General features: G+C 68.8%; 58 protein-coding genes and 1 other RNA gene (2 of these 59 only partly in view). 39 read left to right on the forward strand and 20 right to left on the reverse strand.

The features are described 5' to 3' along the window. The 3 genes from ftsH to ybgF form a co-directional block, all read right to left on the reverse strand. On the reverse strand, positions 1-621 hold the beginning of the coding sequence (ftsH, locus tag B5Y19_RS17555; RefSeq protein WP_055729549.1) for an ATP-dependent zinc metalloprotease FtsH. It extends 1,305 nt beyond the left edge of the window; 621 of the gene's 1,926 nt are visible here — the first part of the coding sequence; the start codon lies at positions 619-621; the stop codon falls past the left edge of the window. A 109-nt stretch (positions 622-730) separates the two neighbouring features. Beyond that, on the reverse strand, positions 731-1,795 hold the full coding sequence (gene tilS, locus B5Y19_RS17560) for a tRNA lysidine(34) synthetase TilS (protein WP_079591861.1): 1,065 nt from the start codon (positions 1,793-1,795) through the stop codon (positions 731-733). Then, positions 1,792-2,724 carry a tol-pal system protein YbgF gene (gene ybgF / locus B5Y19_RS17565; protein ID WP_176168652.1) on the reverse strand — a complete coding sequence of 311 codons (933 nt, stop codon included), beginning with the start codon at positions 2,722-2,724 and terminating at the stop codon, positions 1,792-1,794. Before ybgF ends, tilS begins: the two co-directional genes overlap by 4 nt. 154 nt (positions 2,725-2,878) lie before the next feature. On the opposite strand from ybgF, the gene ssrS reads away from it, so the two are divergent. The 3 genes from ssrS (at position 2,879) to B5Y19_RS17580 (ending at position 4,656) form a co-directional block, all read left to right on the forward strand. Then, a non-coding RNA gene (ssrS, locus tag B5Y19_RS17570) (6S RNA) lies at positions 2,879-3,036 on the forward strand. A gap of 14 nt (positions 3,037-3,050) precedes the next feature. Further along, positions 3,051-3,632 carry a 5-formyltetrahydrofolate cyclo-ligase gene (locus tag B5Y19_RS17575; RefSeq protein ID WP_055728178.1) on the forward strand — a complete coding sequence of 194 codons (582 nt, stop codon included), beginning with the start codon at positions 3,051-3,053 and terminating at the stop codon, positions 3,630-3,632. A 199-nt stretch (positions 3,633-3,831) separates the two neighbouring features. Next, positions 3,832-4,656 (forward strand): TIGR00282 family metallophosphoesterase, encoded by an 825-nt coding sequence (locus B5Y19_RS17580; protein WP_055728179.1) that lies wholly within the window; start codon positions 3,832-3,834, stop codon positions 4,654-4,656. A gap of 24 nt (positions 4,657-4,680) precedes the next feature. Here the strand turns inward: B5Y19_RS17580 and B5Y19_RS17585 are convergent, their stop codons facing one another. Further along, on the reverse strand, positions 4,681-6,036 hold the full coding sequence (locus B5Y19_RS17585) for a globin-coupled sensor protein (protein WP_197282428.1): 1,356 nt from the start codon (positions 6,034-6,036) through the stop codon (positions 4,681-4,683). Between the two features lie 209 nt (positions 6,037-6,245). Between B5Y19_RS17585 and B5Y19_RS17590 the strand changes: the two genes are divergently transcribed. Next, on the forward strand, positions 6,246-6,992 hold the full coding sequence (locus B5Y19_RS17590; protein WP_055728031.1) for a YebC/PmpR family DNA-binding transcriptional regulator: 747 nt from the start codon (positions 6,246-6,248) through the stop codon (positions 6,990-6,992). A gap of 126 nt (positions 6,993-7,118) precedes the next feature. Here B5Y19_RS17590 and B5Y19_RS17595 read toward each other — a convergent pair whose 3' ends face one another. Continuing rightward, the gene (locus tag B5Y19_RS17595) at positions 7,119-7,937 is read right to left on the reverse strand and encodes a sulfite exporter TauE/SafE family protein (RefSeq protein ID WP_055728032.1); all 819 of its coding nucleotides are present in this window, start codon (positions 7,935-7,937) and stop codon (positions 7,119-7,121) included. Positions 7,938-8,054: 117 nt separating this feature from the next. On the opposite strand from B5Y19_RS17595, the gene ruvC reads away from it, so the two are divergent. From ruvC to B5Y19_RS17620, 5 genes are read left to right on the forward strand one after another with little or no spacing between them, the layout of a single operon-like run. Next, positions 8,055-8,570: a crossover junction endodeoxyribonuclease RuvC gene (gene ruvC / locus B5Y19_RS17600; RefSeq protein WP_055728033.1), complete on the forward strand. Its 516-nt coding sequence runs from the start codon at positions 8,055-8,057 to the stop codon at positions 8,568-8,570. A 29-nt stretch (positions 8,571-8,599) separates the two neighbouring features. Next, positions 8,600-9,217, forward strand: a complete 618-nt coding sequence (ruvA, locus tag B5Y19_RS17605) for a Holliday junction branch migration protein RuvA (RefSeq protein ID WP_055728034.1) — start codon at positions 8,600-8,602, stop codon at positions 9,215-9,217. Next, positions 9,214-9,705 (forward strand): GNAT family N-acetyltransferase, encoded by a 492-nt coding sequence (locus B5Y19_RS17610; protein ID WP_055728035.1) that lies wholly within the window; start codon positions 9,214-9,216, stop codon positions 9,703-9,705. The genes ruvA and B5Y19_RS17610 overlap by 4 nt, the downstream gene beginning before the upstream one ends. 23 nt (positions 9,706-9,728) lie before the next feature. Further along, positions 9,729-10,754: a Holliday junction branch migration DNA helicase RuvB gene (gene ruvB / locus B5Y19_RS17615; protein WP_079591892.1), complete on the forward strand. Its 1,026-nt coding sequence runs from the start codon at positions 9,729-9,731 to the stop codon at positions 10,752-10,754. Then, complete coding sequence (locus B5Y19_RS17620) at positions 10,751-11,296, forward strand: DUF3828 domain-containing protein (protein ID WP_055728037.1); 546 nt, start codon at positions 10,751-10,753, stop codon at positions 11,294-11,296. Before ruvB ends, B5Y19_RS17620 begins: the two co-directional genes overlap by 4 nt. Positions 11,297-11,337: 41 nt before the next feature. On the opposite strand, the gene B5Y19_RS17625 is transcribed toward B5Y19_RS17620, so the two are convergent. Then, the gene (locus B5Y19_RS17625) at positions 11,338-11,850 is read right to left on the reverse strand and encodes a hypothetical protein (RefSeq protein ID WP_055728038.1); all 513 of its coding nucleotides are present in this window, start codon (positions 11,848-11,850) and stop codon (positions 11,338-11,340) included. A 105-nt stretch (positions 11,851-11,955) separates the two neighbouring features. Here B5Y19_RS17625 and ybgC point away from each other — a divergent pair, with 105 nt between their 5' ends. The 3 genes from ybgC to B5Y19_RS17640 all read left to right on the forward strand — a co-directional run bounded on the left by ybgC (position 11,956) and on the right by B5Y19_RS17640 (position 13,627). After that, on the forward strand, positions 11,956-12,360 hold the full coding sequence (gene ybgC / locus B5Y19_RS17630) for a tol-pal system-associated acyl-CoA thioesterase (protein ID WP_055728039.1): 405 nt from the start codon (positions 11,956-11,958) through the stop codon (positions 12,358-12,360). Between the two features lie 55 nt (positions 12,361-12,415). Further along, positions 12,416-13,072, forward strand: coding sequence for a TetR/AcrR family transcriptional regulator (locus tag B5Y19_RS17635; protein ID WP_055728040.1), 657 nt, complete (start codon positions 12,416-12,418; stop codon positions 13,070-13,072). A gap of 96 nt (positions 13,073-13,168) precedes the next feature. After that, positions 13,169-13,627 carry a DUF2852 domain-containing protein gene (locus tag B5Y19_RS17640; protein WP_055728041.1) on the forward strand — a complete coding sequence of 153 codons (459 nt, stop codon included), beginning with the start codon at positions 13,169-13,171 and terminating at the stop codon, positions 13,625-13,627. A gap of 73 nt (positions 13,628-13,700) precedes the next feature. Here B5Y19_RS17640 and B5Y19_RS17645 read toward each other — a convergent pair whose 3' ends face one another. Both B5Y19_RS17645 and B5Y19_RS17650 read right to left on the reverse strand, forming a co-directional pair. Beyond that, positions 13,701-14,636 (reverse strand): YobF C-terminal domain-containing protein, encoded by a 936-nt coding sequence (locus B5Y19_RS17645; RefSeq protein WP_079591864.1) that lies wholly within the window; start codon positions 14,634-14,636, stop codon positions 13,701-13,703. Positions 14,637-14,796: 160 nt separating this feature from the next. Continuing rightward, positions 14,797-15,354 (reverse strand): ATP-binding protein, encoded by a 558-nt coding sequence (locus tag B5Y19_RS17650; RefSeq protein WP_079591865.1) that lies wholly within the window; start codon positions 15,352-15,354, stop codon positions 14,797-14,799. A 345-nt stretch (positions 15,355-15,699) separates the two neighbouring features. On the opposite strand from B5Y19_RS17650, the gene tolQ reads away from it, so the two are divergent. The 5 genes from tolQ to B5Y19_RS17675 all read left to right on the forward strand — a co-directional run bounded on the left by tolQ (position 15,700) and on the right by B5Y19_RS17675 (position 20,016). Then, positions 15,700-16,410, forward strand: a complete 711-nt coding sequence (gene tolQ / locus B5Y19_RS17655; RefSeq protein ID WP_055728043.1) for a protein TolQ — start codon at positions 15,700-15,702, stop codon at positions 16,408-16,410. An 11-nt stretch (positions 16,411-16,421) separates the two neighbouring features. Then, positions 16,422-16,871 carry an ExbD/TolR family protein gene (locus B5Y19_RS17660; RefSeq protein ID WP_055728044.1) on the forward strand — a complete coding sequence of 150 codons (450 nt, stop codon included), beginning with the start codon at positions 16,422-16,424 and terminating at the stop codon, positions 16,869-16,871. Between the two features lie 27 nt (positions 16,872-16,898). Then, positions 16,899-18,107 carry a cell envelope integrity protein TolA gene (gene tolA, locus B5Y19_RS17665; protein ID WP_079591866.1) on the forward strand — a complete coding sequence of 403 codons (1,209 nt, stop codon included), beginning with the start codon at positions 16,899-16,901 and terminating at the stop codon, positions 18,105-18,107. Positions 18,108-18,112: 5 nt separating this feature from the next. Next, complete coding sequence (gene tolB / locus B5Y19_RS17670; protein ID WP_079591893.1) at positions 18,113-19,450, forward strand: Tol-Pal system beta propeller repeat protein TolB; 1,338 nt, start codon at positions 18,113-18,115, stop codon at positions 19,448-19,450. 113 nt (positions 19,451-19,563) lie between these two features. Continuing rightward, the gene (locus B5Y19_RS17675) at positions 19,564-20,016 is read left to right on the forward strand and encodes a DUF2721 domain-containing protein (RefSeq protein ID WP_055728046.1); all 453 of its coding nucleotides are present in this window, start codon (positions 19,564-19,566) and stop codon (positions 20,014-20,016) included. 89 nt (positions 20,017-20,105) lie between these two features. Here B5Y19_RS17675 and B5Y19_RS17680 read toward each other — a convergent pair whose 3' ends face one another. Continuing rightward, on the reverse strand, positions 20,106-22,979 hold the full coding sequence (locus tag B5Y19_RS17680) for an autotransporter domain-containing protein (RefSeq protein ID WP_176168653.1): 2,874 nt from the start codon (positions 22,977-22,979) through the stop codon (positions 20,106-20,108). A gap of 354 nt (positions 22,980-23,333) precedes the next feature. Here B5Y19_RS17680 and pal point away from each other — a divergent pair, with 354 nt between their 5' ends. After that, positions 23,334-23,849 (forward strand): peptidoglycan-associated lipoprotein Pal, encoded by a 516-nt coding sequence (gene pal, locus B5Y19_RS17685; RefSeq protein ID WP_079591868.1) that lies wholly within the window; start codon positions 23,334-23,336, stop codon positions 23,847-23,849. Between the two features lie 97 nt (positions 23,850-23,946). Here the strand turns inward: pal and B5Y19_RS17690 are convergent, their stop codons facing one another. From B5Y19_RS17690 to B5Y19_RS17700, 3 genes are all read right to left on the reverse strand, one after another. Next, the gene (locus B5Y19_RS17690) at positions 23,947-24,444 is read right to left on the reverse strand and encodes a nucleoside/nucleotide kinase family protein (RefSeq protein ID WP_079591869.1); all 498 of its coding nucleotides are present in this window, start codon (positions 24,442-24,444) and stop codon (positions 23,947-23,949) included. 10 nt (positions 24,445-24,454) lie between these two features. Continuing rightward, positions 24,455-24,823 (reverse strand): cell division protein ZapA, encoded by a 369-nt coding sequence (locus B5Y19_RS17695; protein WP_055728049.1) that lies wholly within the window; start codon positions 24,821-24,823, stop codon positions 24,455-24,457. Positions 24,824-24,955: 132 nt separating this feature from the next. Then, positions 24,956-25,267 carry a DUF4164 domain-containing protein gene (locus B5Y19_RS17700; protein WP_342060160.1) on the reverse strand — a complete coding sequence of 104 codons (312 nt, stop codon included), beginning with the start codon at positions 25,265-25,267 and terminating at the stop codon, positions 24,956-24,958. A gap of 335 nt (positions 25,268-25,602) precedes the next feature. Between B5Y19_RS17700 and tkt the strand changes: the two genes are divergently transcribed. The 6 genes from tkt to fba all read left to right on the forward strand — a co-directional run bounded on the left by tkt (position 25,603) and on the right by fba (position 32,351). Next, positions 25,603-27,600, forward strand: coding sequence for a transketolase (gene tkt, locus B5Y19_RS17705; RefSeq protein WP_055728050.1), 1,998 nt, complete (start codon positions 25,603-25,605; stop codon positions 27,598-27,600). Positions 27,601-27,786: 186 nt separating this feature from the next. Continuing rightward, positions 27,787-28,797: a type I glyceraldehyde-3-phosphate dehydrogenase gene (gene gap / locus B5Y19_RS17710; protein ID WP_055728051.1), complete on the forward strand. Its 1,011-nt coding sequence runs from the start codon at positions 27,787-27,789 to the stop codon at positions 28,795-28,797. Positions 28,798-28,864: 67 nt separating this feature from the next. Further along, positions 28,865-29,350 (forward strand): hypothetical protein, encoded by a 486-nt coding sequence (locus tag B5Y19_RS17715; protein WP_055728052.1) that lies wholly within the window; start codon positions 28,865-28,867, stop codon positions 29,348-29,350. Beyond that, the gene (locus B5Y19_RS17720; RefSeq protein WP_055728053.1) at positions 29,350-29,925 is read left to right on the forward strand and encodes a putative glycolipid-binding domain-containing protein; all 576 of its coding nucleotides are present in this window, start codon (positions 29,350-29,352) and stop codon (positions 29,923-29,925) included. Before B5Y19_RS17715 ends, B5Y19_RS17720 begins: the two co-directional genes overlap by 1 nt. A 9-nt stretch (positions 29,926-29,934) precedes the next feature. After that, positions 29,935-31,128, forward strand: coding sequence for a phosphoglycerate kinase (locus B5Y19_RS17725; RefSeq protein ID WP_055728054.1), 1,194 nt, complete (start codon positions 29,935-29,937; stop codon positions 31,126-31,128). Positions 31,129-31,268: 140 nt separating this feature from the next. Continuing rightward, the gene (gene fba / locus B5Y19_RS17730; protein WP_055728055.1) at positions 31,269-32,351 is read left to right on the forward strand and encodes a class II fructose-bisphosphate aldolase; all 1,083 of its coding nucleotides are present in this window, start codon (positions 31,269-31,271) and stop codon (positions 32,349-32,351) included. 219 nt (positions 32,352-32,570) lie between these two features. On the opposite strand, the gene B5Y19_RS17735 is transcribed toward fba, so the two are convergent. Continuing rightward, entirely contained in the window at positions 32,571-34,571 is a 2,001-nt protein-coding gene (locus B5Y19_RS17735; RefSeq protein WP_055728056.1) for a PhoX family protein, read from the reverse strand. 207 nt (positions 34,572-34,778) lie between these two features. Here B5Y19_RS17735 and B5Y19_RS17740 point away from each other — a divergent pair, with 207 nt between their 5' ends. The 7 genes from B5Y19_RS17740 (at position 34,779) to B5Y19_RS17770 (ending at position 40,971) form a co-directional block, all read left to right on the forward strand. Further along, on the forward strand, positions 34,779-35,933 hold the full coding sequence (locus tag B5Y19_RS17740) for a benzoate/H(+) symporter BenE family transporter (RefSeq protein ID WP_055728057.1): 1,155 nt from the start codon (positions 34,779-34,781) through the stop codon (positions 35,931-35,933). Further along, a complete protein-coding gene (locus B5Y19_RS17745; protein WP_079591870.1) occupies positions 35,930-36,583 on the forward strand; it encodes a thiamine phosphate synthase in 654 nt (217 codons plus the stop codon). The genes B5Y19_RS17740 and B5Y19_RS17745 overlap by 4 nt, the downstream gene beginning before the upstream one ends. Next, positions 36,580-37,530, forward strand: a complete 951-nt coding sequence (locus B5Y19_RS17750) for a tetratricopeptide repeat protein (protein ID WP_079591871.1) — start codon at positions 36,580-36,582, stop codon at positions 37,528-37,530. The genes B5Y19_RS17745 and B5Y19_RS17750 overlap by 4 nt, the downstream gene beginning before the upstream one ends. 91 nt (positions 37,531-37,621) lie before the next feature. Further along, on the forward strand, positions 37,622-38,413 hold the full coding sequence (locus tag B5Y19_RS17755) for an inositol monophosphatase family protein (RefSeq protein WP_055728184.1): 792 nt from the start codon (positions 37,622-37,624) through the stop codon (positions 38,411-38,413). 86 nt (positions 38,414-38,499) lie between these two features. Beyond that, a complete protein-coding gene (locus tag B5Y19_RS17760; RefSeq protein WP_079591872.1) occupies positions 38,500-39,510 on the forward strand; it encodes a flagellar motor protein MotA in 1,011 nt (336 codons plus the stop codon). A gap of 31 nt (positions 39,511-39,541) precedes the next feature. Then, on the forward strand, positions 39,542-40,558 hold the full coding sequence (locus B5Y19_RS17765; RefSeq protein WP_055728060.1) for a peptidoglycan -binding protein: 1,017 nt from the start codon (positions 39,542-39,544) through the stop codon (positions 40,556-40,558). A gap of 2 nt (positions 40,559-40,560) precedes the next feature. Next, entirely contained in the window at positions 40,561-40,971 is a 411-nt protein-coding gene (locus B5Y19_RS17770; RefSeq protein WP_055728061.1) for an Ivy family c-type lysozyme inhibitor, read from the forward strand. A gap of 18 nt (positions 40,972-40,989) precedes the next feature. On the opposite strand, the gene B5Y19_RS17775 is transcribed toward B5Y19_RS17770, so the two are convergent. Further along, complete coding sequence (locus tag B5Y19_RS17775) at positions 40,990-42,786, reverse strand: ABC transporter transmembrane domain-containing protein (RefSeq protein WP_079591873.1); 1,797 nt, start codon at positions 42,784-42,786, stop codon at positions 40,990-40,992. Positions 42,787-43,037: 251 nt separating this feature from the next. Here B5Y19_RS17775 and rpmE point away from each other — a divergent pair, with 251 nt between their 5' ends. Further along, entirely contained in the window at positions 43,038-43,274 is a 237-nt protein-coding gene (rpmE, locus tag B5Y19_RS17780) for a 50S ribosomal protein L31 (protein WP_055728062.1), read from the forward strand. Positions 43,275-43,471: 197 nt separating this feature from the next. Here rpmE and rcdA read toward each other — a convergent pair whose 3' ends face one another. Continuing rightward, positions 43,472-44,002, reverse strand: a complete 531-nt coding sequence (gene rcdA, locus B5Y19_RS17785) for a protease adaptor protein RcdA (RefSeq protein ID WP_055728063.1) — start codon at positions 44,000-44,002, stop codon at positions 43,472-43,474. Positions 44,003-44,356: 354 nt separating this feature from the next. After that, the gene (locus tag B5Y19_RS17790; RefSeq protein ID WP_055728064.1) at positions 44,357-44,557 is read right to left on the reverse strand and encodes a DUF1192 domain-containing protein; all 201 of its coding nucleotides are present in this window, start codon (positions 44,555-44,557) and stop codon (positions 44,357-44,359) included. 93 nt (positions 44,558-44,650) lie between these two features. Between B5Y19_RS17790 and B5Y19_RS17795 the strand changes: the two genes are divergently transcribed. Both B5Y19_RS17795 and B5Y19_RS17800 read left to right on the forward strand, forming a co-directional pair. Then, entirely contained in the window at positions 44,651-45,649 is a 999-nt protein-coding gene (locus B5Y19_RS17795) for an NAD(P)H-quinone oxidoreductase (RefSeq protein WP_079591874.1), read from the forward strand. 435 nt (positions 45,650-46,084) lie between these two features. Further along, positions 46,085-46,813, forward strand: a complete 729-nt coding sequence (locus B5Y19_RS17800; protein WP_055728066.1) for a DUF1013 domain-containing protein — start codon at positions 46,085-46,087, stop codon at positions 46,811-46,813. A gap of 133 nt (positions 46,814-46,946) precedes the next feature. On the opposite strand, the gene B5Y19_RS17805 is transcribed toward B5Y19_RS17800, so the two are convergent. Further along, positions 46,947-48,881, reverse strand: coding sequence for a propionyl-CoA synthetase (locus B5Y19_RS17805; RefSeq protein WP_055728067.1), 1,935 nt, complete (start codon positions 48,879-48,881; stop codon positions 46,947-46,949). Positions 48,882-49,055: 174 nt separating this feature from the next. Between B5Y19_RS17805 and B5Y19_RS17810 the strand changes: the two genes are divergently transcribed. Continuing rightward, entirely contained in the window at positions 49,056-49,820 is a 765-nt protein-coding gene (locus B5Y19_RS17810; RefSeq protein ID WP_079591875.1) for a sulfite exporter TauE/SafE family protein, read from the forward strand. 97 nt (positions 49,821-49,917) lie between these two features. Beyond that, positions 49,918-51,546, forward strand: a complete 1,629-nt coding sequence (locus B5Y19_RS17815) for an acyl-CoA synthetase (protein WP_055728069.1) — start codon at positions 49,918-49,920, stop codon at positions 51,544-51,546. 153 nt (positions 51,547-51,699) lie between these two features. Here B5Y19_RS17815 and B5Y19_RS17820 read toward each other — a convergent pair whose 3' ends face one another. The 3 genes from B5Y19_RS17820 to B5Y19_RS17830 all read right to left on the reverse strand — a co-directional run bounded on the left by B5Y19_RS17820 (position 51,700) and on the right by B5Y19_RS17830 (position 52,861). Continuing rightward, complete coding sequence (locus B5Y19_RS17820) at positions 51,700-52,203, reverse strand: YidB family protein (RefSeq protein ID WP_244555629.1); 504 nt, start codon at positions 52,201-52,203, stop codon at positions 51,700-51,702. Positions 52,204-52,248: 45 nt separating this feature from the next. Then, the gene (locus B5Y19_RS17825) at positions 52,249-52,509 is read right to left on the reverse strand and encodes a GlsB/YeaQ/YmgE family stress response membrane protein (protein ID WP_055728070.1); all 261 of its coding nucleotides are present in this window, start codon (positions 52,507-52,509) and stop codon (positions 52,249-52,251) included. A 163-nt stretch (positions 52,510-52,672) separates the two neighbouring features. Continuing rightward, entirely contained in the window at positions 52,673-52,861 is a 189-nt protein-coding gene (locus tag B5Y19_RS17830) for a YdcH family protein (RefSeq protein ID WP_055728188.1), read from the reverse strand. Between the two features lie 228 nt (positions 52,862-53,089). Here B5Y19_RS17830 and B5Y19_RS17835 point away from each other — a divergent pair, with 228 nt between their 5' ends. From B5Y19_RS17835 to B5Y19_RS17845, 3 genes are all read left to right on the forward strand, one after another. After that, entirely contained in the window at positions 53,090-53,308 is a 219-nt protein-coding gene (locus tag B5Y19_RS17835) for a YdcH family protein (protein WP_055728071.1), read from the forward strand. A 101-nt stretch (positions 53,309-53,409) separates the two neighbouring features. Further along, positions 53,410-53,910 (forward strand): 5-(carboxyamino)imidazole ribonucleotide mutase, encoded by a 501-nt coding sequence (gene purE, locus B5Y19_RS17840; RefSeq protein ID WP_055728072.1) that lies wholly within the window; start codon positions 53,410-53,412, stop codon positions 53,908-53,910. Then, positions 53,907-54,236, forward strand: partial view of a 5-(carboxyamino)imidazole ribonucleotide synthase gene (locus B5Y19_RS17845; RefSeq protein ID WP_055728073.1) — the 5' end (the start) only. 777 nt of this gene lie beyond the right edge of the window; 330 of the gene's 1,107 nt are visible here — the first part of the coding sequence; its start codon is at positions 53,907-53,909; its stop codon lies beyond the right edge, outside the window. The genes purE and B5Y19_RS17845 overlap by 4 nt, the downstream gene beginning before the upstream one ends.

The raw sequence follows: 54,236 nt of genomic DNA on the forward strand, positions 1-54,236 counted from the left end.
GGCCGTCAGCGTCTTGCCGGTGCCGGGAGGGCCGACGAGCAGCACGCCGCGCGGGATGCGCCCGCCCAGCCGCTGGAACTTCTGCGGATCGCGCAGGAACTCGACGATCTCCTGCAGGTCTTCCTTGGCCTCGTCGATGCCGGCGACATCCTCGAAGGTGACGCGGCCATGCGCCTCCGTGAGCAGCTTGGCCTTCGACTTGCCGAAGCCCATCGCCCGGCCGGCGCCGTTCTGCATCTGGCGGGACATGAAGATCCACAGGCCGATGAAGATGATGAAGGGCAGCGAGTTGACGAGCAGCGCCATGAACCAGGGCGTCCCCTCGGCCGGCGCCCGCGCCGAGACCTGCACGCCCTTCTGGGCCATGGTCTTCAGCAGGTTGGGGTCGCCATAAGGCGCGTAGGTGACGAAGTTGCGCCCGTCCGAGAAGGTGCCCGTGATCTCCTGCCCGGCCACGACCACGTTCGAGACGCGCCCGGCCTCGGCTTCGTTGATCAGCTGGCTATAGGGGATCTCGTTGGTGCTGGCGCGCTGGCTCGGGCTCTGGAACAGCGTCACCAGCGCCAGGACCAGAAGGAAGATCACCACCCAGAGGGCGAAATTGCGAAAATTCGGATTCATCACCAGTCCGATCGGGCCTGCCGGTCCAACCGGATAAGGCCAAGGGTTTCCACGGCTAATCTAGGTGCGACGCAAGCCCTTGCCAAGGGAAACGCACGTCGCGGCGGCACTACGATGTCGCAGGGTGAACGCCGCGCCGCCGCGCGCCCTCCCGGCGCAGCGACAGCACTCCGTCACCGGCGAGCGCCACAATGCACCCGGACAATGTCCGCCGCGTGGCGAGGCGGGAGCGTTCCGCCGCGAGCAGGGCGTGCAGGCAGTCCTCCAGCCGCTCCAGCCGGCCATAGCCGTCACCGGGCGGCGCCACCGCCTCCAGCGCCAGCGCCAGCACGCGCAGCACGACCTCCTCCGGCTCCTCCGCGAGCCGGGAAAAGTCCAGGCGTACCTCCTCGCCCTCACCCTCGTGGTCGTCCGGAAGCCGCAGGCCCGCGAAGGCCTCGCCGGCCCTCCGGTCGGCCACGGCGTCGAGCCGCGCCATCCGCTCCGCCAGGCGGCCCAGGCGCTCGGCCGTCAGCCCGCGCTGCGCCAGCAGCGGCATCGCCGCCCGCCAGCGCACGCGCTCGAACCGCTCATCGGCATTGCTCGGGTCGCGGATGAAGGGCAGGCCGCGCGCCTGCGCCGTCGCGACCAGCCTCGCCTTGGCGATGCCGAGCAGCGGGCGGGCCAGCACCAGCCCGTCCCGCTCGGCGCGCGCCCGCATCCCGCCGAGGCCGGACGGACCGGAACCATGGGCGAGCCGCATCAGCACCGTCTCGGCCTGGTCGTCGAGGGTATGGGCGGTGACGAGCGCCGCCCCCCCCAGCCGCCGCGCCTCGGCGGCGAGCAGCGCATAGCGGGCGCGCCGCGCCTCCGCCTGGACGCCGCTGGCCGGCTTCGCCCCCTCCCAGCGCAATGTCCGATGCGGCACGCCGAGCCTCCGGCACAGCGCGGCGACGTCCTCGGCTTCGGCCGCAGCCTCGGGCCTGAGGCCGTGATCGACGGTCGCGGCATGAATCGCGGGCCGCCCTGGCCCCTTGGCCCATTCGGCGAGCAGGCCCAGCAGCGCGATCGAATCCGGCCCGCCCGACACGGCCGCGAGCAGCCGCGCCTCCGGCGACAGCCCCTCAAACAGCAAGCCGGCCTCGACGGACGAGACCGGCTTCGAAACGGGATCGGGCTGGAGCGTCTCGCTCAAGCGCAGCCGGAGCGGCGCCGCTCGCGTGCGATGCCCTGGCGCACCGCATTGGAGGCGGACGGGTAGTCGACGCCGACCTTGGCATAGGTGGCGCAGGCCTGTTCCTTCGCGCCGAGGCCGTTCAGCGCCATGCCGAGCTTGAGCAGGCTCTCGGGCGCCTTGCCCGCCCGCGGCGACTCCCGCGAAATCTTGAGGAACTGCTCGGCCGCCTCGCGATAGCGCTGGCGCTGCAGATAGCTCTCGCCGAGCCAGTAGGTGGCGTCGACCGCCAGCCTGTCGCGCGGATAGCTCTGCAGGAACTGACGGAAGCCCATCTCGGCCTGCTCGTATTCCTTGCGCTGGAGCGAGGCGAAGGCGAGGTCATAGGCTTCCTTCGCCGTCTGCGGGCCGCTCGCGGCGGCGACGCTCTGCCCGCGCGGCAGGCCCTGCTGGACGGCACCCTGATGCACCGGCCGGCCCACGCCCTGCAGGTCGAGCGGCTGCCCCGTCGCCGGTCCACCGTCATAGCCTTCGTCGATGATGCTGGCGATGCCGCCGCCCAGAGGCTGCGGCCCGCCCGCCGTCCCGGTCTGCATCGTCGGGTCGAAGGCATCGCCGCGGCGCTGGCGCTGCGGCGCCGGAGCACCGCCTGCCGGCGGAGCGCTGGGCGTAGCGGCGCCGGAGCGGCCGCCGCCCTTCTCGTTCAGGCGGAAATCGACATCCTCCTGGAACTTGCGGAGCTGTTCCGTCAGGCGGCGATTCTCGAACTGGAGTTGCTCGATCTGGCCGGACATCTGGCGCAGCTGGTTCTCGAGGCGCGTGGTGCGGACGAGCAGGTCGGCCGCGTCCTGTGCCGAGGCCGGCACGGCGGCGCCGAACAGCGCGGCGGCGAGGGCCATCGCGGTCAGCCCCGGACGGGCAAGGTGGCGGGCAAGCGAAGAGCGAAGCATCGATAAGACCGGTTTCCGAACTGAATGTCGCGCCTGTCTATATCACCTGCTCACCACGGCCAAAATATGAACACTTTCATGGCCCCCTGCCCGCCAGGGCGTAACGCCGCAAATCCCTCTGGCGCTTTGCCGGGCCATTCCCTACATTGGCGAAGCGGGGCTGCCTGGTGCGTGAGAGACAGCATTCCCCGGGCCCATACGACTCCCTAGGGAGCTGTCCCTGACCGGATCCATCGGAACCGGACACACGGCGCCCACCTACTTTAGTAGGTGTCCCGGGATTCAAAACTCCACGGCCAAGGTGGCTCCGCAGCCCTATGACGACGATGTCTTCCGCGACGTCCGCATCGCCCTCCCCGCACAAGGCGGCCCTGCGGGCCGACGCGCTCGGCCGCCGCGACGCGCTCGAGATCGACGACCGGCTGGAATGGGACCAGCTGATCGCCGCGCAGGTGCTCGCCCTGCCGCTATGGGCCGGCGCCGCCGGTCCCGTCTCGGCCTACTGGCCGATGCGCTCCGAGGCCGATCCACGCCCGATCCTCGAGGCGCTGCACGCGCAGGGCCTGCCGCTCTGCCTGCCCGCCATCGTCGACAAGCACATGATCTTCCGCCGCTGGGCGCCCTATGAGCCGATCGTGCCGGGCGGCTTCGGCACGCTCGTCCCCTCCCCCTCCGAGCCCGTGATGAGGCCGCGCATCCTGATCGTGCCGCTCGCCGCCTTCGACCGGCGCGGCTACCGCATCGGCTATGGCAAGGGCTATTACGACCGCGCGCTGGCGGAGCTCGCCCCGACGCTGAGCATCGGCATCGGCTATGCCGCGCAGGAGATCGAAGCCGTCCCCGACGCACCGCACGACCGGCGCCTCGACTGGATCGTGACCGAGCGGGAAACCATTCACTGCGGTTGATTCCAGCGGGCTTTCAGGCAAGGGAGAGACTGGAAGCTGTCGCTGCACAGCCCTCATCCTGAGGAGCGGACGCAAGTCCGCGTCTCGAAGGATGCTCCAGGAGGCTCTGCCACCATCTGGACCATCCTTCGAGACGCGCCTTCGGCACTCCTCAGGATGAGGGCTCGTGTGGCGACCGCCCTATGCGTTCGGAGTCTTCATGCGTCTTCTCTTCCTCGGTGACATCGTCGGCCGTCCCGGCCGGATCGCGGTACAAGAGCGCCTTCCTGCCCTGCGCGAGGCGTGGAAGCTCGACTGCGTCGTCATCAACGGCGAGAATTCCGCCGGCGGCTTCGGCATCACCGAGGCGATCTGCGACGAGATCCTCGCCGCCGGCGCCGATGTCGTCACCCTCGGCAACCATTCCTGGGATCAGCGCGAGGCACTCGTCTTCATCGAACGGCAGGACCGTCTGATCCGCCCGGCCAATTATCCGCCGGGCACGCCGGGCCGCGGCGCCGCCGTGATCGAGGCGCGCAACGGCGCCCGCGTCCTCGTCGTCAACGTCATGGGCAGGCTCTTCATGGACCCGCTCGACGACCCCTTCGCCGCGGTCGAGCGCGAACTCGCCGCCTGCCCGCTCGGCGAGGTCGCCGATGCCGTCATCGTCGATGTCCATGCCGAGGCGACCAGCGAAAAGCAGGCCATGGCCTATTTCCTCGACGGCCGTGCCAGCCTCGTGGTCGGCACCCACACCCATGCGCCGACCTCGGACACCCGCATCCTGCCCGGCGGCACGGCCTACCAGTCCGATGCCGGCATGTGCGGCGACTATGATTCCGTGCTCGGCATGCAGAAGGACGAGCCGGTGCGCCGCTTCCTGCAGAAGGTGCCGGGCGCACGGCTCGAGCCGGCCAGCGGCGAAGGCACGCTCTCGGGCGTAGCCGTCGAGATCGACGACGCGACCGGGCTGGCCAAGGCGGTCTGGGCGGTGCGGATCGGCCCGCATCTCAGCCAGGCGTTGCCGGACTGGGCCGCGAGCTGAGCCGAAGCCCCCGAGGGCGCCCGCTCAGACGGCCCGCTGCTGCCGCACCAGATCGTCGAAGGCGTGGTTCAGGCTCTCGGCCTGGCGCGACAGCGCGCCCGCCACGTCGAGCACGTCGTGCACCGCCTTGCCGGCCAGCTGCGCCCGGTCGTTGAGCCGCATGATCGTCTCGGCGTTGGCCTGGGTGCCCATCGCGGCCTGGTCGGCGCTGCGGGCGATCTCCTGAGTGGCGGCCCGCTGCTCGTCGATGCTGGCCGCGACCGCCCCGGCAATGCCGTTCACCTGGCTGACGAAGGCGACGATGCTCTCGATCGCGGTCACCGCCTCGCGCGTCGCGCCCTGCATGGCCGGGACCTGCGCGGCGATTTCGTCGGTGGCGCGGGCGGTGCGCGCCGAAAGCTGCTTCACCTCCGTCGCCACGACGGCGAAGCCGCGCCCGGTCTCCCCGGCGCGCGCCGCCTCGATGGTGGCGTTGAGGGCCAGCAGATTGGTCTGGCTGGCGATCGTCTGGATCATCTCGACGACGGAACCGATCGTCTCCGCCGAATGGGCGAGGCTCTTGACGATGGCGTCGGTCTTCTGGGCCGCGGCATGCGCCTCATGGGCCATGGTCGAAGCCCGCACGACCTCCGCCGCGACATGATCGAGCGAAATCGACAATTCGTTCGTCGCGGTGGCGACATTGCTGACATTGTCCGAGGCGCTGCCGGCCGATCCGGCGGCTCGCTCGGCCTGGGCGCTCGTCTCGCCCACCACGCTCTCGACCGATGCCGCGAGCCGCTCGACCCTGCCCGCACTGGCATTGACCGCGTTCACCACCTCCCGAACGGTGATCTCGAACGCTTCGATATGCCGGCGCGTCCGATCGCGGCTTTCCTGCTGGACGATCGCATAGGTCTCGAGCAGCAGCTCGAGGTCGAGCTGCGTCGCCTTGGACAGGGCGGTGCGCGTGGCGATGCGGCGGTCGAGCTCGCGCCTCTGCCAGAGGCGGGACAGCCCCATCATGCCCGGGCGGTCGAGGCCGAGCTCCACGATGATCGCGTTCGAGACGATCGCATGGCAGATCACCACGGCATAGGTCGGCACATCGTGATCGTGGAAAGCGCTCGCCAGCCGGCGCGCGGATTCCGCGTAGCCTTCGCCCATCTTGCCTGAGACGAGCCTAACCCAATGGGCCAGCCGCGGCTCGTGCACGGCCGGCTGCTTCAGCGCCCGGGCGATCTCGGGCCAGGGCGCGAACTGGGTGTGCAGCTCGTCCAGCAGCGCCGGCAGCCGGCTTTCGGCGAAGCCGGACAGCGATCCGAGCAGCGCGACATCCTCGTCGAAGATCCGGAAGGCGCGGAAGCGGTGTTCCTGCGCGGCAAGAGAGGTGGATATCAAGGCGTCACTGCAACGGGAGAGGATGATTGCCGGGGCAATCGAGGGCGGCCGCATCCTGCTCAGCCATGCCAAAGAATGATTTAACGGCCCGGCTGCCGGCGTTTTTGCGTTCGGGCGACCACAGGCGCTTGCCTGTCACGGAACCCGGCGCCTATAAGGCCGGGCTTCCAGCAAGTTTCCGCCGCAACCTTCGAAGGTAACGAGCTCCCATGGCCGGCCATTCACAGTTCAAGAACATCATGCACCGCAAGGGCAAGCAGGATGCGGTGCGCTCCAAGCTGTTCTCGAAACTGGCCCGCGAAATCACCGTCGCCGCCAAGATGGGCATGCCCGACATCAACATGAACCCGCGCTTGCGCATGGCGGTGCTCGCCGCGCGCGCCGAGAACATGCCGAAGGACAATATCCAGCGAGCCATCAACAAGGCCGCCGGCGGCGAGGGCGAGAACTATGACGAGGTCCGTTACGAGGGCTACGGGCCCGGCGGCGCCGCCGTCATCGTCGAGGCGCTGACCGACAACCGCAACCGCACCGCCTCCGCCGTGCGCTCCTACTTCACCAAGGCCGGCGGCGCGCTCGGCGAGAGCAACTCCGTCTCCTTCATGTTCAACCGCGTCGGCGAGGTCAGCTATCCGCCGGAAGCCGGCGACGCCGACAAGGTGATGGAGGCCGCGATCGAGGCCGGCGCCGACGACGTGATCTCGGACGAGAACGGCCACACCATCCTCTGCGCCTTCGACGCGCTGAACGAGGTCTCCAAGGCGCTCGAAGCGGCGCTCGGCGCACCCACCTCGGCCAAGCCGGTCTGGCGGCCGACGACGACGGCTCCGCTCGACGAGGACAAGGCCGCCTCGATGATGAAGCTGATGGAGGCGCTCGACAACGACGACGACGTCCAGAACGTCTTCGCCAATTTCGAGATCGCCGACGACATCATGGCGAAGCTCAGCGCCTGAGGCGGCGCCGTCGCACTTCCCGTCATGGTCGGGCTTGTCCCGACCATCCACGTCTTCCTTCCCGCGGGTGGTGTTCAAGACATGGATGCTCGCCACAAGGGCGAGCATGGGCGACCGGGCAGCGCGCTACCGCCCGATCAGCACATCCCAGAGCGGCAGGCTGATCAGCGCGCTCAAGAAGATCACCAGATAGGCTCCACGCCGGAACGTCTCCTCGGAGGCGAGCCGGAAGCCATGCGTGCCGGCCCAGAGCCCGACGCCGTAGATCGCGAAGAGCGGCACCGCCATCAGCAGCCCTCCCAGGGTGATGATGCCCTTCCACCACAGGATCGTACCGCTGATCAGGGTCGAGAGGCCGAAGAAGGTCTGCATGTTCGCCCGCGTCCTGTGCCGGTCGTTGCGCTGCGCGCCGAGCCAGAACACCGCCAGCGGCATGCCGCCGATCGAAGCCATGCCGTTGAACAGCCCGGACAGGGCGCCGACACCCAGCGAGAGCGGCACGGTCGGGCGCCCATGATAGCGCCAGCCCGAGGCCATCAGCGCCACGGCGAACAGCACCAGCAAGGCCAGCAGCCAGCGCATCGTCTCGCGGTCGAGCCAGGTCAGCAGCCAGATGCCGGCCGGCAGCGCCAATGTGGCGGTCAGCAGCAGCGGCAGGATCTCGCCCCACTCGGCCCGCTTGGCGCTGCGCGCGGCGATCGGCAGGGCGAAGGGCAGGTCGATGAACCAGATCAGCCCCAGCGCCGCCACCGGCCCGAGCACGATCGAGGCCAGCGGCATGAACACCATCGCGAAGCCGAATCCGGTGAAGCCGCGCACCAGCCCGCCGAGCAGCGTCGCCGCCAGCAGGACGGCAACTCCGTCGGCGGTGAGGCCAGGCATGAAGGGGTCGAGGCTGAGAGGCATGGCATCGGCAGGCAGGTGCTGGATTGTCCGGCGAACCATGCCGGCCGCCCCTCCGCAAGAACAACTTTCCTTTTTGATGGAATCGATGAGGAGAATTCATCCTCGCGGCGGTTCCGCGCGGGACAAATCCGAAACATCCGCTAGCTTGGGCCTGTCATGGCACCCGCGATTCGCATCATCGGCATCGACCCCGGCCTCCGGAAGACCGGCTGGGGCGTCGTCGTCTCGGAAGGCAGCAAGCTCTCCTTCGTCGCCTGCGGCTGCATCGAGAGCGACGGCAACCTCTCCCTTGGCGAGCGGCTCCGGCAGTTGCACGAAGGGCTGCACAAGATCATCGCCGCGCATCGCCCGCACGAGGCTGCCGTCGAGGAGACCTTCATCAATCGCGATCCGCAATCGGCCCTGAAGCTCGGCCAGGCGCGCGGCATCGCGCTGGTCGTGCCCTCGCTCGCGGGTCTCAGCGTCGCGGAGTACGCCGCCAACCTGGTCAAGAAGACCGTGGTCGGCGTCGGCCATGCCGACAAGAAGCAGGTGCAGGCGATGATCCGCGTGCTCCTGCCGAAGGCCGAGACCAGCTCCGCCGATGCGGCGGACGCGCTCGCCGTCGCGATCTGCCATGCCCAGCACCGCGGCATGAAGGCCCTGGTCGCGCAGATGCGCGCGGCTGGCTAGAAGAACACGGCTGGAGAGAGAAGGCGGCGATGATCGGCAAGCTCAAGGGCCTGATCGATTCCTATGGCGAGGACCACGTCATCATCGACGTGCAGGGCGTCGGCTATGTCGTGCAGTGCTCGGCGCGCACGCTGCAGCGCCTGCCCAGCCCCGGCGAGGCGGCGGCGCTCTCGATCGAGACCCATGTCCGCGAGGATGCGATCCGCCTCTACGGCTTCATGTCCGATGTCGAGCGCGACTGGTTCCGGCTGATGCAGGTGGTGCAGGGCGTCGGCGCCAAGGTGGCGCTCGCCATCCTCTCGACGCTCGATCCGAGCAGCCTCGCCACCGCCATTGCCACCAATGACAAGGCGGCGATCGCGCGTGCCCCCGGCGTCGGCCCCAAGCTGGCGCAACGCCTCTGCGCCGAGCTCAAGGACAAGGCGCCGGCCTTCGGCCATATCGATCCCGGCGTCGCCCAGCTCTCGGGCGCACTGGAAGACAGGAAGCTGCCGCAGCCCATCGCCGACGCCGTCTCGGCGCTCGCCAATCTCGGCTATCCTCAGGCCCAGGCCGTGGCCGCCGTCGCGGCCGCCGCGAAGGCGGCAGGCGACGGCGCCGGGACGGCCCAGCTCATCAAGCTGGGCCTGAAGGAACTGGCGAAGTGAGCGAGCCGCCCGACGATCTGGAACTGCGCGTCGTCACCGACAAGACCGAGCTCTGCCGCATCATGCTGGCGAGCTGGGGCTCGCACAGCATGATGATCGACCTGCACGTCTACGACGTCGCCGAGATCGACGCGCTCGGCCTGTTCGAGTCCTCCGGCGCCACCGCCGCCCTGGCGAGCTGGACGGCCAGGGGCGACACCGCCTATCTCTGCGCGCTGCATTCGCTGCGCCCCGGCGAAGGCGTCGCGATCCGCATGCTCGATGCCGTCATCGAGGCCGCCCGGGCCACCGGTGCGAAGAAGCTCAAGGCCATGCTGACCAACGACAACATGCCGGGCATGACCTTCTACCAGCGCCGCGGCTTCCGCCTGTCGGGGCTTTATCTCGAGGCGATCGACGCCTATCGCTCGGTCGTGCCGACCATCATCAAGACGGGATACAGGGACATTCCGATCCACGACGCCCTCGAACTGGAGATCGCGCTGTGAGCGAGCCGAAGCGCTCCGGGCTGATGACGGCGGAACGCCGCGACGACGACAGCGAAGCCTCGCTGCGCCCGCTCTCGCTTTCCGATTTCACCGGGCAGGCGGCGGCGCGCGCGAATCTTCAAGTTTTTATCAACGCCGCCCGCACCCGGGGCGACGCGCTCGACCATGTTCTCTTCGTCGGCCCGCCCGGCCTCGGCAAGACGACGCTGGCGCAGATCGTCGCGCGCGAGCTCGGCGTCAATTTCCGTTCGACATCGGGCCCGGTCATCGCCAAGGCCGGCGACCTCGCCGCCCAGCTCACCAATCTCGAAGAGCGCGACGTGCTCTTCATCGACGAGATCCACCGCCTCAACCCGGCGGTCGAGGAGATCCTCTATCCGGCGATGGAAGACTACCAGCTCGACCTGATCATCGGCGAGGGCCCGGCGGCGCGTTCGGTCAAGATCGACCTGCCCAAGTTCACGCTTGTCGGCGCCACGACCCGCGCCGGCCTGCTGACCACGCCGCTGCGGGACCGCTTCGGCATCCCGATCCGGCTGCAGTTCTACACGGTCGAGGAATTGCAGGGCATCGTCGCCCGCGGTGCCCGCGTGCTCGGCGTGCCGATGTCCGACGACGGCGCCAACGAGATCGCCAAGCGCTCCCGGGGAACCCCGCGTATTGCGGGGCGCCTGCTGCGCCGCGTGCGCGACTTCGCCATCGTCGACGGCGACCCGATCGTCACCCGCAAGGTCGCCGACAAGGCGCTCTCCCTGCTCGATGTCGACGCCATCGGCCTCGACCAGATGGACCGGCGCTATCTCACCACCGTCGCGGTCAATTTCGGCGGCGGCCCGGTCGGGATCGAGACGATCGCCGCCTCGCTCTCCGAGCCGCGCGACGCGATCGAGGAGATCATCGAGCCCTTCCTGCTGCAGCAGGGCTTCATCCAGCGCACCCCGCGCGGGCGCCTGCTGACGCCCCACGCCTTCCGCCATCTCGGCATGCCCGAACCCTCGCGCGAGACGGCGCAGTTCGGCCTGTTCGGGAATGACGAGGACGAGGCGTGAAACAGGCCCTTCGGAATTTCGGCCTGGCGCTCGCCCTGACCGGCCTGTTCGCGATCCTGGCGGTTTCGGCCCGCGCCGGCGACGACGTCCCGCGCGGTCCGGTGGAAGAGGCCTACGCGATCACGGTCAAGACGCTCGCCGGGAAGGGTAAGGCCCCGCCCCCACCCTGGCGCCCGCCGCATCGCGACAAGCTGCTGAGCGAAAGCCTCGCGGCGCTCTTCGCCCGCGACGATCTCTATCAGGACGAGAGCGGCGAGATGGGCCAGATCGGCGCCGATCCCTTCCTCAACGGTCAGGACGGCGAGGTGAAGAAGCTGAGCCTCGACACGATCCCGGTGGCCGCCGGCAAGGCGACCGTGATCGCGAGCTTCCGCAGCTTCGGCAAGCCGGTCGCGGTCCAGTTCCGGATGATCCGGGAGAATGGTGGCTGGCGCATCGACGACATCGTCAACAGCTTCGAGGGCAAGGACTATTCGGTCCGCGAAGCGCTCTCCCAGCCCTATGACTGCGGCTCCTTCATGGGGAAGCCCTGCAAGCGCTGAACGCTCGCAGGGCTGACGTCGGCAGGACGGCGCAGGCGCCGCTACGGCTGGCGGGCGATCTTCGCGCGCATCATCGCCGGGCGGGCGCCGGCATCCTTCAGCGCACCGGACTTGGCCGCCTTCGCATTCTCGACCGGCTGCATGCCTTTGCCCGCCGTGCGGCTCTTGGGACGCTCCAGTGCGCGCTCGCGCTGCTTCAGCGCGAGCGCCTTGCGCGCCAGGCTGCGCTGGCTCGGCGCCCGCAGCTTCTCGGCGCGGCGCGTCTGCTCCGCGCCGACGCGCTTCAACGCCACGGTCAGGGCATCGGCCTTGGCCTTCGTGCCGTGATTGTCCGAAGCCGGTTTCTGGCCTTGCGGCGGCGCCTTGCCGCGGAACTCGCGGCGCTGCTGGCGGGCAAGATCGCGGGCCCGGTTGCGCCGCTCGCGCAGGTTGCCGGCGAGATCGCGCAGATCCTTGTCGTTCTCCGATGCGAGCTTGCCGCGCCGGGTCCGCGCGACGAGGTCGAGCTCGCCCTTGTCGAGAAGCCGCGTGAGTGCCTTGGCCGATAGCGACATGGATACCTCCCTGGTGGTGTTGTCCGCCCTTCGACTATGCGTTCGACATCGATTTGTTCCCGCGGCGATTTGCTCGCGGGAGCTCCGGCCTATATTCCGGCCGCCATGAGCAGCCCTCATCAGATCACTGTCCGCGTCTATTATGAAGACACCGATTTCTCCGGCGTGGTCTACCACGCTTCCTATCTGCGCTTCATGGAGCGCGGGCGCACCGAGCTGATCCGCGCGCTCGGCGTCGAGCAGCGCGAACTCTTCGACGGCGAGACCGCGCTCGGCTTCGCCGTGCGCAAGATGACGATCGACTTCCTGCGCCCGGCCGTGATGGACGATCTCCTCACCGTCGAGACCCGCTGCGTCGAGGCGCGCGGCGCCACCATGGATCTGGAGCAGCGCGTGCTGCGCGGCGAGGAGGTGCTGATCGCCGCGCAGGTCGTGGTCGCCTGCGTCGGTGGCGGCCGGGCCCGGCGCATCCCGGACGGGCTGCGCAAGCGGCTGATGCTCGACGATTGACGATGCCGCGCGTGCCCATCGACGCCGGCCCGCCCGGCATGTTAGCGCTCGTTACATGAGTTGGAAGCGCGACAGACCGGAACAGCCCCGCGGCTATCACCACGGCAACCTCAAGGAGGAGCTGGTGCGGGCCGCACTCGGGCTGATCGGCGAGAAGGGCCCGAACGGCTTCACCTTCGCCGAGGCTGCGCGCATGGCCGGCGTCAGCCCGGCCGCGCCCTATCGCCATTTCCGCGATCGCGACGAATTGCTGGCCGATGTCGCCGCGCGCGGCTTCCAGGCCTTCGAGGCAACCTTATCGCGGGCTTGGGACCAGGGGCAGCCCGACCCCGAAACCGCATTCCACCGGCTGGGCCGCGCCTATCTCGCCTTCGCCCATGACGAGCCGGCCTATTACTCGGCGATGTTCGAGGCGGGCGTGCCGCTCGACGCCAGCCCGGAATTGCGCGCCGCCGCCGACCGGGCCTTCGCCGGCCTGCGCCAGGCGTCCGAAGCCCTGATCGCCCAGCTGCCGCCCGGCAAGCGCCCCCCCGCGCTGATGATGGCGCTGCATATCTGGGCGATGTCGCACGGCATCGCCGCCCTGTTCGGCCGCGCCGATGGCGGCCGCCGCCCCCTGCCGATGTCGGCCGCCGACCTGCTCGAGGCCGGCACGCTGATCTACCTCCAGGGCCTCGGCATTGGCCGCGGCGGCCCTTCCAAGCCCGACTGATTCCTTTTCCGCTGGCCCGCTTCTTGACAACCCGGGGAGTGAGGCGCATCTATGTAAATGTGATTTACATTCACGTTCATTGATGGTGAGGGAGCAATGCCGATCGTCGAGAAGCTGGACGAATATGGGAAGGGAGCCTGGATCGCCTTCGCGGTTCTCGGCTTCATCGTGTTCTGGCCCCTGGGTCTGGCGACCCTGGCCTTTCTTTTCTGGAGTGGACGCATGGGTTGTGGATACGCAGGAGACCGTTACGAGCACCGGATGAGCCGCCTTCAGGGCAAGATGGACCGTCTGCGTGAGCGCATGGCCGGCCGCGAGGGTGGCTTCGGCGGTGGCTTCGGCGGCTGGGGCCGCGGCGGCCCCTCCAGCGGCAACCGCGCCTTCGACGAGTACCGCGCCGAGACGCTGCGCCGGCTCGAGGACGAGCAGCGCGAGTTCCACGACTTCCTCGGCCGTCTGCGCATGGCCCGCGACAAGGCCGAGTTCGACCAGTTCATGAATGAGCGCCGCAACCAGCCGCCGGCCAATCCCCCGGCCCAGCCCGACGCGGCCTGAGCGCATCGCTGATCGTCAGAATGGGCCCGCCCCGGTTTCCGGGGCGGGCCTTTGCGTGTCCGGCGGCCGTCGCTCAGGAAGCGGCAGGCCGTTCCAGCGCCGCGAGAAGCTCGCGATAGCTCGGCGCCAGGGCGCGCAGATGCGCGGCGGCCGCGGCGTCCTTCTGCGCGACGAGCGGGTACTGCAAGGCCCCGATCAGGCGCGCCTGGCGCGCCATGATCCCCGCCGCAGCGTCGAGACCGATGCGCACCAGGCAATGCGCCGCATCCGCGGCCCGCCGCGCGCCGACGCGCACCGCGAAATGGATGAGGTGCCCCCTCAGATCGTCGTCGCATCCGGCCGCGATCCGCTCCGCCAGGATCAGCGCGGCATCCTCGTTGCCGCGGGTCCCCGCTGGCGGCCGAAGGTCTCCGGTCATGGCGAGCCAGCGAATGCCCGCGGGCAGCGCCCGCCGGATCGCCTCTTCCTCCGAGACCACCTCGACGCGCTGGAACTCCGTCCGCATCGTGAAGGGCTGGCCGTAATCGAGCGTCTCGGCCCGCCAGGCAGCCATAAAATCGGCCACCGGCAAGGTTGCATGCGGATAGCCCTTCGGATCGTGCATCTCGACCAGCCCGTCGCGGATGGCGAGCACGACGACATAGTGATCCGCTCCGATCGCCCCCCGCATGTTCGGCTGGTGGCGCAGATGCCCCATCTCGACCGGGCCAACCCAGACCGGCCCCTCGGCGAGAGCCTTCGCGAGTCGTGAAAGCGCCTCAGCTTCGGAGCCGCCTCGCAGGACGGACGAGGTCCAGCCCATGGCGGCGAGGGCATCGTCGAAACCCGCCTCCGGGTCCCAGCCATAGGGATCGAAGAACGGAAGCCCGCCCCCTAGCAGCTGCATGCCGAAAGGACTTCCGGTCGAAAATTCAATGACGGCGGGAGAAAACGACGCCGCCCCGAACATCATCGAAAATGAATTGGCGTAACAATACGGACCAGAGCCGATATAGGGAATGTAATTCATGAATTTAATTTCACCTCCGCGATCGAAGGCGTGAACAGATCTGCAAATTGAAAATATTTGTCAACGGCCTCGGATACGGGACACATCGTCGGCCGGGGACGATGCATTCGCTTTCCATCGGAGAGCGCTTTGGCCGAGGCGACGGAAGGCCCGCCCCCTCTCATTCGGTCGGGGCGGCATCTCGATATGTCAGCCGGAAGCCTCCGCTGCGGATGGCGGCAGCCACCGCGCCGAGCGTGTCCTCCCGGCTATGGGCGTCGATCGGCAAGGCGTGCCGTTCGAGGGAGCCGAGCGACGATAGCTGCCTGTGGAGCTCCGCGATCGGGCCGGGATCGGTCAGCGTGTTCCCGCCACGCTCCCGACAGCGACGGATGGCTTCGTCGAGTGCCGGCCGCAGGACGACGTAATGGACGACCGCGGGGATCCGCTCGAAGGCAGTCAGGAACCACGGCCCGATGATTCCATCGACGATGACGAAGTAGCCGCCGCGGGCATAACCCTCGGCGGCCTGCGCCAGCACGTCGACGACGATGCGGTTCTGTTCGTGGGCTTCCGGCAGATAAGGCTCGATCGCCCCATTTTTGATGAAGTGCCAGAAATCGTCGGAATGGAGATGGACCTTCGGTGAGCCGGGCAGTCGAGCCAGCGCCTGCGCCACCGTGGTTTTCCCGGAGCCGGGTGCCCCGGTCAGGATGAGGATCTCGCCCGTCTGGTTCATGTCGCGTACCTCGCATCGCGGCGGAGCGGGGAGCGCACCACCATGTCTTCGGTCATGCCCTCGGCCCCTCGCCAGCCATTTCCGGAATGTCGCGATTTCCGGCGTATACCCGACATTAACCTTGCCGGAGGCTTAACTCAGTGCGGAGCATGTTTCGCGGGAAACCCCGTTTCGGCCCATCTTTCGCCGGATTCGCGCGCGATTGACGGGATACGGCATTTCCCCGGATCGCGAAACGGGCGGCGGCGTGGGTCTCCCGCGACGCGAGCGGCGGGGTTTGGACCGGGGGCTCGAGCCTGGAAGGTTCGGGCCATCGGCGTACCGCCTGGGTAGAAGGATGACAGGATGAACCCCGCCGACGTTGCGCAGGCCGCGCCGCAGATCGACATGTCGTTCTGGACGCTGTTCTGGCATGCCCATATCGTCGTCAAGCTGGTGATGCTCGGCCTGATCGGCGCCTCGATCTGGTGCTGGTCGATCATCATCGACAAGACGCTGCTCTATCGCCGCACGCGCCGCGACATGGACGCCTTCGAGGAGGTGTTCTGGTCCGGCCGCTCGCTCGAGGAGCTCTATCGCGACCTCGCCAGCAAGCCGGTCAACGACATGGCCGCCGTCTTCGTCGCGGCGATGCGGGAATGGAAGCGCTCCTTCGAGAATGGCGGCCGTTCGGTCGCCAGCCTGTCCCAGCGCATCGACAAGGTGCTCGACGTCACCATCCAGCGCGAGACCGAGCGGCTCGAATCGAAGCTGCTCGTGCTGTCGACCATCGCCTCGGCCGCCCCGTTCATCGGCCTGTTCGGCACGGTCTGGGGCATCATGCATTCCTTCACCGCCATCGCGGTCTCCAAGAACTCCTCGCTCGCGGTCGTCGCGCCCGGCATCGCGGAAGCGCTGTTCGCCACCGCGATCGGCCTCTTCGCCGCGATTCCCGCCCTGATGGCCTACAACAAGCTCCAGGCCGAGGTCGCCAAGGCGCAGGGCCGGCTCGAGGCCTTCGCCGACGAGTTCTCCGCGATCCTGTCGCGGCAGATCGACGAGCGCATGGCCGCGTGAGGAGCTGAAACATGGGGATGTCCGCCGCCACTGCCGGCAAGGGTTCGGGCCGCCGGGGCCGTCGTGGGCGCCGCCACGGCGCCATCGCCGAGATCAACATGACGCCGTTCATCGACGTCATGCTGGTGTTGCTCATCATCTTCATGGTCGCCGCGCCGCTGATCGCGACCGGCGTGCCGCTCGACCTGCCGCAGACCGGCGCCAAGCCGATCAATGTCGATCAGAAGCCTGTCACCATCGCGATCGATAGCAAGGGACAGATCTTCCTGCAGGACGAGCCGACGCTGGAGCCGGATCTCGTCGCCAAGCTGCAGGGCCTCGCCAAGCAGGGTTTCGACGAGCGCATCTATGTGCGCGGCGACAAGCTGGTGGATTACGGCCGGGTGGCTTCGGTGATGTCGACCATCACCTCGGCCGGCTTCAAGCGGGTTGCGCTGGTCACCGAACCGGCGAGCCGCTGAGGCCTGTAAAGTAGGGATGTTCAGGGCGTGAAGCTTTCGACCTCCGAACCTGGCATGCTGGTGTCGGCACTCGGCCACGCGACGGTCCTCGTCGCGGGGCTGCTGGTGTTCTCGTCGCCTGCGCCGCTGCCGGAGAACGAGGAGGCGATCGCCGTCGAGCTCGTCGACCCCAACGCGCTGAACCAGGTCACCCGTGGCGAGCGCAGCGCCGAGAAGGTCGAAGCGCAGCCGACCCCGCGCGCCGAGCGCCAGTCGGAGGTCGTCGAGCGCAAGGAGGCCGGCGAGGCCAAGACCGATGCGCCTGCCCCGCCCTCGCGCCCGCCGGAGCTGAAGACGGCCGACGACAACGCCTCCGCGCCGCTGCCGCCGACGCGCACGGCCGAAGCGCCGAAGCCAGAGGCCAAGCCGCCCGAGCCCGCCAAGCAGCCGCCGCAGAAGAGCGAGGCCGCCGCCGCGCGCGAAGCCGAGCAGAAGCGCGAGGAACTGGCGAAGCTCGCCGAGGAGGCGGAGCTAGCCTCGAAGGCGAAACAGGCCGAGGAGGAGGCGAAGGCCGCCGCCAAGGCCAAGGCGGAAGCCGAGGCGCAGGCCGCCAAGCGTGCGGCTGAAGCCAAGGCCAAGGCCGAGGCCCTCGCCAAGGCGGAAGCTGAGAAGGAAGCGAAGGAGCGCGCCGAGGCGGCGGCGAAGGCGAAGGCCGAAGCCGAGCAGAAGGCGAAGCTCGCCGCCGAGGCCAAGGCCAAGAGGGAGGCCGAGGCCAAGGCCAAGCGCGAGGCCGAGATCGCCAAGAACTTCAACGCCAACGACATCGCCCGCCTGCTCCAGTCGAAGGAGAAGGCGCAGTCTTCCGGCTCCTCGGCACAGCAGATCAACCGCACCGCCTCGCTCGGCACCGAGCGCGGCGCGTCGCAGAAGCTCAGCCCCTCGCTGCGGGCCCAGCTGATCGGCATCATCCAGGACCAGCTGATGAAGTGCTGGAACGTGCCGATCGCGCTCGCCAACGCCCAGGGCAACGCCAACATCGTCCCCTCGGTCCGGATGAAGCTGAACACGGACGGCTCGCTCGCGGCGCAGCCCGGCGTGATCAACTCCTCCTCCGATCCGCTTTTCCGCGTCGCCGCCGATTCGGCGCTGACCGCCACCCGCCGTTGCGCTCCATTGCGCATTCCGGCTCAATTCGCCGCCTATTATGACGACTGGCGCGATGTCGTCGTCAATTTCGACGCAAGGGACGTCATGTGACCCCGATGATCGACCGTATCCCCCTCCCCTTCCTGACGGCTGCGCCCACCCGCCGCCGCCTGCTGGCCACCGCCGGCGCCGCCCTGATGATCCCCGCTGCGGCCAAGGCGGAGCTCGTCATCGACCTGCGCGGCGGCGCCTTCCAGCCGATGCCGATCGCCATCGCCGATTTCGGCGGCGAGGGCGGCGTGCTCGTCTCCGGCATCATCACCAACAACCTGAAGCGTTGCGGCTATTTCAACCCGATCGACAAGGCGCGCTTCCCGGAGCGGAATCCGCCCTTCGACGCCGCCCCGCAATTCGACGCCTGGCGGGCAGCCGGCGTGCAGGCGCTGGTGACCGGCCGCGTCGCCCGCGAGGCCGGCCGCATCCGCGCCGAGTTCCGGCTCTGGGACGTCGCGACCGGCACCCAGACCGACGGGCAGCAATATTTCACCGATCCGAGCAACAGCCGCCGCGTCGGCCACATCATCTCGGACGCGATCTTCACCAAGGTCACGGGCCTTGGCGGCTTCTTCGACACCCGCGTCGTCTTCGTCGACGAATCCGGGCCGAAGGAGACGCGCCGCAAGCGCCTCGCCATCATGGACCAGGACGGCGCCAATGTGCGCTACCTGACCAATGGCGACGTCTCGGTGGTGACGCCGCGCTATTCGCCGGTCTCGCAGGACGTCACCTTCATGTCCCAGCGCCAGGGCGAGCAGCCGCGCGTCCAGGTGCTCAACATCGAGACCGGCCAGCGCCAGATCGTCGGCAACTTCCCCGACATGAGCTCGAGCCCGCGCTTCGCCCCCAACGGACAGCGCGTCGTGCTCTCGCTGCAGCAGGGCGGCAACGCCAATCTCTACGCCATCGACATCGGCTCGCGCACCACCATGCGCCTGACCTCGACGGCGGCGATCGACACCTCGCCTTCCTACGCGCCGGACGGCTCGCGCATCGTCTTCGAGAGCGACCGCGGCGGCCAGCAGCAGCTCTATGTGATGCCGGCCGGCGGCGGCGAGGGCCAGCGCATCTCCTTCGGCCAGGGCCGCTATTCGCAGCCTTCCTGGTCGCCGCGTGGCGATCTCATCGCCTTCACCCGTCAGGGTGGCGGCGGCTTCGCCATCGGCGTGATGCGCCCCGACGGCTCGGGCGAGCGCATCCTGACCGAGGGCTTCCACAACGAGGCCCCGAACTGGGCCCCGAACGGCCAGTACATCATGTTCTTCCGCGATCCCGGCGGCCAGTCCGGCGGCAAGCTCTACATGGTCGACATCACCGGCCGCGTCGAGGTGCCGGTGCCGACCCCGGCCTTCGCCTCCGACCCGACCTGGTCGCCGCTGCTCAGCGGCCAGCGCTGAGGCCCACGCGACCTCGCTCGATGACAAAACAAGCCGTCTGGTCCCGCCGGACGGCTTCTCTATTGGGCGGCAGGCGTCGAAACGCCTGAACGGGCCCGCAGTAGAGGACACGCATGGACACGCCAACCGTCGTTCGGGACTTTGCCTCCATCATCCAGACGTCCCTTGCGCCCGTTTTCCTGTTGGCGGGCACGGCAGGCTTCGTGAACATCTTCGCGATGCGTCTCGGCAGGGTTTCGGACCGGCTGAACGATGTCGCAGAGCGGGGCGAACAGAACAGGATGTCGCTCCTGCAGCTCGCATATCTGCGCCGACGCGTGCTCGCGCTCGAGATCGCATTGGTCATGGGCGTGGCGGCAGGGTTTTGCACGGGCGGAGCGATCCTGAACCTTCTCGCAGGAGCGCTGCAGTTCGGTCTCCGCGAAGAGAATGTCTTCTGGTTCTTTGGCGGCGCCATTGTCTTGCTGATCGGCTCGCTTGCCGCCTTCCTGGTTGAGCTGCTGATTTCTGCCCGGAACATGTTGCGGCAGATGCAAATGGCGCGAACGGCTGCGGGACAGGACTGATTTTCCTGCGATGGTTTTCGCCGGGTGACCTCACGCTCCCGCCCTGCCCTCGCTCTCACCGCCCTCTTTCATGACGGCGACCTGCGGGCTCACCAGGAGGCCCGCAGCCCCGCCGTCACCGCATGGCTCGTCGCATCCGCGTTGAGCCGCACGTCATAGCCGGCGAACAGCGTCAGCTTGTCCCCCGCCCGGGCCGAGACGCCGAGGCCGAGCACGGCGCTGTCGCGCGCCATCTCCGCGCCGCGCACCGCGAAGGTCGCGGCCGGCGCCCCGGCGAAGGCGGCGTCGATCACCATGCCGGTGTCGAGGAATTCGTGCTGCCATTGGGCGCGGGCTTCGAGCGCGACCTGGCTGCCGCCAAGGTCGAAGGTCTTCGCCAGCTTGAGGCCGACGCTGCCCAGCAGGCTCTGCGCTGTCTGGCTGCCGGCTGTCAGGCCGATACCGTCCGCGCCGGTTTCGGCAAAACCGTCCTGGCGCAGATAGGTGTAGCGCAGCCCGGCCAGCGGCTCGACCGTTCCCCAGCCGAGATCGAAGCCGTAGCCGCCCTCCAGCGCGGCGGTGAAGCGATCGCCGTCGTAATCGGCCCTGGCCTGGCGCGAGAGCCCGCCGAAGCCGATGCTGCGCTGGTTTTCGAAGCCGAGGCGCGCATAGCCGAGAATGCCGTCGAGACGCAGATTGCCGCTGCCATAGCTGCCATAGAGCGCCGCCTCATAGGCCGAGATCGCGCCCTTGCCGGAAAAGTTCCGGAAATCGGTGTCCGTCCTGCCGAAGCCGGCGCTGATGCCGGCCAGGAAGGACGGGGTGAACTGCCGGTCGACGCCGCCGATGACGCCGCCGCCGCGATAGTCGCCCCCGCCGGCATTGAGGTCGCCACCGAGCCTGCCGGAGAGGCCATAGCCGCGCAGCCACGCCGTGTTCGCCGGCGCGGAGGCCTCCGCCGGGAGCTGCATCAGCATCGCCGCCACCGGGCTGCGGCTGCCGCTTGAGGCATAGGCCAGCGCCGGGCCCGAGCTCGTCGGCGCGGCCTGGCCGCTGCGCAGGGCGCTGAGACGCTGGCTGATCATGCCGCCGAAGGGGGCGAAACCGCCGAGCGCCTGCGTGCCCAGGCTGGCGAGGCTCTCGCCGGACAGGCTGGCGAGCGCCTGCCGCGCCCCTTCCTGCGTGCCGGCCGCCTGCAGCAACCCGGCGACGCCGCGCAGATCGGCGTTCGCTCCGGCCAGGCCGTGTTCGAGCCCGGCCGCGACCGCGCATTGATTGGCCGAGGCGCAGATGCCGGGCGTGTCGAAGGGAACGGTGCGGATGTCGAGATGGGCCGCGTTCGGCTGATAGCGCAGGCTCGCCCGGATGAACGGCGCCGAGCCGTCGCCGAACGGCCCCGCGACGCCGTCGAACCGGCCGGTCAGCCCCTGGCCGGCGGTGAGCACCGGCATGGTCAATTCGCGCGGCAGCAGTTCTGGCTGGCCGCTGATCCCGACCCAGCCCGCCAGGCTCGCCGTGCCGCTGACGGCGAGCTGGTTCAGCCCGCCGGCGGCGGAAAGCTGCTGCATCAGGATGCCGCCGGATTGCTGGACATAGTTGCCGTTGATCGTCAGCGTGCCGATGCCGCGCGCATCGCCCGCCCAGACCGTGCCGGCATTGTCGACCTTGCCGGTGATCAGGCCGGTACCGGCCAGCACGCCGGCCGGCGCGATGCTGGTCGGCGAGGCGATGCTGCCCATCACCGAGAGGAAGCCGCCTTCGACCCGGGTGGCGCCGGCATAGCTGCTGTGTCCGGTCAGCACGAGCTCGCCGGCGCCGCGCTTCACCAGACCGCCCGCCCCGACGATGTCGTTGCGGAAGAAGGCCGTGCCGCCCGGCTGCTCGACGACGAAATCGCCCCAGTCGAAACGGCCCGGCCCCGCAACGGCCTTGCCGACGTCGAGAATCCCGTAGCCGAAGATGTCGTCGACGCCCGGCGCGCCGACGTCGAAAGCTGTGCCAAGCAGGGTCTGCCGCACCTGGTCGGCGCTGAAGAACGGGAACATCTGCCAGACCAGCGCCGCCGCGCCGGTGACATGCGGCGCGGCGAAGGAGGTACCGAGCGTCTTTTCGTAACCGCCATCCGGAGTGGCGACCAGGATGCCGTCGTCGACGCCCTTCCAGACGAAATCGCCGAGGCCCGGATCCCACTCCCAGCCGATTCCGCCCCCCGGCGCGACCAGGCACCAGTTCTTCGCGACGCCGCACCGGTTGCTGTAGGCCGGCATGTAATCGGGTCCGAGCGCTCCCACGGCAAGCCAGCCTCGTTCCAGCTCCGGGAAGAAATGGGGCAGGCCGGATTCGATGTTCGGCTGGCTCGACATATCGTTTCCGGCCGCCCAGACCATCAATGCGCCCGATCCCACCGCACCGCGATAGGCGCCTAATTCTTGCGGGAAGAACTTCAATATGTCCTGCCGGGTCACGCCGGTGATCGGCCAGGATGTGCCCCAGCTGACATTGATGATCCGGGCGCCGGCCCCCAGAACGTCGCTGACGGCGCGGACCATGTAGGACGGGTCGGGGTCCGCTCCCCCGCCGACGCCGCGACCGACGAGCGTCGCTCCGGGTGCGACGCCATGCATCCCGATGCCGTCCCTGTTGCCGACGATCACCGAGGCGACGCCGACAGCGTGGTCCTCCGGCGGCGCGGAGGCAGATTTCTGGACATAGTCATAACCGCCGGCATAGCGGCCCAGAAGCTCGCGGAGCGAGGTGGAGGCGATGCCCGTCTCGATCATGCCGACCACGACGCCCGTTCCATCGACGCCGCGGGCATAGGCCTGCGCCGCATTGATGTAGTCGAGCCCCCATTGCGCCCGGTATTCGGGCGTGCGCCAGGTCGCGGGATCGGTCAGCAAGCCGCCGGACTGGGCGGCAGCCGCGCTGGTCAGGGCCGTCGTCAGCATCAGGGCGGCGACGGTAGGCTTAGCCGGGAATCGCAAGGGGGCCTCGGACGGGGGAATCGGAGCGACCGGTTCGGAACCTGCCGGGGCGGCAGCTTTCCCCGGCCCCCTCCCGCCCGTCAACACAATCCGGCCGCATTTTGCGGGACCGCCCCCTGCGATCAGCGAATGCCGCAGCCGCCTGCACGCCATCGGGCTGCGCCCGGCTGTGTCGCCCCGGTCACAGCAAGAACCTCAGGCGCCTTTCGCCATGATTGGTTAACCATACGCCCTAATGCCGCCACTTCGCCTTGTTCTGGCAAGGTCTCGTTTAGGTTGACGCTTCATTGATGGAGCACGCGAAGCCGTCCTCGAAGCGCGCCGCCAAAAGATTTGATCGCCCGGAGTTCAGCCATGATGACCCATCTCTTCGCCGGCGGCCGCGCCGTCCGTTTCGCCGCCGCCATCGCTGCCACGCTCGCGCTCGGCGCCTGCGCCAAGGACCAGAACGCCGACGCCTCGGGCTTCGGCGCCGGCGGCGCCGCGACGCCGGGCAGCGCGCAGGACTTCGTCGTCAATGTCGGCGACCGCGTCTTCTTCGAGACCGACTCCACCGATCTGACCTCGACCGCCGTCTCGACGCTCGACAAGCAGGCCCAGTGGCTGCAGCGCTATCCGCGCTACACCTTCACGGTCGAAGGCCACGCCGACGAGCGCGGCACCCGCGAATACAACTACTCGCTCGGCGCCCGCCGCGCCCAGACGGTGCGCGACTACCTCGCCTCGCGCGGCATCCCCTCGAACCGCATGCGCACCATTTCCTACGGCAAGGAGCGCCCGGTCGCGGTCTGCAACGACATCTCCTGCTGGTCGCAGAACCGCCGCTCCGTGACGGTGCTGGACGGTGCCGGCGGCGCCCCGGGCGTCTGATCCGGATAGCGACGGTTATGAGGAAAGGCCCCGGACGGACCGTCCGGGGCCTTTCCTTTTCGTCCGACTGGCCGCGGAGCGGCAGGGCGAGCGCCGGTCAGATCGGCAGGTACCGTCTAAGCCCGGCGACGAGATCGTCGAGCGTCCGCTCGAAGGAGTGCCGATCGGTATCGACGATCAGGTCGCTGAAGCCGCGCTCGCCATAGCCCTCCGCCAGCATCACGCGGATGCGCGCGAGCTCCTCGGCATCGAAGACCCGCCCACGCCCGGCATCGACGATCCCCTCATAGGAGGCGCGCAGGCTGATGAAGACCGGCGTGATGCCGGCATCGCCGAAATGGCGACGATAGAAGATCCAGCTGCTGCAGCCGAGCGGGTAGGCCACGACGAGATAAGGGCGCTCCGCGAGCAGCGAGAGCCCGGTCCGGACCACCGAGCGGCTGGTGCGCAGGATGGAGCCATACCAGGGCAGATCGGGGTCGGCATGGTCGTCGCCATCGATGAAGGCACCGCCGATCCGCGCGGCCAGGGCCCGGCCGAGCGTGGTCTTGCCCGCGCCGATCGGCCCGCTGAGGAAGATCGCGCAGCGTTGCATCCGGCCGGCTTCAGCCCGCCGGCTGCGGGATCAGGCTCTTCGCCACGCCCTCGATGCGCTCGGCCGCCGCGACGAGCGCTTCTGCCGCCCGGTCCTCGACCTCGCTGAGCCGCTGGTCGGCGGCGCCGGCATCGCCCTGCGTCGCGGCGAGATCCGATTCCAGCTTCGCCAGGCGCTTCTTCAGCTCATGCACCTCGTCGGCCACCATCAGCGCCGCCATGACATGCAGGCGCATGTCGCCGATCTCGCCGAAGGCCTCCCGCATCTCGCCGATCTTCTCGTCATAGAACCGCGCGAGCCCCTCCAGATGGGCCTCCTCGCCCTCCCCGCACGCCATGCGGTAGGCCTTGCCGGCGATCATGACGTTGACTTGCGGCATCCGCTCTCCTGCTCCTGCTCTAGAGCCGGACCCGATCAGGTCGATTCAACCTGACCGGTGAATCCGTCTCTCGGTATCGATAGAGAACGCGTGATCCGATCGGATTGCGATGCAATCCGATCGGCGCGTGCTCTAGCTCGCCTCGTGTTCGGGCTCCGCCGGCTGCTGCGCCTGCACCCGGTCGATCACGGCGCTGATCACGTTCATCGCCCGCTGCAGCCGCTGGTCGACATCTGCCGCGGCGGTCTCGACATGTCCGAGCCGCGCCATGGCGCCGTCGAGGTCGGCCGCCAGCCGCGCCCGGTCGTCCTGCATCAGCGCGAGCTCGGTTTCGAGATTGCCCCGGCCGCGCTCGGCCTCGATCCGCCGGCGCGCCGCCGCCTCGAGCTGTCCCAGCGCGCCGTCGAGACGCGCCAGCGCATTGTCCAGCATCAGGCTCGCCACCGTCGCTCTCCTTTCAGATCGAAGTCGGCCCTCACGATTCGTCGCTGAATCTACAGCAGAATGTGGGAAAACCGGAATCGCCCGCAGGCCGGAACCACGCTGCCGCAAGGGCTTGCCCTTTCCGGCTGAAGCGGCACCTGCGGAAAACCGCGCGCGATGGCCGCAGGAGCGGCAAAACCGGGCCGTAACGAATTGACTCCCCGCGCGCGCCGGGCCTAATCCACCGGTCCTTCCGAAGCCCGGCCGGGCATGCCTGCATCCAATCCCGATCCGACCATGCCTGCCTCGCACAGGCGCCGGCCCTCCCGCCCCAGACGGAGCCCAGTGAGATCATCATGACCACCATCGACCGCGCCCAGCACGACAAGCTCGCCAACGCCATCCGCGGCCTGGCGATGGACGGCGTCGAGAAGGCCAAGTCCGGCCATCCCGGCCTGCCGATGGGCGCGGCCGACATCGCCACGGTGCTGTTTACCCGCGTGATGAAGTACGACGCCGCCGATCCGCGCTGGCCGGACCGCGACCGCTTCGTGCTCTCGGCCGGCCACGGCTCGATGCTGCTCTACGCCCTGCTCTATCTCACCGGCTCGCCGGGCATGGCGCTCGACGACCTCAAGGCCTTCCGCCAGCTCGAGTCGAAGACCCCCGGGCACCCCGAGAACTTCATGACGGCCGGCGTCGAGACCACCACCGGCCCGCTCGGCCAGGGGCTGGCCACCGCCGTCGGCATGGCGATGGCCGAGCGCATGCTCGCCGCCGAGTTCGGCAAGAAGGTCGTCGACCACCACACCTATGTGCTGGCTTCCGACGGCGACCTGATGGAGGGCATCAGCCAGGAGGCGATCGCGCTTGCCGGCCATCAGAAGCTCAACAAGCTGATCGTGCTCTGGGACGATAACGGCATCTCGATCGACGGCCCGCTCTCGATCACCGACAATGTCGACCAGGTCGCCCGCTTCAAGGCTTGCGGCTGGCGCTCCGAGCGCGTCGACGGCCATGATCCCGAGGCGATCGAGGCCGCGATCCGCCGCGCCCAGAAGTCGAACAAGCCGACCATGATCGCCTGCAAGACCGTGATCGGCTTCGGCGCCCCGAAGAAGGCCGGCACCTCCAAGGCCCATGGCGAGCCGCTCGGCGCCGAGGAGCTTGCCGCCGCCAAGCAGAAGCTCGGCATCACCGGCGGCGCCTTCGAGGTCGCGGCCGAGGTGCTCAAGGCCTGGCGCGGCTTCGGTGCGGCCGGCGCCGCCTCGCACAAGGACTGGAACGAGCGCTTCGCCACCCTATCCGAGCGCAAGCGCGGCGAGTTCGACCGTCGCCTCGCCCATGCCGTCCCGGCCAAGCTCGACAAGGCGATCCTCGCCCACAAGAAGGCGCTGATCGCCGCGCCGCAGGCCGTCGCCACCCGCAAGGCCTCGGAGCTGGCGCTGGAAGCCATCACCGCGGTCATGCCCGAGCTGGTGATGGGCTCGGCCGATCTCACGCCCTCCAACAACACCCGCACCAAGGCCGCCGAGGACTTCACCCCGAAGACCCCGAAGGGCCGCTATGTCCGCTACGGTATCCGCGAGCACGGCATGGCCGCCGCGATGAACGGCATCACGCTGCATGGCGGCTTCCGCACCGGCGGCGGCACCTTCCTGGTCTTCGCCGACTATGCCCGCCCCTCGATGCGGCTCGCCGCGCTGATGGGCTTGCCGGTCGTCTACGTCATGACCCATGACTCGATCGGCCTCGGCGAAGACGGCCCGACCCACCAGCCGGTCGAGCAGGTCGCCTCGCTCCGCGCCATGCCGAACATGCGGGTCTTCCGCCCGGCCGATACCATCGAGACCGCGGAGGCCTGGCAGGCCGCTCTGGAGCGCACCGACGGGCCGACCGTTCTGGCGCTCTCGCGCCAGAACCTGCCGCAGCTGCGCACGGACGCCTCGGCCAGGAACCGCTCCGCGGCCGGCGCCTACGAGCTGCTCGCGGCCGAGGGCGGCAAGGCCCAGGTCACGCTCTTCGCCTCGGGCTCCGAGGTCGAGCTCGCCGTCGCCGCCCGCAAGCTGCTCGCCGAGAAGGGCGTGCGCGCCCGCGTCGTCTCCGTGCCTTCGCTGGAGCTCTTCCTGCAGCAGGACGAGGCGACCCAGGCGGCGGTCATCGGCTCGGCACCGGTCAAGGTCGCGGTCGAGGCGGGCGTGCGCTTCGGCTGGGATGCGGTGATCGGCCATGACGGCGCCTTCGTCGGCATGCACTCCTTCGGGGCGAGCGGGCCCTACAAGGACGTCTACAAGCATTTCGGCATCACGGCCGAGGCGATCGCCGACGCCGCGATGAAGAAGCACAACGCCTGACAACCCGTCATTGCGAGCGGAGCGAAGCAATCCAGGGGGACGTAGCGCTCTGCCGGCCCTGGATTGCTTCGCCGCTACGCTCCTCGCAATGACGGTTTTTATCTTGCGTTCGGCCATGCTTTGGCCGAATTGCCCGCGTGGATAGCGACGGCTGCGCCGGTTCGCTCGGCGAAGGAGAGGAAGATTATGACGGTCAAGGTAGCGATCAACGGCTTCGGCCGCATCGGGCGCAACGTTCTGCGCGCGATCATCGAGTCGAAGCGCAAGGACATCGAGGTCGTGGCGATCAACGATCTCGGCCCGGTCGAGACCAACGCCCATCTCTTCCGCTTCGACTCCGTCCATGGCCGCTTCCCCGGCACGGTGACGGTCTCCGGCGACACGATCGATGTCGGCCGCGGCCCGATCAAGGTCACCGCGATCCGCGATCCCAAGGACCTGCCGCACAAGGCGCTCGGCGTCGACATCGCTCTGGAATGCACCGGCTTCTTCACCAGCAAGGAGAAGGCCAGCGCCCATCTCGCCGCCGGCGCCAAGCGCGTGCTGGTCTCGGCCCCCTGCGACGGCGCCGACCTCACGGTCGTCTACGGCGTCAACCACACGGCCCTGAGCAAGGACCATGTCGTGGTCTCGAACGCTTCCTGCACCACGAACTGCCTCGCGCCGGTCGTGCGCGTGCTTCATGACGCCGTCGGCATCGACAAGGGCTTCATGACCACGATCCACGCCTATACCGGCGACCAGCCGACGCTCGACACCATGCACAAGGATCTCTATCGCGGCCGCGCCGCCGCGATGTCGATGATCCCGACCTCGACCGGCGCCGCCAAGGCGATCGGCCTCGTCATCCCCGACCTCAAGGGTCGCCTCGACGGCACCTCGATCCGCGTGCCGACCCCGAACGTCTCGGTCGTCGACTTCAAGTTCCTGGCCAAGCGCAAAACCACGGTCGAGAAGATCAACGAGGCCATCATCAAGGCGTCGAAGCGCGGCCCGCTCAAGGGCATCCTCGCCGTCACGGACCAGCCGAACGTCTCGATCGACTTCAATCACGACCCGGCGTCCTCGACCTTCGCCCTCGACCAGACCAAGGTCATGGACGACAAGTTCGTGCGCGTGCTGTCCTGGTACGACAACGAATGGGGCTTCTCGAACCGCATGAGCGACACCGCCGTCGCCATGGGCGCCCTGCTCTGATCCATCGCGGAAAGCGGGGCGGCCCTCGACGGCCCGCCCCGCCATATCCTTCCACCACGGAGAGCCTATGGCCAAGATCGAGCCGACCGTCACGCCCCCGGCACCTGCCGAGGCGCCCGCCGTGACACCGCCCCCGGCCTTCGGCCAGACCGGAGCCGCGCCCACGCCGGCCGCTCCCGCCCTCGTCGTCGGCTCCGCGGCGCCGGCCGCCGCCGAATCCGCCAAGCCCGATCCCCGCCAGCTCGACCAGCTCTCACGCATCGAGGAGAAAGCGGCCCGCATCGAGGAAAAGTTCGCCCGCTACGAGGCCGTCCTGACCCGCGCCGAGGCGTCGCTGGAGCGCAGCGCCCACAAGGTCGACGCCGCCGCCGGCACCATGGACTTCGCCTCGATCCGCGGCGAGATCGCCACCCTGCGCGGCCGCATCGACGCGACGCCGCGCACCGGCACGCTGTTCATGACCGCCATCGTCACGGCCGTCCTCACCGTCCTGCTCACCATCCTGGTGCTCAAGTTCGGCGTGCCCGGCCTGTTCGGGGGGCTGCTGCCGTAATGGGCTTTCGGGACGCCGCCCTCCTCGCCGTGCCGCGCAGCCTGCGCTGGCGGCCGGTCGAGGGCGCCGGACTGGAACATCTCACGCTACGCAGCACGCCTGACGGCCTCCGCGCCGAGGCCGTGGTCATCGGCGAGCGCGGCGGTGGCGAGCCCTACGGCGTTTCCTATGCCATCGACTGCGGCACCGACTTTGCCGTAACCGCCGTCACCATTGCCGCGACCGACGGCCGGCGCGTCTTCCTGGAAAGGCGCGACGGCGTCTGGCGTGATGTCTTCGGCGAGCACCTTGCCGCCTTCGACGACTGCATCGACATCGATCTGCAAGGCTCGGCCTTCACCAATACCCTGCCCATCCGGCGGGAGCATTGGGAGATCGGCCAGAGCCGCACATTCGCGATGCTCTACATCCCCTTCGATGATTTCGTGCCGCGTCTCGACCGGCAGACCTATACCTGCCTCGCCCCGCGCCTGTTCCGCTACCAGGCGGCCGATGGCAGCTTCGAGGCCGAATTGCCTGTCGACGAGGACGGCCTCGTCGTCGATTATCCCAGCCTGTTCGAACGCATCCGATAAGAGAGCCCGATGACCGCCTTCCGCACCCTCGATGACGCCGATCTCGCCGGCAAGCGCGTGCTTGTCCGCGTCGACCTCAACGTGCCGATGGAAGACGGCAAGGTCAGCGACACCACCCGCATCGACCGCGTGCTGCCGACCATCCGCGAGATCGCCGACAAGGGCGGCAAGGTCATCCTGCTCGCCCATTTCGGCCGCCCCAAGGGCCCTGACGAGAAGAACAGCCTGAAGCAGGTCGTACCGGCCCTGACCGAGGCGCTCGGCCGCCCTGTCGCCTTCGTCGCGGATTGCATCGGCGAGCCGGTAGCCCAGGCCGTCGCCGCCGCGCGCAACGGCGATGTCCTGCTGCTCGAGAACACCCGCTTCCACGCCGGCGACGAGAAGAACGACGCTGGCTTCGTCAGGGCGCTCGCCGCCAATGGCGATATCTATGTCAACGACGCCTTCTCGGCCGCCCACCGCGCCCATGCCTCGACGGAAGGCCTCGCCCATGTGCTGCCGGCCTATGCCGGGCGCACCATGCAGGCGGAGCTGGAGGCGCTCTCCGCCGGCCTCGACAACCCCGCCCGCCCGGTGATGGCGATCGTCGGCGGCGCCAAGGTCTCGACCAAGCTCGAGCTGCTCGGCAACCTCGTCACCAAGGTCGATGTCCTGGTTATCGGCGGCGGCATGGCCAACACCTTCCTCGCCGCGCGCGGCATCGATGTCGGCAAGTCGCTCTGCGAGCATGACCTCGCCGAGACCGCCCGCGAGATCGAGGCCAAGGCCAAGGCCGCCGGCTGCGAGATCCTGCTCCCCGTCGATGCGCTCGTGGCGCGCGAATTCAAGGCCCATCCCAGCTACCGGGTCGTGCCGATCGACGGCACCGAGGCCGACGAGATGATCCTCGATGCCGGCCCGCTCTCGATCGCCGAGGTCGTGCTGCGGCTCGACAAGGTGAAGACGCTGGTCTGGAACGGCCCGTTCGGCGCCTTCGAGCTGCCGCCCTTCGACACCGCGACGGTGGCCGTCGCCAAGGCCGCCGCCAAGCGCGTCCAAGCGGGCGGACTGGTCGCGGTCGCCGGCGGCGGCGACACCGTGGCGGCGATGAACCATGCCGGCGTCGCCGACGAGCTGTCCTATGTCTCGACGGCGGGCGGCGCCTTCCTCGAATGGATGGAAGGCAAGGACCTGCCGGGCGTCGAGGCGCTGCGGAAGGCCTGATTCCGGCCGTTTCCGAGGGGCCGCCCCGGCAACGGAGCGGCCCTTCGCATTTTCAGCATGTCGCCGCTTTGGCTTTGCGCCAGCGGTACTTAAGCACTACATCCACCCTCATACCGATTTAGCCAAAGGGGAGTGCCATCGTGGCCCGTATCACGCTTCGCCAGCTGCTCGACCACGCCGCCGAGAACGACTACGGCGTGCCCGCCTTCAACATCAACAACATGGAGCAGGCGCTGGCGATCATGGCCGCGGCGGACGCGACCGACGCGCCCGTCATCATCCAGGCCTCGCGCGGCGCCCGCTCCTACGCGAACGACATCATGCTCAAGCACATGATGGACGCCGTCACCGAGATCTACCCGCATATCCCGGTCTGCGTGCATCTCGACCACGGCAACGAGCCGGCGACCTGCATGACCGCGATCCAGGCCGGCTTCACCTCCGTCATGATGGACGGCTCGCTCAAGGCCGACGGCAAGACGCCGGGCGACTGGGACTACAATGTCGGCGTGACCAAGACCGTCACCGACATGGCCCATCTCGGCGGCATCTCGGTCGAGGGTGAGCTCGGTGTGCTCGGCTCGCTTGAATCCGGCGAAGGCGAGAAGGAGGACGGCCACGGCTTCGAGGGCAAGCTCAGCCACGACCAGCTCCTGACCAACCCGGACGAGGCGGTGAAATTCGTCGCCGAGACCAAGGTCGATGCGCTCGCCATCGCCATGGGCACCTCGCACGGCGCCTACAAGTTCACCCGCAAACCCGACGGCGCGATCCTGGCGATGCATGTCATCGAGGAGATCCACAAGAAGCTGCCGAACATGCATCTCGTGATGCACGGCTCCTCCTCGGTTCCGCAGGACCTCCAGGACATCATCAACCAGTATGGCGGCAAGATGCCCCAGACCTGGGGCGTGCCGGTCGAGGAGATCCAGCGCGGCATCAAGCACGGCGTGCGCAAGATCAACATCGACACCGACAACCGCATGGCGATGACCGGCCAGATCCGCAAGATCCTGTCGGAGAACCCCGGCGAGTTCGACCCGCGCAAGTATCTGAAGCCCGCTATGGAAGCGATGACCAAGCTCTGCAAGCAGCGCCTGGAAGAGTTCAACACCGCCGGCCAGGCCTCGAAGATCAAGCGCGTCATCACGCTGGCCGAGATGGCCAAGCGCTACGCCAAGGGCGAGCTCGACCCGACCTTCGGTTCCAAGAAGGCGGCTTGAGACACGATCTCGGCGCGTAGGCCGTCATGGTCGGGCTTGTCCCGGCCAGCCACGTCTTCGCCCGTCGAGGGCACCGTTCAAGACGCGGATGCTCGCCACAAGGGCAAGCATGACGCGAGCGGAGACCTTCGGAGAATGACGAACGCCCGGTCACATCGACCGGGCGTTTCGCTTTTCAGGGCGGCCTGATGCGGTCCGGCCCTGACGCGAGGCGTCGCCTCAAACCCCGATCTTCCCCCCACCCTTCTTGGTGATCGCCACCACCGAGGGCCGCACCGGCATGTCCGGCCTGAAATCGGGCCAGCGGGTCGAGAGGTCCTCGTAATAGGAGCGGCGGCCGAATTCCGGCCAGTCCGGCCCGTCGTCGCCGGGGTGCTGCACGGCGACGAAGGCCGTCGTGTCGTCCGGCGTGAAGCAGGGGCCGCACATCTCCGCCCCATGCGGGACGCGGTAGAACAGCTTGGAGGTCCGCCGGGCGCCTCCCTCGGTATCGACCGCCCAGAGCCCGTCGGTGCGTCCTGTCACGTCGATGCCGTTGCCGTCCGTCGCCACCCAGAGCCGCCCGGCGGAATCGACCACGGCATTGTCGGGCATGCCGAACCAGCCGTTCTTGGTCGTATCGGTCGAGAAGCTCGCGCCGACCGCCGCGACGGAGGGGTCGCCGCATTTCAGCAGGATCTCCCAGCGCCCTTTGGTCGCGGTGTGGTCGCCATCCGCCTCGGCGATCTCGATGATGTGGCCGAAGGCATTCTTGGCACGTGGATTGGCGGCGTCGACTTGCTCGTCCTTGCGGCTCGAATTGTTGGTCAGCATCACATAGACCCGCCCCGTCACCGGGTTCGGCGTGATGTCCTCAGGCCGGTCCATCTTGGTCGCGCCGAGCAGGTCGCCGGCGCGGCGCGCCTCGATCAGCACGTCGGCCTGGCTCTGGAAGCCGTTCGCGGCCGTCAGAGGCCCCTGCCCGAAGACCAGCGGCAGCCATTCATGCGTGCCATCCGACGCGAATTTCGCAACGTACAGCGTGCCTGAATCGAGCAGGTCGAGATTGGCGGCGCGGTTGTTCGGATCGAAGTGGCCGGCCGTGACGAATTTGTAGACATAGTCGAAGCGCTCGTCGTCGCCGAGATAGGCGACCACGCGCCCGTCCTTGGCGACGATCATGTCGGCACCCTCATGCTTGAAGCGGCCGAGCGCGGTGCGCTTCTTCGGCACCGAATTCGGATCGAACGGATCGACCTCGACCACCCAGCCGAAGCGGTTGGCCTCGTTCGGCTCCCTGGCGAGGTCGAAGCGCTCTTCGAAGCGGCCCCAGGCGTAAGGAGCGGACGGCACGGCGAGGCGCTTGTAGTTCGCCTCCTCGCGATGGCCCTCCGGCAGCTTGCCGGAGAAGTAGCCGTGGAAGTTCTCCTCGCCCGAGACGAAGGTGCCCCAGGGCGTCAGCGCACCCGAGCAATTGTTGAGCGTACCGAGCACCTTGCGGCCGCTGGCGTCGGCCTTGGTCTGCACCCGCTCATGGCCGGCGACCGGCCCGGACAGTTGCATCTCGGTCGCGACGGTGATGCGGCGGTTGTACTTGGAATCCCTGACCAGCGCCCATTGGCTGCCGGTCCTGGAGATCTCCGCCACCGTCGCACCATGGGCCATCGCCTCGATCGCGAAGCGCTCCGGCGTGGCGTTCTTCATCACCGGCTTGCCGTCCTTCATCTCGACGACGCCGGGGAACATCAGATGCGGATTGGTGTATTCGTGATTGACGAAGAGCAGCCCATGCGCAGACGGGTCGGCAGCGCCGGGCATCGGCACATAGCCGACGAAGTCGTTGTTGTAGCCGAACTGCTTGCCCTGGGCCTCCGGCGTCTGCTTCGCCGGATCGAAGTCGGACGCGTCCGGCGTCAGCGGGTCGCCCCAGCGCAGCAGAACCTGTGCCTCATAGCCCTCGGCGACATGGTGATCGGCGTCGACGCCGACCTCGACTTCCTTGAAGGAGAAGGCGGATTTCGCGCCCTGCGCCTGCGCCTCCTCGGCGGTTTCTAGCGCCAGCGTGCCGACCGTGGCCGAGATCGCCGAGACGGCGAGCGCGCCCTTGAGCAGCCCGCGTCGCGAGAAGCGCTGCGAGATCAGCTCGCCCATCGTCGGATTGTCGGTCGGATTCCGCGGCTCTGCGTCTTCATGCTCCAGCATGCTGGCGCCGAAGGTGGATTCGTGCTCGTCGTCGCGCATGGTCGGCCTCGGTCGCTTCGGATTGGAACAATGCGCAGCTAGGCCCTGCCATTGACAGCCAAATGACAGCGGGCGCCGCCGGCCGTCTGCCCTCCTGCAGGCCCCGCGCCTCCGGCAGGCCCCGGCCCTGCGCCTGCCACCCTTTCCGCGTCCCGCGATTTCTGGTTCAACGGCAGTCCCTCCGTCCGGCCGGTCCCCTGCAACGTCATGTCGATCGTCTTCTCCGCACTGGTCGCGGTCTTCGTCGGTTTCGCCGCCTCCGTCGCCGTCATCCTCCAGGCCGCGCAGGCGCTCCACGCCACGCCCGGCCAGACCATTTCCTGGATCGCGGCCTTGTGCCTCGCCACCGGCGCCTCCAGCCTCCTGCTGTCCTGGCGCTATCGCATGCCGATGATCTGCGCCTGGTCGACGCCGGGGGCAGCCCTGATCGCGGCCGTGACCGGCTTCGACATGGCCTCGGCCGTGGGCGCCTTCCTGATCGCGGCCGTGCTGATGATGCTGACGGCCGCCTTCCGCCCGCTCGGCAAGCTGATCGAGCGCATCCCGATGCCGGTCGCCGCGGCGATGCTCGCCGGCGTCATCTTCCGCTTCGTCGTCGCGGTCTTCGACGAGATGCGGCTCGCGCCCGGACTCGTCCTGCCGCTGCTCGCGATTTTCCTCTTGGCCCGGCTGTTCAACCCGTTTCTCGGCGTGGTGGCGGCGCTTGCCGCCGGCATCGCGATCAGCTTCGTCGGCGGTCTCAGCCATTGGCCCGCCGGCGCACTGACGCTGAGCGGCCTCGAATTCGTCACGCCGCGCTTCGATATTGCCGCCATGCTCGGCATCGGCGTCCCGCTCTATCTCGTCACCATGGCCGCCCAGAACCTGCCGGGCTTCGCCGTGCTGCGCGCCGCCGGCTATCATCCGCCGACCGCTCCCTCCCTGTTCGTCACGGGGCTGGCCTCGCTCCTGACGGCCCCCTTCGGCGCGCACATGACCAACATGGCCGCGATATCGGCCTCGATCTGCACCGGTGGCGACACCCACCCCGACCCGGCCCAGCGCTGGAAGGCGGGCGTGCTCTACGGCCTGGCCTATTTCGTCGTCGCCGCCTGCACCGGCCTGCTGATAGCCCTGCTGCTGGCGCTGCCCAAGGCGCTGATCGTCGCCGTGGCCGGGCTCGGGCTCGTCGGTTCGCTCACCGGCGCGCTCGCCCAGGCGATGTCGTCCGACAAGGAGCGCTTCGCCGCCGTCGTCACCTTCGCCATCGCGGCGTCCAGCCTCTCGCTTTTCGGCATCGGTTCCGCCTTCTGGAGCCTCGTCGCCGGGCTTGCGGTCTTGACATTGGACTTCGCTGCGGGCCGTTTGCGCAGCCGATCATGACCACACACGCTGCCCCCACCCGCCTGATGCTCGTCACTCCGCCCGTCGCCGACGCGGAGGCGATGGCCTTTCGCCTGATGCAGGCCATGGCCGGCGGCGACATCGCCGCCATCCTGCTGCGCCTCACGCCCGGCGACGATCGCAGCCGGATCGAGCGCGTCAAGCGCCTCGCCGGCCCAGTCCAGGGCAACAATGTCGCCCTCGTCGTCGAGGACAACGCGCTCGTCGCCACGCGCGGCGGGGCCGACGGCGTGCATCTCACCGGCGGCGCCGCGGCGATCGCCGAGGCCCGCTCCAGCCTGCGCAACGAACGCATCATCGGCATCGGCGGCCTGCGCGCCCGCCATGACGCCATGGATGCAGGCGAGGCGGGGGTCGACTACGTGATGTTCGGCGAGCCGCGCCCCGATGGCAGCGTGCCGCCGCTGCCGGCGGTGATCGAGCGTGCCGGCTGGTGGGCCGAGATCTTCGAGACGCCCTGCGTGGCCTATGCGCCCGATGCCGAATCCGTCGCCGCCTTGGTCGAGACGGGGGCGGAGTTCGTCGCCCTCGGCGCCTGGGCGTTCGACGAGGGGCAGGACATCCGGGCACTGGTCGAGCAGGCCAATGCGGCGATCGCCGCCTGCGCGGCACGGAAGGCGGCGCGATGACGCGGCTCGCCCGCTTCGCCTGCCTCGCCGGACTGCTCTTCGCGACGCAGTCGGTGGCGGCACCTGCCGCACCCGCTGCGCCTACCGCACCTGCACCTGTCTCGGACGCCGCCTATGGCGCCTATCAGGCCGGACATTACCGGCGCGCCCAGTCGGAAGCGCTCAAGCGCATCGAGGCGAACAGTAACGATGCGGCGGCGATGACCCTGCTCGGCGAGATCTACCGCCAGGGCCTCGGCGTTCCGCCGGACCAGAAGGCCGCGACCGAGTGGTACGAGCAGGCCGAGGCGCGCGGCGACATCAACGCCGCCTTCGCGCTCGCAACCCTGCTTCTCGACGAGAAGAGCGGCAAGCGCGATGCCGCCCGCGCCGGCGCCCTGATGGAGAAGGCCGCCGCCGCCGGCCACCCCGCCGCCAACTACAATCTCGCCCTGACCCTGCTCGCGACCGGCCGCGAAGCCGACGACAAGCGCGCCATCGGCTGCCTCGAGACGGCCGCCAAGGCGAGCGTCGGCGACGCCATGCATGCGCTCGGCGTCCTGGCGAAGCAGGGCCGCGGCATGCCGGCGAGCGAAGAGGTCGCCGCCCGCTGGATGAAGCAGGCCGCCGTGGCCGGCAATGTGCCGGGCGAGGTCGAATACGCCATCATGCTGTTCAACGGCACCGGCGTGGAGAAGAGCGAGGCCGAGGCTGCGAAGCTGTTCCGCCGCGCCGCCGCCCAGGGCAATCCCATCGCCCAGAACCGCCTCGCCAAGCTCTATCAGTACGGGCTGGGCATTCCCCCCGACACGATCGAGGCCGCGGCCTGGCATCTCGCCGCCCGCGCCCAGGGCCTCAAGGATGCGGCGCTGGACGACCTGTTCGAGCGCCTGAAACCAGAGCAGCAGGCCCGCGCCGCCCGCATCGCCGCGACACGCATCAACTCCGCCGTCTTGACGACGCCTTAAGACCCGCGCAAGTGACGGCTCACTATTCTTGCCGGGCGCGAGGCTTGCGCCGCTGGCCAATCGCGCCTTCCGGGCGCGCAAGAGGTTTTCGATGATCCGCTCCCCCCTGATGACCGTGATGACCGACGCCGTGATGAAGGCGTCCCGCTCGCTGAAGCGCGATTTCGGCGAGGTCGAGAATCTGCAGGTTCTTGCCAAGGGGCCGGGCGACTTCGTCTCCAAGGCCGATCACAAGGCCGAGGAGATCCTGCGCGAGTCGCTCCAGAAGGCTCGCCCCGGCTACGGCTTCGTCATGGAGGAGAGCGGCGTCGTCCATGGCACCGACGAGAGCAACCGCTGGCATATCGACCCGCTCGACGGCACCCACAACTTCCTGCGCGGCATCCCGCACTGGAACATCTCGGTCGCGCTCGAGCGCGACAACCAGTTCATCGCCGGCGTGGTCTACGACGCGGCCAAGGACGAGATGTTCATGGCCGAGAAGGGCAAGGGCGCCTATGTCAACAACCGCCGCCTGCGCGTCTCCGGCCGGAGCGAGCCGACCGAGATGCTGGTCGGCACCGGCATTCCCCATATCGGCAAGGGCGGCCACGGCCTCTTCCTGCGCGAGCTCGCCGCCGTGATGCCGCGCTTCGCCAATGTCCGCCGCATGGGCTCGGCCGCGCTCGACATCGCCTATGTCGCCGCGGGCCGCATGGACGCCTATTGGGAGCGTGGCCTCAACACCTGGGATTTCGCGGCCGGCGCCGTGCTGATCCGCGAGGCAGGCGGCACTTTCGGCACCCTCGACGGCAAGCCCGCGACGAGCGCCAAGGACATCATTTGCGGCAACGAGGCCGGCGAGCAGGCCCTGCGCGCCGCGCTGAAGACGGCTGCGGCCTGAGGAAACCTCCGCTCTTTCGTGCTTGATCCCGGCGGCGGGGGAGGCGACAGTCTTCACCGCACTCCGAGGCGAACGGAAGACGACGCATGGCGAATGAGGATCTCGCGGCCGACCCCGTGGCGGCCGCCCCCCCGCGGACGGAAACCCGCTTCTCGCGCCCGCTTCGCTACGTCATCCGCGCGCTCCTCTTCCTCGCCCTGATCGGTTTCCTCGGCTTCATCCTGCAGGCCGGCCTGGTCCAGGCCTTCATGACCAATCCGGGGCTGAACGGCCTCATCCTCGGCGCGCTCCTCGTCGGCGTGCTGATCGCGCTGCGCGAGCTCGCGCGCCTCCACAGCGAGGCGCGCGCCGTCAGCCGCCTCGCCGCCGCGCCTACCTCCGTGGAGATCGAGCGCTCGCAGGTCATCGCGCCGCTCGGCGCCGTTCTGCCGGCACTGGAACGCGGCACGCTCGCGCCCTCCCAGGCCGCCTCGACGCTCGAATCGATCGCGGTCAGGCTCGATGACGGGCGCGAGGTGCTGCGCTATCTTGCGGGCCTGCTCGTCTTCCTCGGCCTGCTCGGCACCTTCTGGGGCCTGCTCGAGACGGTGGGCTCGGTGGGCACCGTCATCAAATCGCTGCGCACCGGCGCGGAAGCCGGCGTGCTCTTCGACGAGTTGAAGGCCGGCCTCGCCGCCCCGCTCGCCGGCATGGGCCTGTCCTTCTCGTCCTCGCTTTTCGGCATCGCCGGCTCGCTGATCCTCGGCTTCCTCGACCTGCAGGTCGCGCAGGCGCAGCGCCGCTTCCGCAACGAGGTCGAGACCTGGCTCGGCACGCGCACCGCCGCGCCCGACACCGCCCCCCTCCTCGTCGCAGGCGACGATCCGCTGGCCGAGCGCTTCGAGCGGTTGAGCGCGGCGATGGCGGACGGCACCGCCAACAACCGGGCCGCGACCCAGGCGCTGGCCAATCTCGCCGAGGGCATCCAGGGCCTGGTCCAGCACATGCGCTCCGAGCAGCAGATGATCCGCGACTGGGTCGAGGCGCAGGCCGCACGCGAGAAGGATCTGAAGCGGCTGCTCGAACGCCTGAGCACCGAACACGTCACGGAGCCCTGAACCGCCCCGCAAGCAACCGCAGGACATCGCAATGGCCCTCTCCCGCGCCCATCGCCGCGAGGAAGCGAATTTCTGGCCCGGCTTCGTCGACGCCCTCTCGACGATGCTGATCGGCATCGTCTTCCTGCTTACCGTCTTCGTGCTCGGCCAGTTCTTCCTCTCGCAGGAGCTGACCGGCAAGGACACGGCGCTCGAGCGGCTCAACAAGCAGATTTCCGAGCTCACCGACCTGCTCGCCCTCGAACGCTCTTCCAACCGGCAGGCGCAGGAAAGCCTGCAGCTCATGCAGTCGACCCTGACCGTCGAGCGTGGCGAACGCGGCCGCCTCCAGAGCCTGCTCGACGGCCAGAACAACGGCGCCCCGGCGCAGCTCGCCGAGACGCAGAAGGCCCTGGAGAGCGAGAAGCAGCTCTCCGCCCGGGCCCAGGCGACGGTCGATCTCGTCAACCAGCAGATCCTCGCCATGCGCCGCCAGCTCGCCGCGCTGGAGGAGGCGCTTTCGGCCTCCGAGGCCAAGGACAAGGAAGCGCAGGCCCGCATCTCGGAGCTCGGCTCGCGCCTCAATGTCGCGCTCGCCCAGCGGGTGCAGGAGCTCGCGCGCTATCGCTCGGACTTCTTCGGCCGCCTGCGACAAGTCCTCGGCACGCGGCCCGACATCCGCGTCGTCGGCGACCGCTTCGTCTTCCAGTCCGAGGTCTTCTTCGACGCGGGCCAGGCCGTGCTGAAGCCCGAGGGACAGGCCGAGCTCGACAAGCTCGCCGCCATCCTGCTCGATCTCGGCCGCGAGATGCCGCCCGACCTGCCCTGGATCCTGCGAGTCGACGGCCACACCGACAACCGCCCGATCAAGACGGCCCAGTTCCCTTCGAACTGGCACCTCTCCTCCGCCCGCGCCATCGCCGTCGTCGAATACCTGATCTCGCGCGGCCTGCCGACCGACCGCGTCGCCGCGACCGGTTTCGGCGAATACCAGCCGCTCGATGTCGCCAATACCGACGAGGCGCATCGCCGCAACCGCCGCATCGAGTTCAAGATCACGGAGCGCTAGCCATGCGCACCAGGACGCTGCCCTTCGCCCCTGCCATCGCTCTCGCGCTGCTGCTCGCGCCGGCCGCTCTCGCCCAATCCCCGGGCGGCGGCCGCTATCTGCCGGAGATCCTCAAGCAGCCCGCCTATCGCGAGGCCTGGACACGGATGGTCGGCAAGCTCGGCCCGCGCGAAGCCTGGCTCAGGGCTAACCGCCTGACCGGCCCCGGTGGCCCGAGCACCGTGGTCACGGTCGACGGCCAGAGCTATGAGCGCGTCGACACCTGCAAGCGCCACGACTGCGGCGACAACCAGTTCTACGCGCTGTTCGCCACCGGTGGCAGCGAAGCCGTCGGCGTCCTTGTCCAGCCCGGCAATATCCGCTTCTTCGGCCAACCCAGCGAGGCGCAGCAGCGCGCGCTGGTCGGGCGGTAAGGGGCCGCGAGGGGCGTCCTAGGCCGCCTCCAGCCCGAACTGCAGCGCCGCCAGGCGCGCATAGAGGCCGCCGCGCGCCTTGAGCTCGGCATGGGTGCCCTCCTCGACGATGCGGCCATCCTCCATGACGAGGATGCGGTCCGCCGAGAGGATGGTCGCCAGGCGATGCGCCACGACCAGCGTCGTGCGCCCCTGCATCAGCCGGTCAAGCGCGTCCTGCACCGCCCGCTCGCTTTCGGAATCGAGCGCGCTGGTGGCTTCGTCGAGCAGCAGGATCGGCGCATCCTTGAGGATTGCCCGCGCGATGGCGAGGCGCTGCCGCTGCCCGCCCGAGAGCGTGACGCCGCGCTCGCCGACGACGGTGTCGTAGCCCTGCGGCAGGGCCCGGATGAACTCGTCCGCCGCCGCGAGCCGCGCCGCGGACTCGACCTCCTCCTGCGACGCACCGGGCCGACCATAGGCGATATTGTCCCGGATCGAGACGCCGAACACGGTCGGCTCCTGCGGGACCAGCGCGAAGCGCTCGCGCCAAGCCTCGGGATCGGCTTCCGGCCCGGCGACGCCGTCGACCACGACGCGTCCGTTCTGCGGGTCGTAGAAGCGCAGCGCGAGCTGCAGCACCGTGCTCTTGCCGGCGCCCGAGGGCCCGACCAGGGCCACGCGCTCTCCCGGCCTGACGGAGAAGTCCAGATTGGCCAGCGCCGGCCCGACGCGCCCGGGATAGCTGAAGGAGACGCCCTCGAAGGCGAGCTCGCCCAGCGAAGGATGCGGCATCGCCTTGGGATGCGGCGGCGCGGCGATGGCCGGCCGCGTCGCCAGGATCTCGCCGAGCCGGCTCGAGGCGCCGGCCGCGGCGCTGATGTCGCCATAGACTTCCGAGAGCTGGCCGAGCGAGCTCGCCGCCAGCACGGCGTAGAGGATGAACTGCGAGAGGCGCCCGCCGCTCATCCGCCCGTCGAACACCTCGGTCGCGCCCGTCCAGAGCACGCAGACGACGCTGGCCGAGACCAGGAAGATCGCGACGCCGGAAAGCAGCGCCCGCGAGGCGGTCGCCTGCCGCGAAGCGGCATAGGCCTCCTCGGAGGCGGCCATGAACCGCGCCGAGGTCTGCCCCGCCGCGCCGAAGGACTGCATGGTGCGGATGGCGCCGACCGCTTCCGCCGCGAAGGCGGAGGCATCGGCCAGCCGGTCCTGCGCCGCCCGCGCCCGGCGGCGGACCGAGCGGCCCGACAGCACCAGCGGAACGACGATCAGCGGAATCACGCCGATGACGATGGCGGAGAGGCGCGGGCTCGTCGCCACCATCATCGCCAGCGCGCCGAGCGCCATGATGGCGTTGCGCAGCGCGATCGAGGCGGTCGAGGCGAAGGTCGACTTGATCTGCGTCGTGTCGGCGGTGAGCCGCGAGACGAGGTCGCCCGCACGGCTCGAATCGAAGAAGGCTGGCTCGAGGCGGGTGAGGTGGCGGAAGACGTCGGCCCGCAGGCTGGAGACGATGCGCTCGCCGACGGTCATGACCAGGTAGAAGCGCGCCGAGCTCGCCAGGGCGAGCACCGCGACCACGCCGATCAGCAGGATGAAGTAGCTGTTGGCGAGCTGCCTTTCGCCGCCGGCGAAGCCGACATCGATGACCCGCCGCACGGCGAGAGGAAGAGCCAGCGTCGCCAGCGACGCGATCACCAGCGCGACGAGCGCCAGCATGATCCGCCGCTTCTGCGCCCGCGCATAGGGCCAGAAGGTCGCCAGCGAGCGGAAATCCGGCCGCGCCTTCTTGTCGTTCTTGTCAGCCTCGGCCACGCGCCGGACCTCCTGCATCTCGCGCGCGCGTCGCGCGCGCTCTTTCAATCAATCTCAAACTCGCCCCGGTGAAGCCGATCAGGGCCGGCTTGGCAAACGACGCAACGCCGCAGGGAAGGCCTCCGAGGGTGCGTCGCGCTTGCGCTGCGGCCCTGGCTGCGATATGTGCACGCGACTTCACGACAGGCTCATCCGAATTCTTTCGACGGGCCGGGCAGGCTCGCCTGCTTGTCGACACGCCCGTTTTTGTAAGGTTCGAGGATTTCGTCATGGCCAAGACCGGCATCCACCCCGACTATCACACCATCAAGGTCGTCATGACCGACGGTACCGAATACTTCACCCGTTCGACCTACGGCAAGGAAGGGGACACCCTCAACCTTGACATCGACCCGAAGACCCACCCGGCCTGGACCGGCGGCACCCAGCATATGCTGGACCGCGGCGGCCGCGTCTCGCGCTTCAACACGCGCTTCGCTGGCCTGGGTACGATCGGCAAGAAGTGATGCTGCGGCGCCTCGGCGCCGTCGTTGATCCAAGACAAGAAACCCGGCCGAAAGGCCGGGTTTCTTCGTTCTGGGAGCTGCCGATCTTGCACGGAACCACGCGGTCATCCAGGGCTTGACCCGGGCTTCCGCGGGAATGCGGCACACGCTCCAGGCTGGCCGGATCGCGTCGCCGCCCTGCCCCACTCGGACGGGGCTCAGCCGACCCGCCCGAGCCTCGCCTGCAGGCTGGCGAGCTGGTCCTTGACGGGATTGGCCGCCACGCTGCGGGCCCCGGTCCCGGTCATCTGGTTCTCGAGATGGCGCACGCGCGCCTGCAGCCGCGACGAATGCGCCATCAGCGCACGCAGCCGTTCCGGCAGCTGGGCGACGATGTGCTCGGCCGGAGCGATCATCGGATCGCCGATCGCGACCTTGTTGTGCTCGGTCCTGGCCTGCTCGACCGTCAGCTCGCCCTCGGCCACGGCGCGCTGCACCAGCAGCCAGGAGGCGATCTGCATCAGCCGGGTCGTCAGGCGCATGCTCTCGGTGGCATAGGTCAGCGCGATCTCGCGCGGCAGCGCCGCCGCCTCCTTGCGCCCGTCCCCGTCGAGATAGGCGGCGGTCTGCTCGACCAGCCCCATGCCCTCGCGAAACAGCAGCATGAAACCCTCGGAGCGGACGAAGCGGCGCGCAAAGGACAGCGCCCCCTCTTCCGACTGCGGGTTGAGCAGCTGGGCATCGTTCATGCGGTGTCTCCCATCGGCACAAGACCGTACGCCTCTGGAACGCGCCACGGTTCATGCCACGGACGTCGCAAGGATAACGCCGCTGCGGTTTTCCGCCCGCGGTAAGGTGTCGTTAACCTTAACGGCGCTACACCCCTGTGGCGAGAACAAGGCCGCCGCCGCAAGGCGAAATGGCTGGAAAACGGGAACGCGCCAACAAAAAAAGAGCCGCCTGGAGGCGGCTCGAAGGTCAACAGGGAGGCGTCAAACAGAGTGGGCAGGAGAGCCACTCGACATCCAGACAAACTGGATGGTTCGATTCATACTTTGGAATCATTAACGCGCCCTTAACGGGCGTTTCTTTTTGACCCTGTTTCAGGCGAGCTTGCGGAAGAACGCGTCCGCCGCGGAGCGGGACGCGTCCTTGCGCGCCCGCGCCTCGGCGAGGCGCTCGATCTCGGCCTTCAGGACGGCGATCCGCTCGTCGATCTCGGCGAGCGAGAGCGTCGAGAGGTCCTGCCCGATCTCGTGCACGCTCTTCGGTTTGGGGCGATCATCCTCCGGGAATATCGACATGGCGGCCTCGCATCTGCTCAAACTGCGCGCGGCAGGCTAGCCCACTCGCGGCCGCAGTCACGCTGCGCCGCACCATGCGAAGGACGACAGGCCATGACGCCCATTCCGGAGACGATGACAGCGATCGGCATCGCGGCGCCCGGCGGCCCCGAAGTGCTGCGGCCGGAGACCCGCCCGGTCCCCCGGCCAGGCCCGGGCCAGATCCTCGTCGCACTCGCCGCCGCCAGCGTGAACCGGCCCGACGTGCTGCAGCGCCAGGGCGGCTACAACCCGCCGCCCGGCGCCTCCGACATCCCCGGCCTCGAAATCGCCGGCACGGTCGTCGCGCGCGGCGAAGGGGCGGAGCGCTTCGCCCTCGGCGAGCAGGTCTGCGGCCTCGTCGCCGGCGGCGGCTATGCGCAATACGCCGTCGTCCACGAGAGCAACGCCCTGCCCGCTCCGCACGGGCTCTCTCTCATTGAGGCCGGCGCGATCCCGGAGACCTTCTTCACGGTCTGGACCAATATCTTCCAGCGCGGGCGCCTCGAGGCCGGCGAGAGCTTCCTCGTCCATGGCGGCTCGTCCGGCATCGGCACCACGGCGATCCAGCTCGCCAAGGCCTTCGGCGCCACGGTCCTCGCCACGGCGGGCTCCGCAGACAAATGCGAGGCCTGCCGCGCGCTCGGCGCCGACCATGCCATCAACTACCGCAGCGAGGATTTCGTCGCAGTGGCGAAGGCGGCCACGGAGGGCCGCGGCGTGAACCTGATCCTCGACATGGTCGGCGGCGACTATATCGACCGCAATTACGAAGCCGCCGCCGATCAGGGCCGCATCGTCCAGATCGCCTTCCTCAACGGCCCCAAGGCGACCGCCAATTTCAGCCGGCTGATGCTGAAGCGGCTGACCCATACCGGCTCGACGCTGCGGCCCCGCACCGTCGCGGAGAAGGCGGTCATCGCCGCCGAGCTGCAGGAGAAGGTCTGGCCGCTGCTGGAGGCCGGCCGCTGCAAGCCGCTGATCCATGCGACCTTCCCGCTGGCTCAGGCGGCCGAAGCCCACCGCCTGATGGAATCGAGCGCCCATATCGGCAAGATCGTGCTCACCGTGTGAACGCGCTCCGCTCCTCATTCCGGGCCAGCGCAAAGCGCCTATGCGGCCCCATGCGCCAGGCGCTGGTCGTCATGGTCGGGCTTGTCCCGACCATCCGCATCTTCGCTGGACGGGAGTGATGTTCAAGACGTGGATGCTTGCCACAGGGGCGAGCAGGACGGTCCCGGAAACGGCGTCATGCTCATGGGTTCTGATCGCGGGCCCGCGGCCTGCCCCGGGCGACGGCGGCACGACGAAGTCCGCACGAAACCGCACGCTTTTCGTGGACACCTGCCCCGCCCTCGCCTATAAGGCGCGCCATCCTGCTCATCGTCGATGATTTGGATGGCCGGCCGGGGAGGCCGGTCGGCGCATGAGAGCTTTTGTCCGCGACCCTGCCCTGACGAGCCCCAGCCGAGCGAGCTGAGGGCGCCAGGGCCTTCCAGGAGACGCCCCGTGTCACAAACCCCGCTGATGCCCAAGGCCACTGCGGTCTGGCTGGTCGAGAACACCTCGCTGACCTTCGAGCAGATCGCCGAGTTCTGCAAGCTGCACCCGCTCGAGGTGCGCGGCATCGCCGATGGCGAGGTCGCCGCCGGCATCAAGGGCCTCGACCCGATCACCTCGGGCCAGCTCACCCGCGAGGAGTTGGAGCGCGCCGCCAAGAACCCGAACCACCATCTGCGCCTCGCCGAGCGCAAGGTGAAGGTGCCCGAGGTCAAGCGCGCCAAGGGCCCGCGCTACACCCCGGTCTCCAAGCGCCAGGATCGCCCGAACGCCATCCTCTGGCTGCTGCGCAACCATCCCGAGCTCAAGGACGCGCAGATCATCCGCCTGATCGGCACGACCAAGTCGACCATCGCGCAGATCCGCGACCGGACGCATTGGAACGCCCAGCAGCTCACCCCGATCGATCCGGTCAGCCTCGGCCTGTGCTCGCAGATCGACCTGGACTTCGAGGTCGCCCGCGCCGCCAAGGACCGCCCGGCCGCGCTGGCCGAGGCCGGCTCGACCCTGCTCTCGGCCGAGGAGACCACCGCGCCGGAGCCGGCGCACAGCGAGACCCAGCCCTTCGCCGACATGAGCCGGCCAAAGCGCGAGGAGGAGGCGGCGATCGACGTCGATTCCGTCTTCGCCAAGCTGAAGCAGCTCAAGCGTCCGGCGGACGAGGACGACGAGGGCTGAGCCCAGGCTCCGACTCAAGCCGTCATGGTCGGGCTTGTCCCGACCATCCACGTCTTCGCTGGTCGAAGGCCTTGTTCAAGACATGGATGCTCGCCACGAGGGCGAGCATGACGTGGTATATGTATAGAGGGCGCTACCCGATCCCCCTGCCCTTCAGGGCCGTGCCGATCTCGTCGAGCACCGTGATATCCTCGATCGTCGCCGGCACGGCATAGTCCTCGCCATCGGCGATCTTCTTCATCGTCGCCCTGAGGATCTTGCCGGAGCGCGTCTTCGGCAACCGGTTCACCGTCAGCGCCAGCTTGAAGGCCGCCACCGGCCCGATGCGCTCGCGCACCAGCGCGACCAGCTCCTTCTCGATCTCCTCCGGCGGCTGGCTCGCCCCCGCCTTCAGCACCACGAAGCCGCAGGGCTGCTCGCCCTTGAGCGCGTCGCGGATGCCGACGACGGCGCATTCCGCCACCGCCGGATGGGCCGCCAGCACCTCCTCCATGCCGCCGGTCGAGAGCCGGTGGCCGGCGACGTTGATGATGTCGTCGGTGCGGCCCATGATGAAGACATAACCGTCATCGTCGATGAAGCCGGCATCGGAGGTGTTGTAGTAGCCGGGGAACGTCGCGAGATAGGCCTCGCGGAAGCGCGCATCGTCGTTCCACAAAGTCGGCAGCGCGCCGGGCGGCAGCGGCAGCTTCAGCACGATCGCGCCCATGGTTCCCGGCGCCACCGGCCGCCCGCCTTCGTCGAGGCACTGCACGTCGTAGCCCGGCAGCGGCACGGTCGGCGAGCCGTGCTTGATCGGCAGGAGCCCGAGGCCGAGCGGATTGCCGACGATCGGCGCGCCGGTCTCTGTCTGCCACCAATGGTCGATCACCGGCACCTTCAGCAGCTCCTCGGCCCATTTCAGCGTCTCGGGATCGGCCCGCTCGCCGGCGAGGAACAGCGCCTCGAAGCGGGAGAGGTCGTGGCCGGCGAGGTGCCTGCCCTCCGGATCCTCCTTGCGGATCGCGCGGAAGGCGGTCGGCGCCGTGAACAGCACCTTGACGCCGTGCTCGGCGACGACCCGCCAGAACGCGCCCGGATCGGGCGTGCCGACCGGCTTGCCCTCGTAGAGCACGGTGGTCGCGCCCTGGATCAGCGGCGCGTAGACGATGTAGCTGTGGCCGACGACCCAGCCGATATCGGAGGCGGTGAACATCACCTCGCCCCGCCCGACCGCAAAATGCTGGTCCATCGTCTCCTTGAGCATGACCATGTGCCCGCCTTGGTCGCGCACCACGCCCTTGGGGCGCCCGGTCGTGCCGGAGGTGTAGAGGATGTAGAGCGGGTCGGTCGCGGCGAGCTCGACGCAGTCGGCCTTGCGCCCGGCCGCCTTGGCAGCGGCCACCAGCGTGCGCCAGTTCCTGTCGCGTGTCACATGCATCGAGGCGTCCGCCTGCGGACGCTGCAGCACGACGCAGGTTTGCGGCTTGTGCTTGGCCATCTCGATCGCGCCGTCGAGCAGCGGCTTGTATTCGACCACGCGCGTCGGCTCGATGCCGCAGGTCGCGGTCAGGATCACCTTGGGCTCGGCATCGTCGATGCGCGTCGCCAGCTCCTTGGCCGCGAACCCGCCGAACACGACCGAATGCACCGCCCCGATGCGCGCGCAGGCGAGCATGGCGAAGACCGCCTCCGGCACCATCGGCATGTAGATGATGACGCGGTCGCCCTTGCTTACGCCGAGATCCTGCAGGACGGCGGCGAGCGTCGCGACCTCGTCGAGCATCTGCGCATAGGTGTACTTGGCCTTCGTCGCGGCGACGGGGCTGTCGTAGATCAGCGCCGCCTGGTCGCCGCGCCCGTCCCGGACATGCCGGTCGAGGGCATTGAAGCAGGTGTTGCAGGTGGCGTCGGGGAACCAGCGGCCATAGATGCCGGAAGCGGCGTCGAAGGCCTTCTCGGGCGGCCTGATCCAATCGATGCCCTGCGCGATTTCGAGCCAGTAGGCGCCCGGATCGGCCCGCCAGCGGGCATAGGTCTCGTGATAGCTTTCGGCGGGGCGGGCGGGCGCCGCATAGGGGCCATTCATCGCAAGCGTTCCTCTATGCCGGGTTTCGTCCTAAAGCCCCGCGGCGAGCCGGCATTGGCGGGGCTGGTTTTGCGCGGATTCCTGCGCATTCCCTCGGCCAGTGCAAGCTTCGCGAGCTTACGACTTTCGCTCATCCCATTCTGCACTTCCGGCTCTGCGGCGCAGCGTCACCCCATGTCCCTCGATCTCGCCTTCTTCGCCGCCATGGTGCCGGCCGTCATTCTGATGGGGCTGTCCAAGGGCGGTTTCTCCGGCCTCGGCCTGCTTTCGCTGCCGCTGATGGCGCTCGTGGTCTCGCCGGTGACCGCGGCGGTGATCATGCTGCCGCTGCTGATCGCCCAGGATGTGGTGACGGTCTGGTCCTATCGCCGCGATTTCGACCGTCGCAACCTCGCGACATTGGCGCCGGGCGCCCTCCTCGGCGTACTAGCCGGCTATCTGCTGGCGGCGAAGGTCTCGGATGCCGCGGTCGGCCTCGCCGTCGGGCTGATCTCGATCGGCTTCGCGCTGCGCCGGATGCTGGGTGACGGCAAGCGACCGGCCGCGGTGACCAAGGCGAGTTGGGGCGCAGGCGGCTTCTGGGGCTTCCTTTGCGGCTTCACCAGCATGATCGCCCATGCCGGCGGCCCGCCCTTCCAGATCTATGTCATGCCGCAGAAGCTGCCGCCCGCCGTCTTCGTCGGCACCGGCGCCACCTTCTTTGCCGCGATGAACCTGGTGAAGCTCGTCCCCTATATCGCGCTGGGCCAGCTCAGCGCCCAGAATCTCACCGCCTCGGCGGCGCTCCTGCCGGTCGCGGTCGCCGCCACCTTCGCCGGGGTCTGGCTGGTCCGGCGCGTCCCGGCCGAGCGCTTCTACGGGATCATCTACTGGCTGCTCCTGCTCGTTGGGCTGAAGCTCGCCTTCGACGGCGTGCGCGGCCTGGCTATCCTCGGCTGAGTCGGGCCGCGCGATTGCGCCGCATCGGAAAAAGGGATGGATTACCTAACGGCGCGCCAGCGGCTAGGGCTGCCGCGCTAGCGTGGAAGGTTTTGTGATGACCCGTTCGGCCTATGATACCGATCTCGACCGCAACCCGGCGAACTACCAGCCGCTGACGCCGCTCACCTTCCTCGAGCGCGCCGCCGCGGTCTTCCCCGCCCGCACCGCGATCGTCCACGGCCCACTGCGCCGCTCCTATGCGGAATTCTATGCCCGCGCGCGCCGCCTCGCCTCGGCGCTGGCGCGCCACGGCATCGGCAAGAACGACACCGTGGCGGCGATGCTGTCGAACACGCCTGCCATGCTCGAATGCCATTACGGCGTGCCGATGGGCGGCGCCGTGCTCAACACGCTCAACACCAGGCTCGATGCCGCGATCATCGCCTTCTCGCTCGACCATGGCGGCGCTAAGGTGCTGATCACCGATCGCGAATTCTCGAAGACGATCCGGGATGCCCTGGCGCTCTGCAAGGTGAAGCCGCTGGTCATCGACTATGATGACCCGGTCTATGACGGCCCCGGCGAGCGGCTCGGCAGCGTCGAATACGAGGATTTCATCGCCGGCGGCGATCCCGATTTCGACTGGCAGATGCCATCAGACGAGTGGGACGCGATCGCGCTGAACTACACCTCCGGCACCACGGGCGACCCCAAGGGCGTGGTCTACCACCACCGCGGCGCCAATCTGCTCGCCACTTCGAACGTCATCACCGGCAATATGGGCCGGCACCCGGTCTATCTCTGGACCCTGCCGATGTTCCACTGCAACGGCTGGTGCTTCCCCTGGACGATCTCGATCGTGGCGGGCACCCATGTCTGCCTGCGTCAGGTCCGCGCCAAGGCGATGTATGACGCGCTCGCCGACCATGGCGTCACGCATCTGTGCGGCGCACCGATCGTGATGTCGACGCTGCTCAACGCCCCGGCCGAGGAGCGCCGCGACTTCCCGCAGACGGTCTCCTTCTTCACCGCAGCCGCCCCCCCGCCCGAGGCCGTGCTCGCCGGGATGAAGCAGGCCGGCTTCGAGGTGACCCATCTCTACGGGCTGACCGAGTGCTACGGACCGTCGGTCGTCAACGACTGGAACGACGACTGGAACGCGCTCTCCCCTGCCGAGCAGGCGGCGAAGAAGGCACGGCAGGGCGTGCGCTACCCCGCCCTGGAAGGGCTCGACGTGCTCGACCCCGAGACGATGCGGCCGGTGCCGCGCGACGGGCAGACCCTCGGCGAGGTGATGATGCGCGGCAACGTCGTGATGAAGGGCTATCTCAGCAACCGGAAATCGACGGAAGCGGCCTTCGCCGGCGGCTGGTTCCACACCGGCGACCTCGGCGTGCGCTATCCCGACGGCTACATCCAGCTCAAGGACCGCTCGAAGGACATCATCATCTCGGGCGGCGAGAACATCTCCTCGATCGAGGTCGAGGACGCGCTCTACAAGCACCCTGCCGTGCAGGCCGCAGCCGTGGTGGCCCGTCCGGACGAGAAATGGGGCGAGACACCCTGCGCCTTCGTCGAGCTGAAGCCGGGCCAGACAGCCAGCGAGGCCGACATCATTGCCTGGTGCAGGCAGCACCTCGCCGCCTTCAAATGTCCGCGCACGATCGTCTTCGCCGAGGTGCCCAAGACCTCGACCGGCAAGATCCAGAAATTCCGGCTGCGGGAGATGGCGCGCGCGCTGTAGCGCGTCCGGCCCGGCAACTGCGCTCCGGAACCGTCATGCTCGCCCCCGTGGCGAGCATCCCCGTCTTGAACGCGGCCTGCGACCAGCGAAGACGCGCATGGTCGGGACAAGCCCGACCATGGCGTGAGGCAATCGAACTGCCGTCCCGAAGCCTCACGCGCGGTTGAGGCGCCCGTCCGGAGTGTAGCGGTCGACCGCCTCGGGCAGGACCTTCGACAGCCGCTCCAGCAGGTCCTCGCGCGAGAGCCCGGTCTGGCGGGCGATCGCATCGACGACCTGCGGCCCGAGAGCCTGCTCCAGCTCGTTGGGCGCGACATCGTCGTTCGGTCCCTGGCGCACCCAGGAATCGGCCTTCTGGCCCTGTCCGGTCTGGTTGAAGCGGTCGACCAGCTCGCCCAGGCCGTTATTGACCACAGCCCCGGCCCCGCCGGCCCCGAGCAAGCCGCCGAGGCTGCCGAGCAGCCCGCCGCCTTCCTGCGGCTGAGCCTGCGCCTGCCCGGGCTGCTGTGTGGACGTGGGGACCTGGCCGGGGGCGGGCTGGCCGCTTCCGCCGAGCCATTCGGCGATCTTGTCGCGGTTCTGGTAGCCCGCGACGGCGAGAAGCCCGAGCAGGGCGGTCAGGGACGGAAAACCACTGCTGCTGTTGTCGTCGCTCACGGCGATCACTCCTCTGCGTGGAAAGGCGGGAAAAGACCGCAGCGCTCAAGCCGCGCGATTGCGGCCGGCGAGGGCGCCCCAGACGACCAGGACGACGATCGCGCCGACGACGGCGCCGATCAGCCCCGCCCCCTCTCCCGGCGCGTACCAGCCGAGGGACTGGCCGAGATAGGTGGCGACGAAGGCGCCGATGATGCCGAGAATCGTGGTCAGCACGAAGCCGGACGGCTCGTTCGAGCCCGGCATGATGAACTTGGCGACGACGCCGGCGACGAAGCCGATGATGATGGTCCAGATGATGCCCATGCTGCTGCTCTCCCTCCTGATGCGCCGCACATCAACCGCGACCGCGGCACAAAGTTCCGGCGGATGCCGGCGCCGGGACCCAACAAAAAAACCGACCCCTTTCGGGGTCGGTTCGTCCGCATCGTCGAAATCTCCGGACGGGCTGGGAGGTGCCCGCTTCGCCTCAGTGCAAGACTCGCTCCGGCATGGTCTGCCGTACGCGTTCGATCTCATCCCTCAGTTGCAACTTCTTCCGCTTCAGCTCCGCGACGTTGAGGTCGCTCGCCGACGGGCTCGCCACGGCCTGGGCGATCGCATCCTCAAGCTGACGATGCTTGCGCTCGAGTTCCGCAAGACGGGTTTGCAACGACATCTGGATCCTCCTGATGAGCGGTTGACGCCCCAATCTGACATAGAGCCGGCTGCGCGTCTGCCCTGTGATGTCACACGGCATTCATGAGATTCTGTGATCCTCACCGGCTCGCGCCCGGAAAGCCGTTAATAGGAGGCTTGCCGGTTCCGGCGCCGCTGCTGATTCTCTTGCGAGGCGCAGGGCGGCAAAGGCATAGTCTCGCCCAAGTGCGGCGATGATGAGATGGCCATGGGATTCGAGCTCAGTCCGGAAGAGGTCGAGACCTTCACCGCGGAACTGGCACGGCTGCGCGAGGAGCACCGCGATCTCGACAGCGCCATCGACGCGCTGGAGCGGGTCGGATCGATCAACCAGATCCAGGTCCAGCGGCTGAAGAAGCGCAAGCTCTACCTCAAGGACCGCATCGCCCAGATCGAGGACGCTCTCACGCCCGACATCATCGCCTGAAGCGGCGCCGTTCCGGGGCCGCCGCGCCCGATTCGCCCTTGCTTCCCGGCCCGGAGACGGTCTAGATCGCGCGCTTCCCGCAGCGGAGCCCGAGCGCAGCCATGGCCGAGACCAGCCCACCCGTCGCCATCATCATGGGCAGCCAGTCCGACTGGGCGACGATGCGTCACGCCGCCGAGGCTCTCGACGCGCTCGCGATCCCCTATGACGCCCGCATCGTCTCGGCGCATCGCACGCCCGAGCGGCTCTTCGCCTTCGCCAAGGGCGCCAAGGCCGAAGGCTTCAAGGTGGTGATCGCCGGCGCCGGCGGGGCCGCGCATCTGCCGGGCATGGCCGCTTCGCTGACGCCGCTGCCGGTCTTCGGCGTGCCGGTCGAATCCAAGGCGCTGTCGGGACAGGACAGCCTGCTCTCGATCGTCCAGATGCCGGCCGGCATCCCGGTCGGCACGCTCGCCATCGGCCGGGCCGGCGCCGTCAACGCCGCCCTGCTCGCCGCCGCCGTCCTCGCGCTTTCGGATGAGAAGCTGGCCGAGCGGCTCGATGCCTATCGCGCCCGCCAGAGCGCCGGCATCGCCGAGCGGCCCAGCCGCGAGGACGCATGAGCCCGCCCGTTCCCACCGGCCTTGCTCCCGGCGCCGTGCTCGGCATCCTCGGCGGCGGCCAGCTCGCCCGCATGATGGCGCTCGCAGCCGCCGATCTCGGCATCCGCTGCCACGTCTTCGCGCCGGAGGCCGACAGTCCGGCCTTCGATGTCGCCGCCCGCCACACCGTCGCGGATTACGAGGACGAGGCGGCGCTCGCCGGCTTCGCCGGGGCGGTCGACGTCGTGACCTACGAATTCGAGAACGTCCCGGCCGCGACCGCGGCCTTCCTCGCCGGGCGGGCGCCGCTCCATCCTGGCGCCCGCGCGCTCGCCGTGACCCAGGAC

The organism is Allobosea thiooxidans (assembly GCF_900168195.1).
Lineage (GTDB): Bacteria > Pseudomonadota > Alphaproteobacteria > Rhizobiales > Beijerinckiaceae > Allobosea > Allobosea thiooxidans.

Bases quoted from the DNA above. Each gene is read 5' to 3' on its own strand.
- B5Y19_RS17660 (WP_055728044.1), top strand. From the start codon at position 16,422: ATGGGGATGTCCGCCGCCACTGCCGGCAAGGGTTCGGGCCGCCGGGGC.
- ybgC (WP_055728039.1), top strand. From the start codon at position 11,956: ATGAGCAGCCCTCATCAGATCACTGTCCGCGTCTATTATGAAGACACC.
- B5Y19_RS17720 (WP_055728053.1), top strand. From the start codon at position 29,350: ATGGGCTTTCGGGACGCCGCCCTCCTCGCCGTGCCGCGCAGCCTGCGC.
- B5Y19_RS17755 (WP_055728184.1), top strand. From the start codon at position 37,622: ATGATCCGCTCCCCCCTGATGACCGTGATGACCGACGCCGTGATGAAG.
- ybgF (WP_176168652.1), bottom strand. From the start codon at position 2,724: ATGCTTCGCTCTTCGCTTGCCCGCCACCTTGCCCGTCCGGGGCTGACC.
- B5Y19_RS17690 (WP_079591869.1), bottom strand. From the start codon at position 24,444: ATGCAACGCTGCGCGATCTTCCTCAGCGGGCCGATCGGCGCGGGCAAG.
- B5Y19_RS17805 (WP_055728067.1), bottom strand. From the start codon at position 48,881: ATGAATGGCCCCTATGCGGCGCCCGCCCGCCCCGCCGAAAGCTATCAC.
- tolB (WP_079591893.1), top strand. From the start codon at position 18,113: ATGATCGACCGTATCCCCCTCCCCTTCCTGACGGCTGCGCCCACCCGC.
- B5Y19_RS17765 (WP_055728060.1), top strand. From the start codon at position 39,542: ATGGCCCTCTCCCGCGCCCATCGCCGCGAGGAAGCGAATTTCTGGCCC.
- B5Y19_RS17775 (WP_079591873.1), bottom strand. From the start codon at position 42,786: ATGCAGGAGGTCCGGCGCGTGGCCGAGGCTGACAAGAACGACAAGAAG.
- B5Y19_RS17835 (WP_055728071.1), top strand. From the start codon at position 53,090: ATGGGATTCGAGCTCAGTCCGGAAGAGGTCGAGACCTTCACCGCGGAA.
- B5Y19_RS17815 (WP_055728069.1), top strand. From the start codon at position 49,918: ATGACCCGTTCGGCCTATGATACCGATCTCGACCGCAACCCGGCGAAC.
- B5Y19_RS17735 (WP_055728056.1), bottom strand. From the start codon at position 34,571: ATGCGCGACGACGAGCACGAATCCACCTTCGGCGCCAGCATGCTGGAG.
- B5Y19_RS17715 (WP_055728052.1), top strand. From the start codon at position 28,865: ATGGCCAAGATCGAGCCGACCGTCACGCCCCCGGCACCTGCCGAGGCG.
- tolQ (WP_055728043.1), top strand. From the start codon at position 15,700: ATGAACCCCGCCGACGTTGCGCAGGCCGCGCCGCAGATCGACATGTCG.
- B5Y19_RS17695 (WP_055728049.1), bottom strand. From the start codon at position 24,823: ATGCCGCAAGTCAACGTCATGATCGCCGGCAAGGCCTACCGCATGGCG.
- B5Y19_RS17745 (WP_079591870.1), top strand. From the start codon at position 35,930: ATGACCACACACGCTGCCCCCACCCGCCTGATGCTCGTCACTCCGCCC.
- ruvC (WP_055728033.1), top strand. From the start codon at position 8,055: ATGGCACCCGCGATTCGCATCATCGGCATCGACCCCGGCCTCCGGAAG.
- purE (WP_055728072.1), top strand. From the start codon at position 53,410: ATGGCCGAGACCAGCCCACCCGTCGCCATCATCATGGGCAGCCAGTCC.
- B5Y19_RS17760 (WP_079591872.1), top strand. From the start codon at position 38,500: ATGGCGAATGAGGATCTCGCGGCCGACCCCGTGGCGGCCGCCCCCCCG.
- B5Y19_RS17640 (WP_055728041.1), top strand. From the start codon at position 13,169: ATGCCGATCGTCGAGAAGCTGGACGAATATGGGAAGGGAGCCTGGATC.
- B5Y19_RS17825 (WP_055728070.1), bottom strand. From the start codon at position 52,509: ATGGGCATCATCTGGACCATCATCATCGGCTTCGTCGCCGGCGTCGTC.
- B5Y19_RS17830 (WP_055728188.1), bottom strand. From the start codon at position 52,861: ATGTCGTTGCAAACCCGTCTTGCGGAACTCGAGCGCAAGCATCGTCAG.
- B5Y19_RS17635 (WP_055728040.1), top strand. From the start codon at position 12,416: ATGAGTTGGAAGCGCGACAGACCGGAACAGCCCCGCGGCTATCACCAC.
- B5Y19_RS17675 (WP_055728046.1), top strand. From the start codon at position 19,564: ATGGACACGCCAACCGTCGTTCGGGACTTTGCCTCCATCATCCAGACG.
- B5Y19_RS17795 (WP_079591874.1), top strand. From the start codon at position 44,651: ATGACGCCCATTCCGGAGACGATGACAGCGATCGGCATCGCGGCGCCC.
- B5Y19_RS17770 (WP_055728061.1), top strand. From the start codon at position 40,561: ATGCGCACCAGGACGCTGCCCTTCGCCCCTGCCATCGCTCTCGCGCTG.
- ruvA (WP_055728034.1), top strand. From the start codon at position 8,600: ATGATCGGCAAGCTCAAGGGCCTGATCGATTCCTATGGCGAGGACCAC.
- B5Y19_RS17580 (WP_055728179.1), top strand. From the start codon at position 3,832: ATGCGTCTTCTCTTCCTCGGTGACATCGTCGGCCGTCCCGGCCGGATC.
- B5Y19_RS17595 (WP_055728032.1), bottom strand. From the start codon at position 7,937: ATGGTTCGCCGGACAATCCAGCACCTGCCTGCCGATGCCATGCCTCTC.
- B5Y19_RS17650 (WP_079591865.1), bottom strand. From the start codon at position 15,354: ATGAACCAGACGGGCGAGATCCTCATCCTGACCGGGGCACCCGGCTCC.
- B5Y19_RS17810 (WP_079591875.1), top strand. From the start codon at position 49,056: ATGTCCCTCGATCTCGCCTTCTTCGCCGCCATGGTGCCGGCCGTCATT.
- ruvB (WP_079591892.1), top strand. From the start codon at position 9,729: ATGACGGCGGAACGCCGCGACGACGACAGCGAAGCCTCGCTGCGCCCG.
- gap (WP_055728051.1), top strand. From the start codon at position 27,787: ATGACGGTCAAGGTAGCGATCAACGGCTTCGGCCGCATCGGGCGCAAC.
- B5Y19_RS17750 (WP_079591871.1), top strand. From the start codon at position 36,580: ATGACGCGGCTCGCCCGCTTCGCCTGCCTCGCCGGACTGCTCTTCGCG.
- B5Y19_RS17740 (WP_055728057.1), top strand. From the start codon at position 34,779: ATGTCGATCGTCTTCTCCGCACTGGTCGCGGTCTTCGTCGGTTTCGCC.
- rpmE (WP_055728062.1), top strand. From the start codon at position 43,038: ATGGCCAAGACCGGCATCCACCCCGACTATCACACCATCAAGGTCGTC.
- tkt (WP_055728050.1), top strand. From the start codon at position 25,603: ATGACCACCATCGACCGCGCCCAGCACGACAAGCTCGCCAACGCCATC.
- B5Y19_RS17645 (WP_079591864.1), bottom strand. From the start codon at position 14,636: ATGAATTACATTCCCTATATCGGCTCTGGTCCGTATTGTTACGCCAAT.
- rcdA (WP_055728063.1), bottom strand. From the start codon at position 44,002: ATGAACGATGCCCAGCTGCTCAACCCGCAGTCGGAAGAGGGGGCGCTG.
- B5Y19_RS17625 (WP_055728038.1), bottom strand. From the start codon at position 11,850: ATGTCGCTATCGGCCAAGGCACTCACGCGGCTTCTCGACAAGGGCGAG.
- B5Y19_RS17790 (WP_055728064.1), bottom strand. From the start codon at position 44,557: ATGTCGATATTCCCGGAGGATGATCGCCCCAAACCGAAGAGCGTGCAC.
- pal (WP_079591868.1), top strand. From the start codon at position 23,334: ATGATGACCCATCTCTTCGCCGGCGGCCGCGCCGTCCGTTTCGCCGCC.
- B5Y19_RS17575 (WP_055728178.1), top strand. From the start codon at position 3,051: ATGTCTTCCGCGACGTCCGCATCGCCCTCCCCGCACAAGGCGGCCCTG.
- B5Y19_RS17725 (WP_055728054.1), top strand. From the start codon at position 29,935: ATGACCGCCTTCCGCACCCTCGATGACGCCGATCTCGCCGGCAAGCGC.
- B5Y19_RS17590 (WP_055728031.1), top strand. From the start codon at position 6,246: ATGGCCGGCCATTCACAGTTCAAGAACATCATGCACCGCAAGGGCAAG.